General features: G+C 58.8%; 51 protein-coding genes, 1 tRNA gene, 2 pseudogenes and 1 other annotated feature. Of the genes and pseudogenes, 19 read left to right on the forward strand and 35 right to left on the reverse strand.

Features of this window, described 5'->3' with window-relative positions:
- The first annotated feature begins 128 nt into the window (after positions 1-128).
- The 3 genes from ACK3EW_RS10090 (at position 129) to ACK3EW_RS10100 (ending at position 1,996) form a co-directional block, all read left to right on the forward strand.
- Positions 129-557: a DUF6314 family protein gene (locus ACK3EW_RS10090; protein ID WP_493809459.1), complete on the forward strand. Its 429-nt coding sequence runs from the start codon at positions 129-131 to the stop codon at positions 555-557.
- A 68-nt stretch (positions 558-625) separates the two neighbouring features.
- Positions 626-787 carry a carbohydrate-binding module family 14 protein gene (locus tag ACK3EW_RS10095; protein ID WP_439120269.1) on the forward strand — a complete coding sequence of 54 codons (162 nt, stop codon included), beginning with the start codon at positions 626-628 and terminating at the stop codon, positions 785-787.
- A gap of 147 nt (positions 788-934) precedes the next feature.
- Positions 935-1,996 (forward strand): flagellar motor switch protein FliG, encoded by a 1,062-nt coding sequence (locus ACK3EW_RS10100; RefSeq protein WP_493809460.1) that lies wholly within the window; start codon positions 935-937, stop codon positions 1,994-1,996.
- On the opposite strand, the gene ACK3EW_RS10105 is transcribed toward ACK3EW_RS10100, so the two are convergent.
- The 8 genes from ACK3EW_RS10105 to ACK3EW_RS10140 all read right to left on the reverse strand — a co-directional run bounded on the left by ACK3EW_RS10105 (position 1,993) and on the right by ACK3EW_RS10140 (position 9,269).
- Positions 1,993-3,057 (reverse strand): ABC transporter ATP-binding protein, encoded by a 1,065-nt coding sequence (locus ACK3EW_RS10105; protein ID WP_493809719.1) that lies wholly within the window; start codon positions 3,055-3,057, stop codon positions 1,993-1,995. The genes ACK3EW_RS10100 and ACK3EW_RS10105 overlap by 4 nt on opposite strands.
- A gap of 119 nt (positions 3,058-3,176) precedes the next feature.
- Positions 3,177-4,442 carry a glutamate-5-semialdehyde dehydrogenase gene (locus tag ACK3EW_RS10110; RefSeq protein ID WP_493809461.1) on the reverse strand — a complete coding sequence of 422 codons (1,266 nt, stop codon included), beginning with the start codon at positions 4,440-4,442 and terminating at the stop codon, positions 3,177-3,179.
- Positions 4,443-4,497: 55 nt separating this feature from the next.
- On the reverse strand, positions 4,498-5,604 hold the full coding sequence (gene proB, locus ACK3EW_RS10115) for a glutamate 5-kinase (protein ID WP_493809462.1): 1,107 nt from the start codon (positions 5,602-5,604) through the stop codon (positions 4,498-4,500).
- Complete coding sequence (gene obgE, locus ACK3EW_RS10120) at positions 5,592-6,626, reverse strand: GTPase ObgE (RefSeq protein ID WP_439120273.1); 1,035 nt, start codon at positions 6,624-6,626, stop codon at positions 5,592-5,594. Before obgE ends, proB begins: the two co-directional genes overlap by 13 nt.
- 53 nt (positions 6,627-6,679) lie before the next feature.
- Positions 6,680-7,225 (reverse strand): GNAT family N-acetyltransferase, encoded by a 546-nt coding sequence (locus tag ACK3EW_RS10125; protein ID WP_493809463.1) that lies wholly within the window; start codon positions 7,223-7,225, stop codon positions 6,680-6,682.
- Between the two features lie 109 nt (positions 7,226-7,334).
- A complete protein-coding gene (gene rpmA / locus ACK3EW_RS10130) occupies positions 7,335-7,604 on the reverse strand; it encodes a 50S ribosomal protein L27 (RefSeq protein WP_085631097.1) in 270 nt (89 codons plus the stop codon).
- A gap of 13 nt (positions 7,605-7,617) precedes the next feature.
- Entirely contained in the window at positions 7,618-8,268 is a 651-nt protein-coding gene (locus ACK3EW_RS10135; RefSeq protein WP_439120274.1) for a 50S ribosomal protein L21, read from the reverse strand.
- Between the two features lie 191 nt (positions 8,269-8,459).
- Complete coding sequence (locus ACK3EW_RS10140) at positions 8,460-9,269, reverse strand: DUF2059 domain-containing protein (protein ID WP_493809464.1); 810 nt, start codon at positions 9,267-9,269, stop codon at positions 8,460-8,462.
- 160 nt (positions 9,270-9,429) lie between these two features.
- Between ACK3EW_RS10140 and ACK3EW_RS10145 the strand changes: the two genes are divergently transcribed.
- The 3 genes from ACK3EW_RS10145 (at position 9,430) to ACK3EW_RS10155 (ending at position 10,416) form a co-directional block, all read left to right on the forward strand.
- Positions 9,430-9,519 (forward strand) — tRNA-Ser (locus tag ACK3EW_RS10145).
- A 143-nt stretch (positions 9,520-9,662) separates the two neighbouring features.
- Positions 9,663-9,791, forward strand: coding sequence for a DUF6538 domain-containing protein (locus tag ACK3EW_RS10150; protein WP_493809465.1), 129 nt, complete (start codon positions 9,663-9,665; stop codon positions 9,789-9,791).
- A 25-nt stretch (positions 9,792-9,816) separates the two neighbouring features.
- Positions 9,817-10,416, forward strand: coding sequence for a tyrosine-type recombinase/integrase (locus ACK3EW_RS10155; protein ID WP_493809466.1), 600 nt, complete (start codon positions 9,817-9,819; stop codon positions 10,414-10,416).
- 1,039 nt (positions 10,417-11,455) lie between these two features.
- Here ACK3EW_RS10155 and ACK3EW_RS10160 read toward each other — a convergent pair.
- A pseudogene (locus tag ACK3EW_RS10160) lies at positions 11,456-11,785 on the reverse strand (protein NO VEIN domain-containing protein); the annotation flags it as partial.
- A gap of 42 nt (positions 11,786-11,827) precedes the next feature.
- Positions 11,828-13,062, reverse strand: a protein-coding gene (locus tag ACK3EW_RS10165) for an IS3 family transposase (protein WP_493808251.1) whose coding sequence is annotated in 2 segments (ribosomal slippage) — positions 11,828-12,762 and positions 12,762-13,062 — 1,236 coding nt in all. Because the reading frame shifts where the segments join, the coding sequence is not laid out codon by codon here.
- Positions 12,659-12,775, reverse strand: a sequence feature (AL1L pseudoknot). It overlaps the preceding gene by 117 nt.
- Before the next feature lie 51 nt (positions 13,063-13,113).
- Here ACK3EW_RS10165 and ACK3EW_RS10170 point away from each other — a divergent pair.
- Positions 13,114-13,374 (forward strand): annotated as a pseudogene (locus ACK3EW_RS10170) (integrase core domain-containing protein); the annotation flags it as partial.
- Positions 13,375-13,554: 180 nt separating this feature from the next.
- On the opposite strand, the gene ACK3EW_RS10175 reads toward ACK3EW_RS10170, so the two are convergent.
- From ACK3EW_RS10175 to ACK3EW_RS10200, 6 genes are all read right to left on the reverse strand, one after another.
- Entirely contained in the window at positions 13,555-13,767 is a 213-nt protein-coding gene (locus ACK3EW_RS10175) for a YdeI/OmpD-associated family protein (protein WP_493809467.1), read from the reverse strand.
- Between the two features lie 6 nt (positions 13,768-13,773).
- Positions 13,774-14,079 (reverse strand): YdeI/OmpD-associated family protein, encoded by a 306-nt coding sequence (locus ACK3EW_RS10180; RefSeq protein ID WP_493809468.1) that lies wholly within the window; start codon positions 14,077-14,079, stop codon positions 13,774-13,776.
- 69 nt (positions 14,080-14,148) lie between these two features.
- On the reverse strand, positions 14,149-14,817 hold the full coding sequence (locus tag ACK3EW_RS10185) for a DUF2461 domain-containing protein (protein WP_493809469.1): 669 nt from the start codon (positions 14,815-14,817) through the stop codon (positions 14,149-14,151).
- Positions 14,818-14,844: 27 nt separating this feature from the next.
- Positions 14,845-15,774, reverse strand: a complete 930-nt coding sequence (locus tag ACK3EW_RS10190) for an FAD binding domain-containing protein (RefSeq protein ID WP_493809470.1) — start codon at positions 15,772-15,774, stop codon at positions 14,845-14,847.
- Positions 15,771-16,235, reverse strand: a complete 465-nt coding sequence (locus ACK3EW_RS10195) for a (2Fe-2S)-binding protein (RefSeq protein WP_493809471.1) — start codon at positions 16,233-16,235, stop codon at positions 15,771-15,773. Before ACK3EW_RS10195 ends, ACK3EW_RS10190 begins: the two co-directional genes overlap by 4 nt.
- On the reverse strand, positions 16,232-18,511 hold the full coding sequence (locus tag ACK3EW_RS10200; RefSeq protein WP_493809472.1) for a xanthine dehydrogenase family protein molybdopterin-binding subunit: 2,280 nt from the start codon (positions 18,509-18,511) through the stop codon (positions 16,232-16,234). Before ACK3EW_RS10200 ends, ACK3EW_RS10195 begins: the two co-directional genes overlap by 4 nt.
- A gap of 99 nt (positions 18,512-18,610) precedes the next feature.
- Between ACK3EW_RS10200 and ACK3EW_RS10205 the strand changes: the two genes are divergently transcribed.
- Entirely contained in the window at positions 18,611-19,228 is a 618-nt protein-coding gene (locus tag ACK3EW_RS10205) for a TetR/AcrR family transcriptional regulator (protein ID WP_493809473.1), read from the forward strand.
- A 363-nt stretch (positions 19,229-19,591) separates the two neighbouring features.
- On the opposite strand, the gene ACK3EW_RS10210 is transcribed toward ACK3EW_RS10205, so the two are convergent.
- From ACK3EW_RS10210 to ACK3EW_RS10220, 3 genes are read right to left on the reverse strand one after another with little or no spacing between them, the layout of a single operon-like run.
- On the reverse strand, positions 19,592-20,380 hold the full coding sequence (locus tag ACK3EW_RS10210) for a metal ABC transporter permease (protein ID WP_493809474.1): 789 nt from the start codon (positions 20,378-20,380) through the stop codon (positions 19,592-19,594).
- Positions 20,380-21,150, reverse strand: a complete 771-nt coding sequence (locus tag ACK3EW_RS10215; protein ID WP_439120197.1) for an ATP-binding cassette domain-containing protein — start codon at positions 21,148-21,150, stop codon at positions 20,380-20,382. The genes ACK3EW_RS10210 and ACK3EW_RS10215 overlap by 1 nt, the downstream gene beginning before the upstream one ends.
- Positions 21,147-21,665, reverse strand: coding sequence for a helix-turn-helix domain-containing protein (locus ACK3EW_RS10220; RefSeq protein WP_085632060.1), 519 nt, complete (start codon positions 21,663-21,665; stop codon positions 21,147-21,149). The genes ACK3EW_RS10215 and ACK3EW_RS10220 overlap by 4 nt, the downstream gene beginning before the upstream one ends.
- 56 nt (positions 21,666-21,721) lie before the next feature.
- On the opposite strand from ACK3EW_RS10220, the gene ACK3EW_RS10225 reads away from it, so the two are divergent.
- Positions 21,722-22,810: a zinc ABC transporter substrate-binding protein gene (locus tag ACK3EW_RS10225; RefSeq protein WP_493809475.1), complete on the forward strand. Its 1,089-nt coding sequence runs from the start codon at positions 21,722-21,724 to the stop codon at positions 22,808-22,810.
- A gap of 49 nt (positions 22,811-22,859) precedes the next feature.
- Entirely contained in the window at positions 22,860-23,195 is a 336-nt protein-coding gene (locus ACK3EW_RS10230) for a DUF6525 family protein (RefSeq protein ID WP_493809476.1), read from the forward strand.
- On the opposite strand, the gene ACK3EW_RS10235 is transcribed toward ACK3EW_RS10230, so the two are convergent.
- The 10 genes from ACK3EW_RS10235 to ACK3EW_RS10280 all read right to left on the reverse strand — a co-directional run bounded on the left by ACK3EW_RS10235 (position 23,192) and on the right by ACK3EW_RS10280 (position 38,364).
- Positions 23,192-27,709, reverse strand: a complete 4,518-nt coding sequence (locus ACK3EW_RS10235) for a Hint domain-containing protein (RefSeq protein WP_493809477.1) — start codon at positions 27,707-27,709, stop codon at positions 23,192-23,194. The two genes, ACK3EW_RS10230 and ACK3EW_RS10235, sit on opposite strands and share 4 nt — an antisense overlap.
- Positions 27,710-27,993: 284 nt before the next feature.
- A complete protein-coding gene (locus tag ACK3EW_RS10240) occupies positions 27,994-28,962 on the reverse strand; it encodes an SLAC1 anion channel family protein (RefSeq protein WP_493809478.1) in 969 nt (322 codons plus the stop codon).
- A 38-nt stretch (positions 28,963-29,000) separates the two neighbouring features.
- The gene (locus ACK3EW_RS10245; protein WP_493809479.1) at positions 29,001-30,740 is read right to left on the reverse strand and encodes a SulP family inorganic anion transporter; all 1,740 of its coding nucleotides are present in this window, start codon (positions 30,738-30,740) and stop codon (positions 29,001-29,003) included.
- A gap of 86 nt (positions 30,741-30,826) precedes the next feature.
- Entirely contained in the window at positions 30,827-32,506 is a 1,680-nt protein-coding gene (locus ACK3EW_RS10250; protein WP_493809480.1) for a bifunctional protein tyrosine phosphatase family protein/NAD(P)/FAD-dependent oxidoreductase, read from the reverse strand.
- Positions 32,507-32,573: 67 nt separating this feature from the next.
- Positions 32,574-33,458 (reverse strand): MBL fold metallo-hydrolase, encoded by an 885-nt coding sequence (locus ACK3EW_RS10255; RefSeq protein WP_493809481.1) that lies wholly within the window; start codon positions 33,456-33,458, stop codon positions 32,574-32,576.
- 37 nt (positions 33,459-33,495) lie between these two features.
- Positions 33,496-33,708 carry a YgaP family membrane protein gene (locus ACK3EW_RS10260; protein WP_493809482.1) on the reverse strand — a complete coding sequence of 71 codons (213 nt, stop codon included), beginning with the start codon at positions 33,706-33,708 and terminating at the stop codon, positions 33,496-33,498.
- 119 nt (positions 33,709-33,827) lie between these two features.
- Positions 33,828-34,493: a Crp/Fnr family transcriptional regulator gene (locus ACK3EW_RS10265; protein WP_493809483.1), complete on the reverse strand. Its 666-nt coding sequence runs from the start codon at positions 34,491-34,493 to the stop codon at positions 33,828-33,830.
- A gap of 57 nt (positions 34,494-34,550) precedes the next feature.
- Positions 34,551-36,425, reverse strand: a complete 1,875-nt coding sequence (locus ACK3EW_RS10270) for a DUF4214 domain-containing protein (protein WP_493809484.1) — start codon at positions 36,423-36,425, stop codon at positions 34,551-34,553.
- A 161-nt stretch (positions 36,426-36,586) separates the two neighbouring features.
- Positions 36,587-37,591 carry a GT-B fold glycosyltransferase domain-containing protein gene (locus ACK3EW_RS10275; RefSeq protein ID WP_493809485.1) on the reverse strand — a complete coding sequence of 335 codons (1,005 nt, stop codon included), beginning with the start codon at positions 37,589-37,591 and terminating at the stop codon, positions 36,587-36,589.
- A 74-nt stretch (positions 37,592-37,665) separates the two neighbouring features.
- Positions 37,666-38,364 (reverse strand): SIMPL domain-containing protein, encoded by a 699-nt coding sequence (locus ACK3EW_RS10280; protein ID WP_493809486.1) that lies wholly within the window; start codon positions 38,362-38,364, stop codon positions 37,666-37,668.
- 157 nt (positions 38,365-38,521) lie between these two features.
- Here ACK3EW_RS10280 and ACK3EW_RS10285 point away from each other — a divergent pair, with 157 nt between their 5' ends.
- Both ACK3EW_RS10285 and ACK3EW_RS10290 read left to right on the forward strand, forming a co-directional pair.
- Positions 38,522-41,008, forward strand: coding sequence for a hypothetical protein (locus ACK3EW_RS10285; protein WP_493809487.1), 2,487 nt, complete (start codon positions 38,522-38,524; stop codon positions 41,006-41,008).
- Positions 41,009-41,143: 135 nt separating this feature from the next.
- Positions 41,144-43,024 carry a monovalent cation:proton antiporter-2 (CPA2) family protein gene (locus ACK3EW_RS10290; protein WP_493809488.1) on the forward strand — a complete coding sequence of 627 codons (1,881 nt, stop codon included), beginning with the start codon at positions 41,144-41,146 and terminating at the stop codon, positions 43,022-43,024.
- A 50-nt stretch (positions 43,025-43,074) separates the two neighbouring features.
- Here ACK3EW_RS10290 and ACK3EW_RS10295 read toward each other — a convergent pair whose 3' ends face one another.
- From ACK3EW_RS10295 to ACK3EW_RS10315, 5 genes are all read right to left on the reverse strand, one after another.
- Complete coding sequence (locus tag ACK3EW_RS10295; RefSeq protein ID WP_085632034.1) at positions 43,075-43,593, reverse strand: CarD family transcriptional regulator; 519 nt, start codon at positions 43,591-43,593, stop codon at positions 43,075-43,077.
- A gap of 274 nt (positions 43,594-43,867) precedes the next feature.
- Complete coding sequence (gene fdxA / locus ACK3EW_RS10300) at positions 43,868-44,206, reverse strand: ferredoxin FdxA (protein WP_085632033.1); 339 nt, start codon at positions 44,204-44,206, stop codon at positions 43,868-43,870.
- Positions 44,207-44,255: 49 nt separating this feature from the next.
- On the reverse strand, positions 44,256-44,639 hold the full coding sequence (locus tag ACK3EW_RS10305) for an RNA-binding S4 domain-containing protein (RefSeq protein ID WP_493809489.1): 384 nt from the start codon (positions 44,637-44,639) through the stop codon (positions 44,256-44,258).
- Position 44,640: 1 nt separating this feature from the next.
- Complete coding sequence (locus tag ACK3EW_RS10310; RefSeq protein ID WP_493809490.1) at positions 44,641-47,604, reverse strand: helicase-related protein; 2,964 nt, start codon at positions 47,602-47,604, stop codon at positions 44,641-44,643.
- A gap of 38 nt (positions 47,605-47,642) precedes the next feature.
- Complete coding sequence (locus ACK3EW_RS10315; RefSeq protein WP_238939610.1) at positions 47,643-48,197, reverse strand: tetratricopeptide repeat protein; 555 nt, start codon at positions 48,195-48,197, stop codon at positions 47,643-47,645.
- 91 nt (positions 48,198-48,288) lie between these two features.
- Between ACK3EW_RS10315 and ACK3EW_RS10320 the strand changes: the two genes are divergently transcribed.
- Entirely contained in the window at positions 48,289-48,579 is a 291-nt protein-coding gene (locus ACK3EW_RS10320; RefSeq protein WP_493809491.1) for an SCP2 sterol-binding domain-containing protein, read from the forward strand.
- On the forward strand, positions 48,579-49,517 hold the full coding sequence (locus ACK3EW_RS10325; RefSeq protein WP_493809492.1) for an alpha/beta fold hydrolase: 939 nt from the start codon (positions 48,579-48,581) through the stop codon (positions 49,515-49,517). The genes ACK3EW_RS10320 and ACK3EW_RS10325 overlap by 1 nt, the downstream gene beginning before the upstream one ends.
- Here the strand turns inward: ACK3EW_RS10325 and ACK3EW_RS10330 are convergent.
- A complete protein-coding gene (locus tag ACK3EW_RS10330; protein ID WP_493809493.1) occupies positions 49,514-50,284 on the reverse strand; it encodes an HpcH/HpaI aldolase family protein in 771 nt (256 codons plus the stop codon). The two genes, ACK3EW_RS10325 and ACK3EW_RS10330, sit on opposite strands and share 4 nt — an antisense overlap.
- A 98-nt stretch (positions 50,285-50,382) precedes the next feature.
- Between ACK3EW_RS10330 and ACK3EW_RS10335 the strand changes: the two genes are divergently transcribed.
- The 5 genes from ACK3EW_RS10335 to ACK3EW_RS10355 are packed head-to-tail and all read left to right on the forward strand — an operon-like array spanning position 50,383 to position 56,600.
- Positions 50,383-51,402: a ligase-associated DNA damage response exonuclease gene (locus ACK3EW_RS10335; RefSeq protein ID WP_493809494.1), complete on the forward strand. Its 1,020-nt coding sequence runs from the start codon at positions 50,383-50,385 to the stop codon at positions 51,400-51,402.
- Positions 51,399-52,283, forward strand: coding sequence for an alpha/beta hydrolase (locus ACK3EW_RS10340; protein WP_493809495.1), 885 nt, complete (start codon positions 51,399-51,401; stop codon positions 52,281-52,283). The genes ACK3EW_RS10335 and ACK3EW_RS10340 overlap by 4 nt, the downstream gene beginning before the upstream one ends.
- Positions 52,280-53,872, forward strand: a complete 1,593-nt coding sequence (locus tag ACK3EW_RS10345) for an ATP-dependent DNA ligase (protein ID WP_493809496.1) — start codon at positions 52,280-52,282, stop codon at positions 53,870-53,872. The genes ACK3EW_RS10340 and ACK3EW_RS10345 overlap by 4 nt, the downstream gene beginning before the upstream one ends.
- Entirely contained in the window at positions 53,865-54,725 is an 861-nt protein-coding gene (locus ACK3EW_RS10350) for an amidohydrolase family protein (RefSeq protein WP_493809497.1), read from the forward strand. The genes ACK3EW_RS10345 and ACK3EW_RS10350 overlap by 8 nt, the downstream gene beginning before the upstream one ends.
- 54 nt (positions 54,726-54,779) lie before the next feature.
- A complete protein-coding gene (locus ACK3EW_RS10355) occupies positions 54,780-56,600 on the forward strand; it encodes a M3 family oligoendopeptidase (RefSeq protein WP_493809498.1) in 1,821 nt (606 codons plus the stop codon).
- The last annotated feature ends 190 nt before the right edge of the window (positions 56,601-56,790 follow it).

Here is a 56,790-nt window from a genome sequence, read left to right on the forward strand (position 1 = left end):
GAACGCGATCCTTTCATCGGTTGGCTTGCGGAAATTTGTCGCTCTCCTAGACTGCGGACCGGTGCGCGACAAGAGAGGCCAACCGGAATGAGACGCTTTGCCCTGACCGTACTGCTCGGGCACCGGACGTGAAGACCCAAACCGCGCCACAGCTTGGCGATTTCGAAGGTGACTGGGCGTTGTCCCGGCGGATCGTCGATCATCGTGCCGGATCAATTGGTCACTTCGAGGGCACAGCGGTGTTCACACGCGTTGGGCGTGGCCTTGCCTATCGCGAAACAGGCAGTTTGTCGCTTCCCGGACACCCGCCCATGACAGCCGAACGTCGCTATCACTGGCGCGAAGAAGACGGGCAGTTGATCATCGAGTTCGACGACGGGAGGTTCTTTCACAGCTTCGGAAGTACCACACAAAGTGCCACCCATTGGTGTGATCCCGACACCTACCGCGTCTGTTATGACTTCAGCGCTTGGCCTGTCTGGCAGAGCACATGGGACGTGTCCGGCCCGCGCAAAGCCTACAAAATGATCAACAGCTTTCGGCCTTTGGCGGGGTAGCCCTTAATATTTTGCCAAATCGGGAAAGCCTGCTAGCTTTGCAGTACTCAACAACAGGAGAATGACTGATGACCATCAAGACACTTCTGACCACATCGGCGCTGATGATTGCAAGTGCAACCGCGACCTTTGCTCAATGCGATTGGGGCAAGGAACAGGTTACGATGACCTGCACCAGCGGCACCGTCTATGACGCAGAAACAAACACCTGCAAGGTTGTCACGGGCTGATTTCGAACCTCGACGACGACCAGAAGGCGGCCTCACTGGCCGTCTTTTTTATGCGCACGGTCTCTGACGGTTCTTCCTGCTTGCTGCTGCTGACAGTTTCTTAACCTTACCCTCGTAATCCTTCGTCTCCTGGATGGAGTAAGGTGCATGACCCAACTGACCACGCTGGCCCGTTCTGGTGCGGGTACTCCGGTGGCGCCGATGTCCCGACTGACACGCCGGGCCAAGGCGGCAATTGTTGTTCAATTTATCCTCAAGGAAGGGGCCAACGTGCCGCTAACGGCATTGCCCGAGGATCTGCAAATCCAACTGACGCAGCTTTTGGGGGAAATGCGCTATATCGACCGGGCCACGATGCACGCAGTGATTGCCGAATTCTCTGAGGAGCTGGACTCCATTGGTCTGTCCTTTCCAGGCGATATCGCAGGTGCTCTTTCGGCACTGGACGGCAAGATTAGCGCGCAAACCGCGGCACGACTGCGCAAGGAGGCGGGGGTCAGGCAGATCGGCGATCCGTGGCAGCGCCTTGCCGCTCTTCCTGTGGCCCGGCTTCAGACCTTTGTCACATCCGAATCCACGCAGGTGGCCGCCGTTATGGTGTCAAAGCTGGATGTGTCCAAAGCCGCCGACTTGCTCAGCACCCTACCGGGCGACGTCGCCCGCCGGATCACCTATGCAATGTCGATGACGGATGCCGTAACCCCTGATGCCGTGGAACGGATCGGTCTCAGTCTTGCGGCACAGCTTGATGCAGAACCGCCCAAGGCGTTTCGCAATCAACCATCTGAACGGGTTGGTGCCATTCTCAATTTTTCACGCGCCACGACCCGTGATCAATTGCTGAACGCACTCGACGAAGAGGACAAGGGCTTTGCCGAGCAGGTACGCAAATCCATTTTCACCTTTGCCCATATCGCTGACCGGATGACTGCAATCGACGTGCCCAAGATTACCCGAGATGTCGATCAAGAGACGTTGGCAAAGGTTATCTCCGGGGCGATTGACGACGTCGACCGGCGAAGCGTCGAGTTCATATTATCAAATATTTCCAAAAGATTGTCGGACGGTCTTCGTGAAATGAGTGAGGATATGGCCGCAGTAACGCCGAAAGACGCAGAGGCTGCCATGAACACTGTGGTCCGGGCTATTCGTGCCCTTGCCGACAGTGGCGAGATTGTCTTGCAAATGCCCACTGACGCCGAAGACTAGGTTTTGATCACCGACCCACTGTCTTTGCGGAACACGAAACATCTGTCCCGCCGCACGGTCAACCACATTACGGTTCCCGGCTTTGGTAAGAAGACATTCGGGACAGTGGCACGAATGATACCTTGATCGTAATCCATCCGGAATTCCACAAGGCTTTCCGACCCCATGAAGCGCGCCCGTTCCACCACACCGCGCGCTGGTGTACCAGCAAGGGGCGTAGGGTTCGGCCCGCGCCCGTCTCTGTCAAAGTCGATACCCACATGCTGCGGGCGGAACACAATCTCGACCTGTCCGCCATCCGGCACACCCGGGGCAAGGAACTGCCCGAACGGCGTGTCGGTCAGCGCACCGCGAACCGTGCTTGTCAGCAGATTGATGTCCGAGAAAAACGCAACCGCTGCCTTGTCCGCAGGGGCATTGTAGATGTTGTAAGGTGCCCCACGCTGCACGATCTTGCCATCCCGCATCAGCGCGATCTCGTCGGCCATGCGCATCGCCTCTTCGGGTTCATGCGTGACCAGAAGGACCGATGTACCTTCGTCCTTGAGCAGCGCCAGCGTTTCATCTCGAATGCCGTCGCGCAGTCGGTTGTCGAGGCCCGAGAACGGCTCGTCCATCAGCATGATCGACGGGCGCGGCGCAATTGCACGGGCCAAAGCCACACGCTGCTGCTCACCACCCGATAGCTGGTGGGGGTATTCGTTGATGTAATGCGACAGGCCCACCCGTTCCAGCAATTCGCCCACACGGGGCAGTTTGTCCTTGCGCGATCCGGTCAGGCCGAACCCGACATTGTCACCTGCAGTAAGGTGCGGGAACAGTGCAAAATCCTGAAAGATCAGACCGATAGAACGACGTTCAGGAGGAACCCGATAAACCGTATCGCAGATCAGATTACCATCCACGTGGATCGTTCCGCTGGTCTGCATGTCGACCCCGGCAATGATCCGCAGCGTCGTCGACTTCCCACAGCCAGACGGGCCAAGCAGGCAAGTCACATTGCCGGGCTGAAGCATCAAAGACACGTTATCCACCACGCGCTTTCCGTCATAGTCGCGCATGATATTTCGGATTTCGAGCCGGGGATGGGTGCCGGTCACTGCTGCCTCATGAGTTTTCCGAGTAAAAGTATCGGATTAGCCCATGTCAGGTAGCAGCCAGATTAAGCAACGGCAACCCCTCAGGCCCGCGTCGTGCCGTCACCGACAACGATGTATTTGAAACTGGTCAACTGCTCGGCCCCAACGGGTCCACGCGCATGCATCTTGCCCGTGGCGATACCAATCTCGGCCCCCATGCCGAACTCTCCGCCATCGGCAAACTGGGTCGAGGCGTTGCGCATCAGGATGGCACTATCAATCCGTTCGAAGAACTTGGCGGCAGCCGCATCGTCCTCGGTCAGGATGCAATCGGTGTGGTTGGAACTGTAGGTGTTGATGTGATCGATGGCGGCATCAAGATCATCGACCACCTTGGCCGCGATGATGCTGTCGAGATATTCGCAGCCCCAATCCATGTCGCTCGCCGCAACGGTGCCCTCAATGGCGCGCAGCGTTTCATCCGCGCGCACTTCGACACCGGCATTCAGCAGCGCCTTGATGACACCCTGCCCGATCGTGTCGACAACATCCTTGTGAATCAGCAAACATTCAGCTGCACCGCAAATGCCGGTGCGACGGGTCTTGGCGTTCAGGATGACGTTCAACGCTTTGACGGGGTCTGCATCCTTGTCGACATAGATATGAACGATGCCTTCGAGATGGGCAAAGACCGGAACGCGCGCTTCGCGCTGGACAAGACCAACCAGACCTTTTCCACCACGGGGCACGATCACATCGATATAGTCAGTCATGGTGAGCATTTCGCTTACAGCCGCGCGGTCACGGGTGGGAACAAGTTGGATCGCGTCTTCGGGCAGGCCCGCCTTGACCACGCCATCCACAAGGCAGGCATGGATCGCACTGGACGAATGGAAGCTTTCCGAGCCGCCGCGCAAGATCACCGCATTCCCGGCCTTGAGGCACAGCGCGCCTGCGTCTGCAGTCACATTGGGGCGAGATTCGTAGATCACGCCGATCACACCCAAGGGCGTGCGCACCCGTTTGATGTGAAGACCAGAGGGACGGTCCCATTCGGTAATGACGGCACCCACGGGATCGGTCTGCTCTGCCACGGCGCGCAGGCCGTCCACGATACCGCGAATGCGGTCTTCATTGAGCAGAAGCCTGTCCATCATCGCGTCGCTCAGACCCTTTTCGCGGCCGTATTCAAGGTCTTTGGCGTTGGCCTCGACTATGGCCGCACGGTTCTTCCAGACGGCCTCCGCCGCGCCAATCAACGCGGCGTGCTTGCGCTCGGCAGATGCAAAAGCCAGTTCCCGTGCGGCTGCTTTGGCGCGAACGCCGATGTCCTGCATCAGCGCGGGGATGTCGGTGAGATCTTTCATCGGTACAGCCTTTTCGAAAGTCGGACATGCATGTTTTTTGAAAAGAAGAAGCAGATCAGATCGCCATATCGTCGCGATGTATTACCACGGCGCGGCCTGGATAGCCCAGAATTTCCTCAATCTCTGCGGAATTGTGCCCTTTGATCGCCTGCGCCTCGGATGCGGTGTAACGGCTGAGCCCCATGCCCAACTCGCGTCCGCTTGCATCCTTAATCGTCACGGGATCGCCCCGCCCGAAGCTGCCGCTGACCGTTACGATGCCCGGCGGCAAAAGCGATGTCCCACGCTGAAGCGCCCGTGCGGCACCGTCATCTACAATCAGCGCGCCTTGGGGTTTCATCGCCAAAATCCAACGCTTGCGGGCCGCATGAGGATCAAGCTGCGGTGTGAACCACGTCACCCGCGCGCCCTCTTCCAGCGCCTTGAGCGGATGCAGGCGGGACCCTTCGGTGATTGCCATGGCACAGCCCGACGCCGTGGCGGTTTTGGCCGCCATCACCTTGGTCTTCATACCGCCTTTGGACAGACCCGATCCGGCGTCGCCTGCCATTGCCTCGATCTCGGGCGTGATTGCGTCGATCACCGGAAAGAACTCGGCTGTAGGATCGATATGGGGGTTGGCGCTATAGAACCCGTCCACATCCGAGAGCAGGACCAACTGGTCCGCGCCCACGGTGGCTGCGACCTGTGCCGCAAGACGGTCATTGTCGCCGTATCGGATTTCATCGGTCGCAACGGTGTCGTTTTCGTTGACGATGGGAACCACGCCGAACCCGATCAGCGATTCCAGTGTCGCGCGGCTGTTGAGATAGCGGCGGCGGTCGGTGCTGTCTTCCAGAGTGACAAGCACCTGTGCGGTGGTCACGCCATGCGGTGCAAGCACTTCTTCATAGGCTCGGGCAAGACGGATTTGCCCGACGGCTGCGGCAGCTTGCGATTGCTCCAAGGGAAGCACGGTCAGCGGCAAGCCCAAGACACCCCGCCCCAAAGCGATGGAACCCGAGGATACGAGGATCACATCGGTTCCACGCGCTTTGATCCGCGCCACGTCTTCAGCCAGTGTATTCAGCCACTCACGGCGCAATGTGCCTTTGGCCTTGTCGACCAGAAGCGCCGAGCCGATTTTGACAACCAGTCGGCGCGCATCGCCTAGGGACGCCACGGTTCGGCCTCCTCGGTTGCCTGTTCGCGGACGCGCGTTGTTTTGACATGCTGGCGCAGGGCACGAAGCACTTCGGTCAGGCCTTCTTTGGACACACCGGACATGAGCATCACCTCATGGCCAGCCTTGCGTTCGAGTTCTTCCTTCAGAAACGCGCGTTCTTCGTCATCCAGCGCGTCGATCTTGTTGAGCGCGGTAATCCGTGGCTTATCAGCCAGACCTTCGCCATAGGCCTCGATCTCGTCGATGATGGTCTGATAATCCTCAAGCAGCGTGCCGGAGGTGCCATCCACCAGATGCAAAAGCGCAGCGCAGCGTTCCACGTGGCCAAGGAACAGATCTCCCAGCCCCCTGCCCTCGTGTGCGCCTTCGATCAGGCCGGGAATGTCGGCCACAACGAATTCCGCGTCATCGACACCGACCACACCCAGATTGGGATGCAGTGTGGTAAACGGATAATCGGCAACCTTGGGGCGCGCGTTGGACGTGGCCGCAAGGAACGTTGATTTGCCTGCATTGGGCAGACCCAAGAGGCCCACATCCGCGATCAGTTTAAGCCGGAGCCAAATTGTGCGTTCGACCCCTTCCTGACCCGGGTTGGACCGTCGTGGCGCTTGGTTGGTGGACGTTTTGAAGCGCAGGTTGCCCCAGCCCCCATTGCCACCTTTGGCCAACAAGACGCGCTGACCCAGTTCGGTCATGTCTGCGATCACGGTTTCTTCATCCTCGTCGAGGATCTCGGTTCCGACAGGCACCTTGAGCACGATGTCAGCACCATCCGCACCCGTGCGTTGCCGTCCGGCACCGGGCCGGCCATTGTCGGCGAAGAAATGCTGTTGATAGCGGAAGTCGATCAGCGTGTTCAGCCCGTCGACAGCTTCGGCCCAGACATCGCCGCCGCCGCCGCCATCGCCGCCGTCGGGACCGCCAAATTCTATGAATTTTTCGCGGCGGAAACTGATGCTGCCATTACCGCCCGAACCGGAGCGGATATAGACTTTGCAGAGGTCGAGGAACTTCATGTGTTAGCCTTTGATCGAGCCTGTGCGCGGTCTACCCGGTTTGCGACCGCGCGTCAGCCCATACGTTTGAGATAGGTCCAGGTTTTGACCGTTGTGTTTCTGGCGACGGAAAAGGACTCCGCGTCACCGATATATTCAAAGCCGCAATGCGTCAGGACACGAGCCGAGGCCGGATTGTCCTGAAAAACGCTGGCAAACATCGTTTCATTGCCAAGCGGGTTTGCCGTGACCAAAGCCTCGACCGCTTCCGACGCGAGGCCGGTGTTCCAGAACGGTGGCGCAACCCAATAGCCCACCTCGGACTGGTTGCGGTCCATCCGGTGAAGCGAAATCAGGCCCATTACCTCGGCCCCGTCAGCTGCAATGCCGTCGATGACCCAGACATCCTCGTCACGCTTGGGCGACAGGCTTCGATCGACAAAGGCCTTGGCGGCACCCGGCGGGAAGGGATGCGGAATCGACGTTGTCATCGACGCCACACGTTTGTCGCTGGCATAATGTTCGATCAATCCGACATCGGATGGTTGCAGGGGACGCAAACAGAATCGATCTGTCTGAACGACAGGTTGGTTCGCGTCGATGATGGTCTCCAATTTCATCTGCTCTCTCCTCATCGCAGATATTGGGCAGGCCCCCGTCCGAAAACGGAAAGAGGGACCGGCAGCTTTGCCGATCCCCCCAGATTTTTCCAAAACCCTTTAGGTCGGCTTACTCAGCGGCCTCCGCCGTTGGCAGGACCGAAATAAAGGTGCGGCCCTTGAGGCCTTTGTGGAAGGTCACGTTGCCGTCGACGGTTGCAAAGATCGTGTGATCCTTACCCATGCCAACGCCATTGCCCGGCCAAAATTTAGTACCGCGCTGACGCACGATGATGTTGCCGGGGATCGCAGACTGGCCACCGTAGAGTTTGACGCCAAGACGGCGTCCGGCAGAGTCGCGACCGTTGCGGGATGAACCGCCTGCTTTTTTATGTGCCATAGGTCAGGTCTCCTTACTTCGATGCCAGTTCTTTGGCCTGTTCGATCCAGCCTTCACGCTCGATCCGGCCTTTGAACGAAAGCTTTTCGCCGAATTCTTCGACGTCTGCGTCTGTCCATGCTGCGATCTGGGCAAAGGAAGTGACCCCTGCCTCTTGCAGCTTTTTCTCAAGTGCCGGGCCGACACCAGACAGCAACTTGAGATCGTCCGCGCCAGCAGCAGCCGCCTTGGGCGCTTCGGCTTTCTTTTCGGCCTTCGGTGCAGCGGCCTTTTTCGGAGCGGCAGCAGCAACAGCCACGCCAGCAACAGAACCCGCACCAACAGCGGCTTTTACGCCGGACTTGTCAGCACCCGACGCAAGGATTTCCGTCACACGCACAAGCGTGAGCTTTTGACGGTGACCCTTGGTGCGCTTGGAGCTGTGCTTCCGGCGACGCTTGACAAAGTTGATGACCTTTTCGCCTTTGATCTGGTCAACAACTTCAGCCTGAACCGCGGCACCTGCCACGAGAGGCGCGCCAACTGTGACGTTGTCGCCGCCAAGCATCAGAATTTCATTGAACTGGATTTTTTCGCCTGCATCGGCTGCCAGTTTTTCGACGCGCAGAATATCGCCCGATTGGACTTTGTACTGCTTGCCGCCGGTTTTCATCACCGCGAACATGTAGTCTTCCTTTTTCACCCGCGTTCTGTGGCCCCGCCTTGCGGTGTTTGTGGGTCTGTTGACCCGCCTCGAACAGCGTGCCCCGTTTGGGACATCGTTATCATCAAAAAACAAAAGGCGGGACCGAAGCCCCGACTTTCATGTGCGCGGCTTATGGAATCCCGGGCTGCGTTTGTCAACGCGTTTCGCGCCTAGAGTTCCTGCACCTGCATTTCCCGCGCAACGGCCATGCCAAGCGCGTAGGAAATGTCATCATACATCTTGTTGAACCCGGCAAAAAGCGCCCGGTTCAGCGCGCGCCCCGCATCGGTGCGGGACAATTCCGTGTAGTCTTCGACCACCCCGTCCGCGAGCGGCCGATACGCCATCAAAAGGAACGCAAAGACCCATTCGCGGGTATCGGCGCGGGTTTCCTCTTCGGAAGACCACACCTCTGTCAGTATTTCGGATTCGCTCATCCGAAGCGCTCCGCCATCCACTAGGCCAAGATAAAACATGTAGTTGGCGTTGAGCGCTCCAACGAGGTTGGCTTCGACCAGATCATTGGTGTCGACGAATTCAGCAATCGCCGCCAAAGGCTCGGATGCCGTGCCATCAAGATCGTTGAAGGCTGCGCGGGCTGCGTCTTCGATTTCGTCTTCGCGCATCGCAGTGCGTGCGCTGAGTTCGAGGCTTACAATCTGTTGTCCGGTTTCAGAAGTGAAGAATTCGAGCAACGTGGCGGGGTCGGCATCTCCGAATTCCGCCGCGAACACGTCTTGAACGGTGGCCAGCATGCGCTCTTCGTCGTAGATCCGGTTCACCGTGGCCGTCCAGCCCGCCGAACTGCCGCCGGGCACCATGTCGCCGGCAAGGGTTTCTCCGTATTCCATGCCTTCTTCGCGCATAATCGTAACGATCTGCGGCACGCCGAGCGCATCAAGAAGATCATTTGTCGGACTGGCCCATACAGGCAACGACCACGCGATCACTGCTGCTCCAGTTGCTACCGTCTTCAACATCGCGCCGATCATCCTGATCCTCCGAGCCACTTGGGAACATACCTATGGCGCATGCTGCACAATTCCAACCCACAGCCGCTGACACAGTCACGTGCATTTCACGCGAAATAGAGGTTGCACCTGTCTGAAGCAAAAGCTAAATGCCCCTCCAGATCCCCGCGGAGAGGTGCCGGAGTGGTCGAACGGGGCGGTCTCGAAAACCGTTGTGGGCGCAAGTCCACCCAGGGTTCGAATCCCTGTCTCTCCGCCATTGTGGGCTCCAAGCGACCCTTACCAACATACTGATAGTAGTGCGAAATTCGGCGTTTTCGCGCCGATGGCGGTGTTTGGTCCGCTTGATTTGCTGCACATTTTGCTACACAATTTGCTGCACAAATGGGGGATTTCTCCGCCATGAGCATCGCGAAACGAGGCCGTCTCTACCACCTCCGCCGCCGCGTCCCGCGCCGGTATCGCGGGGTTGAGCCGCGCGATACGGTCTGGATTAGCCTGCACACCGACTCGGAGACGGTCGCCCCATAGCAAGGCGGATCGCGCGTGGTCCCAGATGATCGAAGCTTGGGAAGCGCGTCTGGCCGGGAACAGCGAGGATGCGCAGGCTCGTTACGACGCTGCCCGCGACCTCGCTCGGGCGCGGGGCTTTCGGTATCTGGACGCGCCCGGTGCGCTCGACGGGTTGAACGGCCAGGCCCGCGCTCTGCTGCTGGGGATGATCAACACGGGCTACCGGCCCTCCGAAGGCGCGGCGCTCACGGCGGACACGATCCGGCTCTATGGTGACGTGCCACACATCTCGATCGAACCCGAGGGGCGGCAATTGAAGTCGCACTACGCTCGCCGCGTGATCCCGCTGACCGGTGTCTCTCTGGAAGCCTTCAAGCAGTACCCCGAGGGCTTCCCCCGCTACCGCAACCGGGCCACCCTGAGCGCGGTCGTGAACAAATTCCTGCGCGCCAACGGCCTGCTTGAGACGCCGCGCCACTCGTTCTACTCGCTGCGTCATTCCTTCGAAGACCGGATGCTCGCCGCAGGGATCGACGACCGCATGCGCCGAGACCTGTTCGATCACCGGCTCGACCGGGAACGGTATGGCAAGGGCGCGTCGCTGGAACAGGTTGCCGAACTCATCGCTCGCATCGCCTTCTGAGCCAAGAGCGTCCGCGCCCGGCGCTGCACTTCTGACATCCGGTTCTCCTCCTTCACGGCCAAGGCCAACTCCGCTTCCAACCGCTCAAAGACCGGCACGAAGACCGGGTCCTCCGCGACCAGACCTGCGACCTTCACCAGCGCCGCCTCGATCCCCGCGGTCGCGACCGACTGAGTCGGCTCGGTGCGTGTTGCTGATGGGCGTGAAGGTGCCATGTCGAGCAGCATTAGGCGGGCGCGTGCCTATTTTGCAGGGCGCGCGAACGCGTCGCGCAAAGCGGCCTGTCACAGCGTGCAAATCGGATGGGGAGCCCTCCAAACGCGCGGCTCAAATCGAAGCACCGAAGTGAGCATCTTGGCGGTCGCGCCCGGCCCCCGACTCATGCGTCTGGGAGCTTCGTCCGAGCCTGCAATCTTGGGGCTTTCAACGCGCGCCAAGAGCTGGTTTCGGAGGGCTGCGGAAGACAACAGGAAAAAGGGCAAGATAAAAGCGCCTGCCACGAATGCCGCAAGTCACTGACGTGACTAGCGTTCTCGCGTGCATGCAAATCGGTCGTGTGCAGGTTTCCTGCAATTTCGTAGTGTTTTCAGACCGCTGATATGCACAATGCGGAAACCTGCTTTTGGCAGCTACTCCGTAGACGAGGCGACGAGTCCGAGCATTGAGAGTTGGTATCTTGCGCCCAACAATGGGAGCGCAAGATAAAAGAGGTGCGGCAAAACGTGCCTAGGTGTCTGATATTGATGAAGAAATCGCACGGCAACCCTCCAACCCTTACTGCTTAAAGACAGCTAAATATCTGATTTGGCGTTGAACTTGACGCCGCCAAACAACGCCCATTAGGAATGTGCCGCTGAATTATTCCCGCGAAGTCAGTGGGTTAACCGTATTGTTGCCGCATCGAGTACAGGGGTGCGGCTGAATAAAGTCAGTCACCACAACCAGTTGCGTGCCGAATGCGGCAACCCTTTTATCTCGCGCTCCATTGATGCGCTGCTTTCAGGCCATGTCTCGTCAAAACAATTCAGTGAAAGCTAGCTTAAAAGCTGGTCGCCGTGAGCGACACATGCGCATCAAGCGGTGGGCGCAACTCGAAAGCCTTGGGCGTTCGTGCGAAGTTCCAAAGGCGAAACAAGCACCATGCCTCGCGCCGTTCATCTGCCACTGCAAGTTCATTGCGCGAGACATGGAACGGCGTGCGTTCCCAGCCGTTTGTGGTCTTCACCTCGATGAGACGCTGCCGTCCGTCTGCATCGAAACTGGCAATATCATAGCCCGCGCCATCGCCGTCTTCTTCGGACACCCAGCGGATTTGCTGCGCCAAGTCCTCCCGCCCCGCTGCAGTCAGCGTGTCACGCTCGTGCTTCAAGTGAACCGCCCCGGGTTTACCGGAGAGTTTCTGGTTCAATAGTTAGGCTGCTTTTTCGTCAGCGTTCAAGCTTGCGTAGAATGCCTCCTCTGCTTCTTGTGGCGTGATGTAACCGACGGCGCTGTGAAGGCGGGTGTTGTTATACCAGTCGACCCATTTCAGAGTTTCCCATTCGACCTGACCGACCGACTTCCAGGGGCCGAGGAACTTGATGACCTCGGTCTTGAACAGGCCGATGATGCTTTCGGCGAGGGCATTATCATAGGAATCGCCGACGCTTCCGACCGAGGTATCGATGCCGGCCTCTGCGAGCCGCTCGGTGTATCGGATCGACAGGTATTGGCTGCCACGATCACTGTGATGGATCAATTTGTCAGCCTCAGACGGCGCCCTCTGGCAGATGGCCTGGTTCAGGGCATCCAAGACGAAACCAGTCGTCATCGAGGTCGAGACCCGCCAGCCAACGATCTTGCGGGCGAAGACGTCGATGATGAAAGCCACGTAGACCATTCCTTGCCAGCTGGAAACATAGGTGAAGTCGCTGACCCAAAGCTGGTTTGGCATGTCCGCCACGAAGGCTCGGTTTACCTTATCGTGCGGGCAAGGTTGTGCCGTATCGGGGTTGGTGGTGATCACCTTCTTGCCCCGCACAACGCCTTGTAATCCCATGACCTGCATCAACCTCTCCACCGTGCAGCGGGCGATATCATGGCCACTGCGGCGTAGCTGGTGCCAGACCTTGCGCGCGCCATATCGGCCCCGGCTGCCCTCGAAGGCCTGCTTGATCGCAGCCATGTCCAGCTGATCCTGCCTGGCCCGGTCCGATGCCAGATCCGGATCACGCTCCACGGCCTTGAAGGCGTAATAAGTCGATGGTGCGATCCCCAGAACCCGGCAGATCGGCCCGACACCATGGACACAACGGTGATCATCAATGAACGCGATCATTTGCGGAATGGGCGGTCGAGCTCCGCCGCTGCGAAATATGCGCTGGCCTTCTTCAGGATCTCGTTGGCCTGGCGCAGTTCACGGACCTCACGCTCAAGTTCCTTGATCCGATCCTTCTCGGCACTTGTCAGACCGGCCCGCTGCCCGGCATCGCGTTCGGCCTGCTGACACCAGACCCGCAGACTGTCCGGCGAACAGCCAAGCTTCGGCGCGATGGCCTTATAGGCGGCCGTATCGCTGGAATAATCGGTACGGTTCTCTCGAAACATCCGAACACCGCGTTCGCGAAGCTCGGCCGGATAGGCGGGGGTGAATCTCTGCTTTGTCATAGGGCTCATCCTTTGAGTGTTTTACTCTCCGGTAAACCCGGGGCGGTTCACTGGATCGCAGCGGTTGGTGCCACGACCGCTTATATCGAACCGGGTTCACCCTGGGAAAACGGCTACTGCGAAAGCTTCAACGGCAGGTTCCGCGAAGAGTTGTTAAATGGTGAAATCTTCTACAGCTTGAAGGAAGCCCAAATCCTGATCGAGCAATGGCGCATCCACTACAACACGGTCAGGCCGCACAGCGCATTAGGATATCGGCCGCCAGCGCCGGAAAGCATCGTCCCGATAGACCTGAGGCCAACGATGCACTAACATTTAAACCGGACCACCCGATGGGGGCACGCCAGACCTGTTCTCAATTTTCTTGTGACCCGCAACGATAGCCCAAGGTCAAGCCTGACGGACCGACAATGTGATATCAGGAAGATTTAATTTGGCCGACAATTCAATTTTTCTTCTAACACTTACCTGAGATTATTTCTGAACTCGCATTCAGTAGTTTGGCACTTTCTCACCTAGCGCCGCGGCTCTTGCTACTGCGTCAATCCTCTTGCCACGCGTTTCAGGCCTTTTAGCGGTTTCAATCCAACGCAAGACGTTGCGCCGATAGGAGGGGGCGGCCGCGGTCCACCACGCTGCCGCGTTCTTCGCGTCAAGAGCGTTCGCAAGGTCAGACGGCATCTCAAGTCGATCCACATGGGCCATCGCGTCTCAGAGTCCGGCCTTCTTCGACGCAGCAATGGCGGCACGGCCCTCGGACATCATCCGCCCTTCATGCTCAAGGCGTAAAGCGCGGCGCTTGTAGGTTTGCGCCCATCTCTGTTCGCGGCGCGGGCTGATCAGTTGCATTGTCCGGTCCGCATCCAAAACCATGCGCCGCCCGTCGATCCAGCCATAGGCGATCAACGCATCTAAAACCTCCTCGCGCGACACATATCTGTCCCGCCGTAGGGCTTTCCACGTCACAAGCCAGACTCCAGTCTCGCGTGCATGGTTCGCAGAAAGCCAGACCCACAACTCTTGCGCAGAGATGATTTCAACCTGTTAAAAGGAATCCGCTTTCATTTCACTGGCTGCACATAGGCATCATGATGGTCGAGCGGGGTCTTGGAATGTCAGAAGGGGCATGGCATCCCGTGCCAAACGCTCGACATGGTCGATCACATCGCCCGATATCCAGTCGTCCTCGGCCAGCGGTTGCTGAATGAGCAGGCTCTTGCGGCGGATATGCGCGGCGTGCCGATGCGCGGAATGCTGCGCGTACCCGCGCGGCATGGAAGACAGCATCTGGTCATCATCAAGGCTGCGCCCTGATTGCGACAACTCGGCCAGAACCTCGTCGAACCTCTCCGCCCGCTCGACAATGGCATCGCGGATCGGGATCAACTGTTTGGGCGAGAGGTTGTAGTACCCCGCCGCCGCAAACCCGCCACCGGATTGCAGGTGGAGATACAAGATAGAGGAGACTTCTGATTTGCTGCCCGAGGGGGTCAACATTCCCGACACGTTCGTCTTGTAGAGCGTCTTGTCCTTTGAGAACCGCACATCGCGGTTCATGCGGAACATGGTAGATTTACCGCCCGAAAGTGGTCGTCTGGCGTCCGATAGGCGATTGCTCAGCGCCTCAAGCAGATCAGCGAAGGGCTGTTCCAGATGCTTCGTAAACTGCGCCTTGTTCTCGTTGAACCAATCGCGGTTGTTGTTGTCCTCCAGCCCGCGCAGGAAGGTGAAGCTTTCAGTCGAAAATCCAGTCATGATGGTCCGCCTTTCCCGTCTATGCCGTTAGTCAGCCTGTCGTTTAGGTCTAAAACGCTCAAGTGCTGCGCGGACCGCGGCTTTGCCGAGCAATATCATGCCCGGATCGCCCTCGGCTTCTGCAAAGCAAGTGTCGGCCACCGCCTGAGTAAGCTCGGGCGTAAGAGTCTCGCCGACCAGCATGTCCTCTGCTGCGGGACAGGCCCACGGTTTAGATGCCAGCCCTCCGATGGCGAGCCTAGCGGCCGTGATTTTGCCGTCCGGATCCATCCTGACGCAAAGTGCGACCGAGGCGAGCGCGAAGGCATAAGCGGCCCGGTCGCGCAGCTTTGTGTAGCTCGAATGGGTCCAATAGCCATTGGGAACATGCACCGTGACAATCTGTTCGCCTGCGGCCAGAACAGTTTCCAGATGAGGCGTCTCACCAGGGAGGAGGTGGAAGTCGGCGACTGTTATAACCCGCTCCGAACCATCTGCTGCGCGCAGCGTAATTGATGCGCCGTAGGCAACCAATGCGACGGCCAGATCGCCGGGATAGGCTGCGATGCAAGCGGACCCTCGCCCCAAAACAGCCATCCCCCGCCCAGGTCCATCTAACGCCGAGCATCCCGCGCCTGGAGTGCGTTTTGCGCAGTTGGTAGAGGTATCGCGAAACCACGTACAACGGGTGCGCTGCATCAGGTTGCCGCCAATGGTCGCCATGTTGCGGATTTGCGGGCTGGCCGCTTGTTGCAGCGATTGTGCAATCGCCGGATAATGAGCTAGGACGCCGGGATCGGCCGCCACCTCAGCCATCGTCGCCAGCGCTCCGATGCGCAGATCGTCCTGCGTTATCTGAACTTCAGAAGGGAGGGCGCGATCCGCGACAATGTCGATCAGTGCTTCAGGCGCCTCGACACCCAGCTTCATCAGATCCACGAGCGTCGTCCCGCCTGCAATGATCTTTGCCGCGTTCATTGCCCTTCTCCCATCCGCTTTGCGCCGTCGAGCACGGCATCGATGATCATTGGATAGGCAGAGCATCGGCAGAGGTTGCCTGCCATTGTCTTACGGATCGCCTCCGCATCCATCGCCTCCCCCGCGCGGGCGCAGGCCACAGCAGACATGATCTGCCCCGGTGTGCAGAAGCCGCATTGATAAGCGTCGTGCTCCAGAAACGCCACTTGCATTGGATGCGGGGTGATCCCGTCAGACAGCCCTTCGATCGTTTCAACCGGGGCCGCCACACGAGCGGCAAGTGTCAGACACGACAATACCGCCTTTCCATCCACGATTACCGTACAGGCTCCGCATTGCCCATGGTCGCATCCCTTTTTCGAACCGGTCAGATCAAGCCGATCCCTCAGCACATCCAACAGTGTCTCGTGCGGGCCGATGTCCAGATCATGAGTAGTTCCGTTAACGTTGAGGCAGGTCATAGGCGCGTCTCCGTCACGGGGGCGGCGAGACGATCCTCAAGTCGCATGGGAAGGCTGCGCAGGCGCTTGCCCGTCGCATCAAAAAAGGCGTTGGCGATGGCGGGTGCAGGACCCAGCACAGCCACCTCAGCCAGCCCCTTCATACCGATGGGGTGCGCATGGCTTTCGTCGTCCGGCACGGTGATTGCGCGCACCTCGTGAACATCTGCTTGCGTCGCGATCATCGCTTCGCCCATTTCCGCGTTAAGCCAGCGCCCGTCACGACGATCAATACGCGTTTCTTCGAACAAGGCCTGCCCGATGCCCCAGATCATTGAGCCGACCAGCTGGCCGTTTACGATATTCGGGTTGATGATCCGCCCGCCCGCAAAGGCCCCGATCATACGCTCCACGCTGATTTCCATCGTGATCGGATCGACGGCGATCTCGGTGAAAAGTGCGCCGAACACGGCTTTTTTCGACTTTGACCGCCCGAAGTTCCGCCCGGTCGTGGCAACGTGGTGAATGCGCCCGCCTGGGTATCCCTCAATCGCGTCTCGTAACGACTGCCGTCGATTGCCTCCAGCTGTAACGATACCGTCCTCTATGGTCAGTGCCTTGGGATCCGCACCATCGAACGGACCACCTTGCACATTGCACACATGCGCAAACAGACGCGACTTGACCACATCGGCAGCCTCCCAGATCGCAGCCGCATTGCTGAAGCAACCTGTTGACGCGATGCTTCCTGCGCCTGCGGGCAGCCCGGTTGTGTCGGTCTTCAGCGCCACGTCCTTACGGGCTACACCCATCGCTTCTGCCGCGAGGGTATGCAGTCCTGTCAGCGTCCCCTGTCCCATCTCGGCGATGGTCGCAGAAATGGTGACGCCATTCTTGGTTAGCGTGACACCCGCGCTAGCGGGAAACCGCAAGCAGCCCTCATAGGAAGTGGCCATCCCAAACCCGCGCAAGCGGCCATCTGCGCGCAGGCTCCCCCCCTTGGGGCGCTGGTTCCAGCCAATGGCCTTCGCGCCCGCGTCGTAGCAAGCGCGCAGGGACTTTCGGGACCAGGGTTTACCGCTTTCAGGGTCGATGTCGGCATGGTTCCGAAGGCGGACTTCCAATGGGTCAAGCCCAGTTCTAAGGGCCAGCTCATCCATAGCGCTTTCCAGCGCAAACATGGCAGAGGCCCCGCCAGGGCCGCGCATCCAGCCGTTTGCATTTAGATCAAGCTTGGCCACGCGGTGTTGCAGATAATGGGTCTTCTGCCCATAGATTTGGCAAGACCACGATCCGACTGGCTCGACGTAGGCCCCACCCGCCCCGTTGGCACAATCTGGGTCCACGATGAGCGCATTCATCCGCCCTTCTTTAGTGGCCCCGATCCGCAGACGCTGCGCGACTTCGCCGCGATAGCTGAGCAGCGTGTAAGTTTGCGCGCGCGACACGGCTATCTTCACCGGCTCCTGCACCAGCTTCGCCGCCATAGCCGCCAGAAACATATGCGTCATTGCGAGGTTCCGGCCAAAGGCGCCACCAGCCAGATGGTTGTGAAGCCGCACTTTCCCCTCAAAGGTGCGCCCCAAAACCTTGCGCGCCAGAAATCCTGGAAGACGGTCGGCCATACCAAGGCCGAAGGCCTGACCCAATGCCATGGTGTCGATGTGATGCCACTGGACTGCCGCGTGAACGGTCAGCCCTCCGTCGTCGTCCCATTTGGCAATCGCGGCTCCAGGCTCAATAGCGTTGTGATGATAGGGGGCTGAATGAAATGATACGTCGAGTTGCTCGTCGCTGGCCGTATAGGCCGCCGCCGCATCTCCCTTTGTGATCTTGCCATGGGCCATGCCTGCGCGCTTAACCGGTTTCAACCTGTTCTGCGCGTCGGCGAGAACAAACGCGCCCGCCTCACTCGCATAGCCAATTTGAAGAAGCCCAGCTGCTGTTTGCGCTGTTTTAGCATTGTCGGCAATGATGACGGCCACGACCTCCCCGCGGTAATGAATGCGGGCGTCTTGCAGGGGGAGAATGTCACCTATTTCACTCATGCTGAGCGAGAACACCTTGCGCAAGCGCGGGGCATTCAGATGTGTCATGACGGCCCGCACACCTGGAAACGTCTCTATAGTCGCTGTCTCCAACTTTGTAATGCGACCCTTGGCAATCGTGCTGGTGACAATGAAGGCATGCAGCATCTCAAAGCCAAGATCAGCCTGCCGCAAGTCATCGACATAGCGTGTGCGCCCCATGACTTTGTCAGGCCCATCAATCCGCCATTCGTTCTCTGCCTTGCCCATCGCCTACCCCTGTACCGCTCAGTACCGACTGACTTAGATTGGACTACAGCATCCGGCAAGGGTATTTGTTTACACGCAAGGTACTGCTAGGTCGCGCTCATGGAAAACACGCAAGACAACGAGGCTCGCACACTTAAAGCTGCGCGAAAGCTCCTTTTCGCAAACGGGTATAACGGTACGACAACAGTCGCCGTTGCGCGCGAGGCGGGTACATCGAAGGCCACCATTTACCGTTACTTCGGCAATATGGATGGCTTGCTTCAAAAGGTGATCGAGACCGAGGTTGAGCGGTTCAAACCACCGCAATCCCAAGACATCGGGGATTTTGAAAGCTTTCGGACGGCCATGGTTGGTTTTGGAACCAATTTGCTGACCTTCCTCAACAACCCTGAGACGATCCATTTTTCACGGATTTTGAGTGAACAAGCACGCCAACAGCCCAAAGCGACCAAACTCTACTTCGAGGCCGCATATCAGGGCACTGCCGACAGTTTCGAGGCCATGATCGCGATAGGCACGCCGCACTGCCGTTCGGTCGCTTTGCCAGAGGACGCACGTGCCGAGCGCTACGTCGCGCTTCTGAAAGGGCACCGTTACGAGCGTGCGGTCCTCGGCCTTGATCCCGCGCCTTATCCAGAACCAGAACGAACCAGCGCAGCTTGTTTTGATGCTGTGTTTAAGAAAAGCAGCGCAAAAGGTAGAAATCCCAAGACCTAAAAACCGGAATTTCGCATCCAGGATCACTTCGGAAGTATTCTTGACACAGCGCTGAAAAGCAGCCGTTTGTGCTGAACGCAGCATTCGGTAAAATGGGCTCTTCGCGGACCTTTGCTGCGGCACGGTTGAATGGCTGGTATACCCCACATTTAAGCTGATCGGTCCATTGCCAGAGACTGTTTCTCTGGATTGAATGTCACATGATCACGATCTACGAAACTTTTTGCTGCACATTTTGCTGCACAAAATGCAACACTGCAGAAATACATTTCTCGCAATATCAAAGATTTAAGTCATTGATATGTATGCATTTTTGGACTGTCTCTCCACCATTTTTCTTCAATGGCAAAAACAAAGGCGGCATCAGCGTCGAAGGCTGCGGGTTACGCTGGTGGCGAGAAACGCTAGGGCCGCCACGCATACGATGGATGGTCCGGCGGGTGTATCGAAGACGTAAGCGGCGTTCAGGCCGATCAGGGCCGATAGCGCCCCGATTATACCGGCTGTCAAAGCCATCTGTTCGGGTGTGCGCGACAATGGGCGGGCCGCTGCCGCAGGTATGATCAACATCGCGGCAATGAGCAGAACACCGACCACCTTGATCGCGACGGCAACCGTGATGGCAAGTGCCACGGTCAGGATCAGTTGTTCCCGCTTTGGGTCGATACCGCTGGCATAAGCCAGCTCCTCGCTCACGGTGGATGTCAACAAAGCGGACCATCGCCACGCCATCAGCCCGGCGACCAAGGCAGCCCCTCCCCAAATCACCGCAAGATCGCTACGGGATACGGCAAGGATGTCTCCGAAAAGATAGGCCATGAGATCAATGCGGATCCCCGACAGGAAGGACACGGCGACCAACCCGAACGCAAGTGCCGAATGTGCAAGCACACCCAGCAGCGTGTCCATCGCATAGCCGCGTCCTGACAGCAGCGTGACCGTCAACGCCATCACAAGTGCAACCGCCATGGCTCCTGCAAAGATCGACATCTGCAGGGCAAGCGATAGCGCCACGCCGAGAATCGCGGCATGGGCGGTGGCGTCCCCGAAATAGGCCATGCGCCGCCACACAACAAAACTTCCCAGCGGGGCTGCGGCGACTGCCACCCCTACCCCGGCGAGAACCGCACGGGTCATGAAATCATCCAGCATTATTCTGCCGCCTCGGTTTCTTTCCTGTGATCATGCGGCCCATGATCGTGGTCACAGGATTCGTCATGGGCATGATCGTGTTCGTGTCGATAAAGCGCCAAAGCACCGCCTGTGCCGGTGCCGAACAACGCACGATATTCCGGCGCCGCCGATACGATTTCGGGTGTGCCTTCGCAACAGACATGCCCATTCAGACACACCACCCTGTCAGACGCACTCATCACGACATGCAGTTCGTGGCTGATCATCAGAACAGCACAGCCCGTGCGCTGGCGCACCCGTTCGATCTGAAGGTAGAACGCCGCCGATCCGGGTTGATCAAGCCCTTGCGTCGCCTCATCCAGTAACAGCAAATCCGGTTTTTCCATCAAGGCCCGGGCCAACAGCACACGCTGAAATTGTCCCCCAGACAGGCTGGACATCTGCCGGCCCGAAAGATCCGGGACCCCGGCCTCGTCCAAGGCTTGGGCACAACTGGCTGTCTTGTGGCCACCGGGAAGACGCAAGAACCGTTCGACCGTGATCGGCAGGGTCGGATCGATATGAAGTTTTTGTGGGACGTATCCGATCCTCAAATCCGACTTGCGCGTGATCTGGCCCGATTCCGGACGCACGGCACCAATCAACGCCCGCAAAAGCGTGGTTTTCCCCGACCCGTTGGGACCAACAATGGTGACGATTTCACCGGGCTCGATGGTCAATGAGACATTGCGCAACACTGTGTTTGCGCCATAGCCGACACTGATCCGCTTTGCCGTGATCAAGCTCATGTCTCGACCTTCTCAGCGCAGCTGGGGCAAATGCCCTCGGCTTCGAGCATTGTGCGTTCGATTTGGAACCCGGCAGCGCGGGCCATGTCGCCCAACCCCTCGCGCGAGGGCTCGGACTGCGCCTCGGCCACGGATTGGCACATGCGACAGATCATGAAGGCCGGAGAATGGTCGGCACCGGGATGGGCGCAGGCGATAAAGGCGTTGAGTCGTTCGATTTTGTGCGCAAACCCGTGTGCCACCAGAAATTCAAGCGCGCGGTAGGCCACGGGCGGTTGCGATCCAAACCCGGCATCGCGCAGCCGGTCGAGCATTTCATAAGCCCCAATGGCCCGGTGTTCCTGCAACAGGAATTCAAGCGCCTGACGACGCACCGGCGTAAAACGTAACCCGTTTTCGGCGCAATGCGCATCTGCAGCCGCAAGGGCCGAAGCAATACATCCGGCATGATCATGCCGTTCAAAGCCAACCGGCTCGGATGCGGTTGATTTCGATGCGTTGTCACCACTTGTCATGTTATTACATTTCCAGTATTGAGCCTGTAACGTTATAAGATCACATGGAGTTCCCGATGTCCAGAAACCTCTTGCCCCTGAGCCTGTCGGCCACCCTTCTTGCAAGTGCCGCTTGGGCAGATGTTCCGAATGTCGCAACCGATATCGCCCCGGTACATTCGCTTGTGTCACGCGTTATGGACGGCGTTGGCGAGGCAAGCCTAATCGTGCCATCGGGGGCCACGCCGCATGAATACAGCCTCCGCCCCTCTGAAGCTGCCGCGCTTCAGGACGCCGATCTGGTGTTCTGGATCGGTCCCGATCTGACACCTTGGATGGAAAATGCGATCGAAACCCTTGCTGGCTCGGCAACGGTTTCGGCATTGATGGAAACTGATGGCACGCTGGAACTGCCGTTCCGTGAAAGCGCCTTGTTCGAAGCGCATGATCACGACGCCAAGGACGACCACGGGCATGATGATCACGCGCATGATGATCACGCGCATGACGAGGCGGCCCATGATCACGAGCATGATCATGACGACGACCACGCAAAAGACGACCATGCAGATGACGCGCATTCCCATGACGATCACGGGCACGACGATCACGCACATGATGACGAAGAGCATGCGGGACATGCCCATGGCGCCCATGATCCACATGCGTGGTTGTCACTCGACAATGCATCAGTGTGGCTCAACGCAATTGCCGCGCAGTTGTCTGCTGCCGACCCCGAAAATGCAGGGGCATACTATGCCAATGCCACAGCGGCCCGCGAAGAGTTGGACAGCCTGAGGACCGAGGTCAACGCGATCCTCGATCCAGTGCGGGGGCAGAACTTCATCGTATTCCATGACGCATATCAGTATTTCGAAAACACATTCGATTTCCCGGCCTCCGGCGCGATCTCGGTCTCGGATGCGACCGATGCCAGCCCTGCCCGCATTGCCGAGATTCAGAACCGCGTCACAGAACAGGATATCCGCTGCGTGCTGTCCGAACCACAATTCGATCCGAAGATTGTCGCCGCGGTCATGGACGGTTCCGAAGCCAAGACAGGTGTTCTTGATCCCTTGGGTTCCGATCTCGATCTTGGTGCTGATCTTTACGGCAACGTCGTGCGCAACCTTGCGCGGGCGTTGGCGGACTGTCTGCAATCCTGACGCAAAGGCCACCGTGTCTTGAATTGCAAGGCACGGTGATGGGGTGGACATGTCTCATAATCGCGGGAAAACCAGCCTCAAACTGACACGACGCCAAGGGCAGCCGATGCGCGAGTATGATCGGTTGCCTTCGGAATTGCGCCAGTGGCTGACAACGGCCGTGCTGCCATGGCGACCTGCTTCGGTCAAACGGGCCTTTGATCGTGCCTTTATCCGGACACAGGATGCCCGGCGCGCATTGGAAGAGCTGGATGATCTGCAAGCCCGCTTGATCGTCAAGGATGTCAAACGGGTTTGGGGGCCGGATCATCCGATGCTGGCGGATATCTCATCGGCTGAACAGCACCACCATCGCACAGAGTACCGCCGCGGCAGGTCCGCCTAAACCGCGACTTGTGCCAATGCGCCCAGATGCCCCGGTAGGTCGCAATAACGTGCGACAGGGCGTACCGGCCGACCATACGTGGTTTCAGCCTTTGCAGGCACAAGGTCAGGAAACAGCGCGCCCAATTCTGTCCGGGCTTGGAGGGCAAGCCCTTCGATTGCCTGAGGTCCGGGATAAAAGCTTTCGGTCGCGGCACCGTTTGCAAAGATGATTTGATGCACCTCGAAGGCCAGGTGAAAATAGCAGACCTGGCGACAGCCATGCATGACACGCGCCTTGCCGCCGCGCATCCGCGCGAGGTGTGTGGCGCGCACCAGCTGTTCGTCACCGTCTCCGGTTCGGAACAGAACCGCATGCTGGGGCGACACGATCAATGGCGCATGCGCACCGATCAGGTCCGGCGCAAGACAGATCGGGCGCAGTTTGGGCGCACGGGTCAGATCAGCCATGCCAAGTCTGCGCGACGCGACCCAAACCAGTGGTTGTGGACCGTTGTCGCGGGTGATCACAAGATCGCCGGGTGACAGACGTTCGATGGGCACCTCGCCCCGAACTGTGAGGATCATCGTGCCCTTGGCGAAACAGACAACGCCGGTGTTGTCGGTCGCGAAGAAACTGCTGTCTGCAGTTGCGCCGGTGAACACGATGCCCTGCCCGGCCCCGAACTGCGTATTGTCCGAATAATCGGTTGTGTTGCCCTTGGTGTCGGTGGTGTTCGACTGGTTCAGAATGCCATCGTCGGCCTGGTCTGCCCAAACTTCGAAGATGCTGTCGTAATAGCTGGAGAGGTCGATGAAATCGTTGTTGGTGGTGTCCCCGTCAAGAAGCGCACCGGTATTGCCCGTGTTGAAATCGCTAATTGTGTCGAGGCCATCACCCGAAGGGTAATTGAACCAGTCGTTCCCGTCGCCACCGGTCAGGCTGTCGTTTCCTAGGCCGCCTTCGAGAAAATCATCGCCTGCGCCGCCCAGCAGCGTATCCGACCCCTCGTCGCCAATGATAACATCGCCGCCATCGCCACCGACGAGGCTGTCATTGCCTTCGTCCCCGGTAAGGATATCGTCACCCGACCCGCCGAGCACCGTGTCATCACCGCCGCGGCCCGCAAGAAAAACCCCACTCGAGTCCAGTCGGGCGTCGATGCTGTCGGCCTGATCCGACCCGTTGACGCCTTCGATCTGGCTGAACGTTCCGCTGTCCCCATCCGAGTCCGTATAAACCCCGGCTTCATCGCCGGTGAACGTGACCGTGGCCGCATCATTGGAGAGTTGGAAGGACAGACGGTCAACGTCGGTCCCGTCGGGGTCCTCGCCGCCGATGACGGTGGCAGACCCGTAGCCGACCTGAATGGTGTCGGAGCCGCTGCCGCCATCAAGGGTTGCGTTCCAATAGCTGTCGATCAGAAGATCGTCGCCGAGACCGCCATACAGCGTGTCGCCTGCGCCGGTATTGTTTCCGGCGATCAGTGTGTCGTTGCCATCTCCCCCATAGAGCAGATCGTCGCCGCTGCCGCCATCGACGCTGTCATTCCCACTGCCCGCGTAAACGGTATCCGACCCGGCTCCGGCAGTGACACTGTCGTTGCCGCCGCGAGCTACGATTTCGTCATTGCCGGAGCCCCCAAGAATCGTGTCGTTGCCGTCACCGGTATCAAGCGTATCGTTCCCCGCGCCACCATCATAGAAACGGTCGGTCACACTCAGCGGGTCAGCCCCGTAGGCACCCAAAAGGTCATCAAATGCCGACCCTGTGACAGATGTCATGCCGCCATAGTCGTAAAACGAGACATCAAAGGCGGCGAGGCTTGCGTCGAATGTCCCGCCAACGCCCCATGCCCCGTCGAAACCGTCAGCGTAGGAGAAGGTCAGCGTTTCGCCAGCACCGCTTATTGCGGTGCCGCCGGTGCCAGAGGTGAAAACAATGTCGACCGATGTGGTGACGTCGTAAAAGCTTAGGGAGTCGCTGAGGAAGCCCGCGTCAATGGCAATTTCGTCACCACCTAAATCGATGACCGATCCGTCAAACCCGTCAGCGACATAGACGAGGTCACGGCCTATGCCGCCCAAAACGGTATCGGCGCCGGCATCGACAACAAATCTGTCATTGCCCGCGCCACCAAGCATGCTGTCGTCGCCAGCGCCACCGTCGAACTGGTCGTTGCCCCCCCCTCCGTCGAGGGTGTCATTCCCGCCTCCTCCCAGAAGCTGGTCGTTCCCGCCGCGTCCCTCGATCCAGACGCCAACACCATCGGCGGCGGCCTGTGCGACATCAGCACCTTCGGTCAGGATCAGATGTTCGATCTCGCTAAAGGTAATCGTGTTCGTGCCGTCGGTGATCGTGCCCGCTTCGTTGCCAGTGTAGGTGACCGTGACCGGAGTGGTCAGCGCGCTTAGGTCGATCGTGTCGATGTCTGCGCCAAACGTGTCTTCACCGCCAATGATCGTGTCATTGCCGATGTCGGCAAGCACGACGTAGGTATCGCTGCCAACCCCGCCCGTGAAAGTCTGGTTCGTTCCGCCCCGATCCTCGAAACGATCGTCACCAGCATCGCCGAAATATTGCGCCGCGCCGGTTCCGGTTCCGGATTGAATCGTGTCGTTGCCATCACCACCATAAAGCGTGGTGGCCAGACCGCCGGTCGACCCGTCGATCAAAAGGTCTTCACCAGCCTCACCATAGGCTAGATCCAAGCCGCCACTCACATCGATCGTGTCGTTCCCGAAGCCGCCGTATACGGTGTCAGCTTGTTCACCGGCATTTATGAAGTCGTTGCCTTCGCCGCCATAAATCAGGTCTGAGCCATTGCCGCCGAAGATGCTGTCATCTCCGAATTCACCGTAGATGGTGTCGTTACCCGCGCCGCCATCGATTGTGTCGTTCAACCCGTCTGCGCCGTAGACGACGGTTTGATTGCCCCCTTCGATGAGTTCCAGATAAAATCCATCCGGTGTTCGCAGGATGTAGTTATCGCCCGTTGTTGCCGCCTGTGTGACGGTCTGACCAGCATTGATGCTCTGCCGGAATTCGAGAACACCACTGGAATTGAGGAACCACAGCTCGATCGGTCCTTCGGCCGTATTCGTCACTGTCAGCGTGGTCGCGGTGCCCACCGTCGACGGGTAATCCGCGAGGTTGAGCCACATGTTGTCGCCGCGGATGTTGTCGTCGCCGTCGCCGCCTAAAAGGCTGTCCGACCCGCTGCCCCCCGCGACGCTGTCGTTGTCCAGACCACCGTCAAGCGTGTCAGCCCCGGTATCGCCGGTCAGCGTATCCGCACCGCTGCCACCGACAATGCTGTCATTTCCGGCTTGGCCCTTGAGGTAATCAACCCCTGCACCGCCATCAATCGTGTCATTCCCGGCACCCGCATGAACCGAGTCGTTGCCGTCCTCACCATAGAGTCTGTCGGCCCCGGAGCCGCCTATGAGTGTGTCGTCTCCGACTTGCGCGTAGACACTGACGCCAGCGGTGTCGACTGATGCGTTATACGTATCGGCATAGCTCGTTCCCGACGATTGTTCGATACCGGTGAATGTGCCGCTGGCCGTGGTTGCGTTGAAATCGTACGTCCCTGCGCCGTCGCCTGTCCAGATAACGGTGACGCCTGCCGTGCTTGTCGGGGTGGCAAAGACGAGTTGGTCATAGCCCGATCCGCCATCAATCGTATTTGTGTCGTGATCATCCGAAACTGCGATAACATCATTTCCAGCATCGCCAAAAACGGTATCGGAGCCAGCGCCGGATTGAAGGTGATCATCACCGTCGCCCCCAAGAATGCTGTCATTCCCGCTGCCACCGATGATCGAGTCAGCGCCATCGCCACCATAGAGAGTGTCATTCTGGTTTCCGCCGTCGATCGTATCGTTTCCAAGGCCACCATACACGACGTCATTCCCGTCGCCGGGATTGATCAAATCGTTGCCATCCCCTGCGAGAACAAAGTCATTCCCAGTGGTGATGGAATCCCCTTCGCCGTCGACATACCCTGAGATCAGGGTAATGACGTCATTACCCGCAGTCCCATCGACCACGGTTTTGAAGTCGCCAGCGATCCGGTCGGCTCCCATGTCACCGACGTCGCTGAGTACGGAATTGAGGCTGAGCGCGGTGATCGGCTTGGCCGTCAATGCCGCCTGTTCAGCATTCAGTGACAGCTCTGGCGCGAGATAGGTGTTTCCGTCTACGTCCTGGAACACCACCGCCGAGATCGTTGCAGTGGTCCCGTCGAAATAGGTGATAGTGGCGTCATAGACGGATATCGCGTCGAAAAGCTGGGGCGCGCCACCATCGATACGGAACGAGTCGTAGCCACCACCGTTGTCCGTATCATACGTCGTATTGTCGTCTTCACTCAGGCGTTCTGCAGACAGCGTCTGAACGTTCCCGCTCAGCGGGTTGGCTGCCGTTCCATAGCTGCCCAGCAAACCGGCCGCATTTTCAGCAATCTCGTTGCCCTGAGTCGTATCGATCAGGGGAAGTCTGCCTAGAAAAATAACGTCGAATGTGGTTGCCATGCAATTTGACTCCGGAGCGGGGGTTACGGAACCAAACGGTTGTAAAGCACCCACTCTTAAGGAAATCTGAAGTATTTTTTCTGCTCACCCCCTGTTTTTCGGCAGGTGCGCATCTGGTCAAATGTACGGTCGTACGGTGCGCGTATCTTAAATTCGGAAAACCACCCTTACAGCACTATGGCGCAGGCCGTCCGAACCAAACGCACCTGACGACACACCATAATTCACCGCCAAAGCTGCGGTTTCAGCAGGTCAAGCGTTAACAATCCGGCTTTGTGTAAAGATCACTCAGGCTGACAAATCTCGTTGCGCATCACGGCAAGCCCAGTACGCCAGAGCAAACCCGCAATGATCACCCCAAGAAGCAACAACAAGGCCCAGCCGATGCCCGCGAAGACGGGTGATCCCGACAAGACAGCGTAGTGGAAGGATGCAATCGTCATTGCCGCGACGGGAAAGGACAACGCCCAAAAGGACAAGGCGAATGGCAAGCGTAACAAACCACGCGATTGGATCAGCACCAATGCCGTGAAGAACAAACCCAAATTGTACAGAACGCGCCCAAACGGGTCGAGGATGCCTCCGTTCAACTGTACCCACGCCAGAAACGCCACTGCTGGTGGTGCAATCAGGATCGTCAACGTGGGACGTAGTTTTCCCGGCAAAGGGTCGTGAAAGACCAGACGGTTGAACACCAATGTCAGCAGCACGATCCAGAACAACAAGCCGATCGCGAAGAAATACCAGCTTGCCTCCACAAACCCCAGCGACACACCCGCAATCGGCGCAATCACATTTCCCACCGCCGGGATGAACCACGCAGGCGACATCTGCCCTACGCCAAAGCCGCGATGGCTGATCCAGCTTGTCACGATGGCCAGCGTCAGCACCGCCTGCGCCACGGCTCCGATCCCCCAGATGATCTTTGCCAAATCAGGCATTGTGCTGCGCAAAGCAATTGCCACCAGCAGCAGCGAAATGCTGATCGCTGGAAAGAAGGCAAGCTTGATCGGATGGTTCCATTCCGCGGCAACAGCAGCTGGATGGCGGACCGCTTTCATCGCGTAAAATACGGCCTGTGTCGCAAAAACCAGAACGGCGAACAAAGCGATCATGTACCCGGCCTGGGAAAAGCCCGACGCCTCGACCGCAAGCGATGTGCCCATCAACCCCATAACCGCGCTGAAGAAAGCCACCGGGAAATGCTCAAGCCGGTGATGCGTGACCGGGGTCTCGGTTGATGTCTGTGTCATCTCTTGGTCTCCTCGCACGGGTCGTGGTGATGGGCAGCCTACTCGGCCGCATTGTCCGTGTCAGCAGGCGGCACCATTGCGCGCCATGCATCATATTGCGACAGGAACACGCGCCCGTTCAGTTCGTGCACGAAATGGGTGGATTTCAGACGATCCATCACCGGGCCTTTCACCTCGGACAGGTGCAACCCGATGCCCAGTTCAGTCAAACGCTGGTTGATCGCTTCAAGGCTTTCGAGCGCCGAGAAATCCACTTCGTTGACCGCCGAGAACATAAGGATCACGTTCTTGATCGCGCAGCCTTCGGACACGCGCGCCTGCACGAGGTCTTCAAGGAAACGCGCGTTGACGAAATAGAGGCTTTCATCCACCCGCAGGCTCAGCACTGTCGGGTCGGTTTCCACGTTGTGACGGTGGATATTGCGGAAATGCTGTGTGCCCGGCACCAACCCGATCTCGGCCACATGCGGCCGGGATGTTTTGTAGAGGTGCAACAGGATCGAGATTCCGACACCGGACGCGACACCCACTTCGACACCCATGGTCAAGGTCAGAAGGATCGTTGCCGCAACGGCTGTGAAATCGGCTTTCGAGTAGCCCCATGTTTTCTTGAGGATCGAAAAGTCGACAAGGCTCAGCACCGCCACGACGATGGTTGCGGCCAGCGTCGCCGTAGGCAGAAAGTACACCAACGGCGTCAGAGCGACCGCGGCGATGGCCAAACCCACAGCCGTGAACGCGCCTGCGGCCGGTGTTTCGGCACCTGCGTCATAGTTCACAACCGATCGGGCGAAACCACCTGTGACCGGATAGCCCCCAGTAAACGCTGCACCGATATTCGCGGCACCAAGCCCGATCAGTTCCTGATCCGGGTCAATCCGCTGCCGTTTTTTCGCAGCAAGGGTTTGGGCCACGGACACAGATTCCACAAAGCCGATGATCGAGATCAGAATAGCAGGCATCAGCAATTGGCCGATGAGGTCAGGTGACAAACTTGGCAAAGTCAGCGGCGGCAGGCCTTGCGGCACCTCACCGACGATTTTCACGCCCTTGTCATTCAGACCGAACAGCCAGACCGAAATCGTTGTCACCGCAACCGCGGCCACTGGCCCGGCCTTCGTAAGAACATCCGCCAGCTTCGGCGACGCACCAAGCCGCCGGAGCGCAGGCTTCAACCCCTTGCGGACCCAGAACAAGAACGCTGTCGCAGACACACCGATGATCACCGTGATCACGTTGGTCTCACCCAAATGCGCGCCAATCGACATCAGTAGTTCCGGTAAGGTGTGCCCATGCGCAGTCACACCCAAGAGGTGCTTCAACTGACTAAAGGCAATCAGGATACCCGACGCGGTGATAAACCCCGCGATCACCGGATGGCTGAGGAAGTTCGCCAAGAACCCAAGCCGTAGCACTCCCAACAAAACAAGAAACGCGCCGGACAGGAAGGCCAGAGTCAACGCCGCTACGGCATAACCTGCAGTTCCCGCGTCGGCCACCTGCCCCACCGCCGATGCCGTCAGCAAGGACACCACAGCCACCGGCCCCACAGCCAAAGCGCGGCTGGTTCCAAAGATCGCATAGAGGATGATCGGCGCGATCGAGGCATAGATCCCGGCCTCGGGTGGCAATCCAGCCAGCATGGCATAGGCCAGCGATTGCGGGATCAGCATGATCGTCACGATCACCGCCGCAATCATGTCATTGGAAAACGCGTTTCGATCATAGGTCCGTCCCCAGTCGAGGATCGGAAAATAGCCGCGGAGGTGATTGAGCATGGGTCTTCTCGAATTGGGAGCGGACAGAGCCATTTGGCCCTGCCCGTCGCATGTGTTGTGCGGCGCAAACAGGCCGCAAGATACGGTTACTCGGCGGCGGCCTTGATCTTTTCAGGCTTGGCCATCCATTCCTTGCCCTTCAGCATCGCCTTCCAATAGATCGGTGGCAGCAGCTTTTCCTTAAGCAACCACGCCGCCCGCGACGGTTTGGTGCCGTCGATCAGATAGCTTGGAAAGCTCGGCTTAAGCGCCCCGCCATAGCCGAATTCAGCCAGCACGATCTTCCCACGCTCCACCGTCAGCGGGCACGACCCGTACCCATCATATTGCGCCACGGCGGACCGTCCCCGGATATCCGCCACGATATTGTCCGCCACGGTTGGTGCCTGTTTGCGCGCCGCTGCGGCGGTTTTGGCATTGGGTGCGTTCATTACATCGCCCAGCGACCAGATGTTATCATAGCGCGTGTGACGCAACGTGGCTTGATCGACATCAACCCAACCGGCGGCATCTGCCAAAGGCGACACGCGGATGAAGTCGGGTGCGGTTTGCGGCGGGCAGACATGCATCATGTCGAACTCCACCTCGACGGTGGTTGGGTCGGTGTCTGGTACATTGACCGCAAATGTCGCTTTTTTTGCTGGGCCATCGACCGCGATCAGGTTGTGGAAAAAGTTGAGAGATGCATCGTATTTCTTGACGTATTCCATCAACGCCGGAACGTAATCCTTGACCCCGAACAACACGCCACCTGCATTCATGAACTGAATGTCGACGTTCTTGAGCGCGCCATTGCGGAACCAAGCATCGCCAGACAAGTACATCGCTTTCTGCGGCGCGCCTGCGCATTTGATCGGCATCGGCGGTTGCGTAAAAAGTGCGCGACCTTCCTTCAACCCTTTGACGAGCTCCCAGGTATAAGGCGCTAGATCGTAACGATAATTCGAAGTGACGCCATTGCGGCCCAGGGTTTCTTCCAGACCTTCGATCTTGCCCCAGTCCAATTTGAGACCCGGACAAACCACCAGCCGATCGTATTTCACAACCCGGCACCCATCGAGGATCACTGCATCATTCTCGGGCTCAAACGCAGCCACAGCAGACTTGATCCAATGCACACCCTGAGGGATCAGCGACCCCATTGTCTTGTCTGTGTCCTGCGCTTCGAAAATGCCGCCGCCAACCATGGTCCAACCCGGTTGGTAATAGTGAATATCTGCAGGGTCGATGATCGCCACCGACAGACCGGGTTTACGCGCCTTGAGGCTGGCCGCAACGGATACGCCCCCGGCCCCACCGCCAACGATCACCACGTCGAACTTTGCGTCGCCGGTGTCGGTCGGTGTCTTGCCACCATTGGCGATCCGCCGCGCAACACCGTTCATGTCATAACCCGCCGCCTTTGTCGCGCCAAGGATATCGGCCATCGGCAGCGCCTTGGCCTGGCTTAGTGACCAGAGCGTGGCCGACCGCGTGCCAGAGCGACAATAGGCCAGCACCGGTCCCGGCAGGTTCCGCAGCGCCGCGCCAAAGGCCACCGCGTCTTCGTCCTGCACCAATCCGGTCTGCACTGGCAGATAGCGCATCTCAAGTCCCGCCACTTTGGCCGCGGCCTCGATCTCCTCATGGGTTGGCTGATCCGCGCCTTCGCCATCAGGCCGGTTACAGATGATCGACCGAAACCCCGCTTCTTTCAGCGTGGGAATGTCGTCGATGGCAATTTGCGGGCTCACGGTGAGCGCATCGTTGATCTTGTTCAGTTGCATTGCGAAGGTCTCACCTGTTTGCATGGAAAGATGTGGCGGCATCCTGCCGCCACCTGGGTTCACTCAATCAAAGCGCGTTCACGGGCACTTTGAGCATCGGGCGTCCATCCTTGTCGCGCGGCACTGCGCCAGCCCGCATATTCACTTGCAGCGACGGAATGATCAGCTTGGGCATGTCCAGGGTCGCATCCCGCTCAGTGCGGAATTTGACGAAATCGTCTTTGGTCTTGTCACCGCCCACATGAATATTGTTTGCCTTTTCTTCGCCCACGGTGGTTTCCCACTGGATGTCGCGGCCATTGGGGCCGTAATCGTGGCACATGAACAGGCGCATGTCGTCGGGCAGCGTCAGAACCTTTTGGATGCTGTCATAGAGCGTGGCTGCATCCCCACCGGGGAAATCGGCACGGGCCGACCCGCCATCGGGCATGAACAGCGTGTCCCCCACGAAAGCGGCGTTGCCCACCACATGCACCATGCAAGCCGGGGTATGGCCCGGAGTGTAGATGGCAAAGGCGTCCATGTTGCCGATCTTGTAGGTGTCGCCATCTTCGAACAGCTTGTCGAACTGGCTGCCATCACGCTGGAACTCGGTGCCTTCGTTGAAGACCTTACCGAACGTGTCCTGCACGACCATGATCTGCGACCCGACGCCGATCTTGCCACCCAGTTTGTCCTGAATGTAGGGCGCCGCCGACAGGTGATCCGCATGGACATGGGTCTCGATGATCCATTCCAGTTTGAGACCGCGTTCCTGAATTTCGGCTATCAGCGCATCAGCGTGATCATAGGTGATCCGTCCGGCGGCGTAGTCGATGTCAATGACGCTGTCGACAATCGCGCAGGCGTCCGAGGTCGGGTCTTTCACGATATAGCTGATCGTGTTTGTGGCTTCGTCGAAATGGGCCGACACATCAGGTGTGACGGACATGTTGACGGGATACTGTGTCATTGGTGTCTCCTTTAGAGATAAGCGAGATCGAGACGGATCAGGCGCGGCAGGTCTTGATGCCGATGATGGAATACAGCGGACAAATCCGTACCGCCGCGACGACCAGCATCACGATGCCAATCACGGCAGCGCCGTACTTGAAGAGTGCAGCATCAAAAAACGGCAGGCCGCTGGCAAAGGCCAGATACAGCAGCACAAGTCCCAGAATGGCGCGCAGGGCGCGGTCAAGAGTTCCAACATTTGTGGTCATGGCGTGATCCTCCAGAATCAAATCTGACTCTGTGCTACGCCTTTGACGGGCACCCTTCAGTGATATTGTCACCTAAGCCGTCACAAGATGCGATCGGAACGATTTTTATAACGGAACGCTTAGGCGCTTTCGGCCAACCGCGACAGGTTCGCACGATCCAGCAACGTGATCTTGCCTCGGGACTGGGCCACAAAACCGCGCTTTTGGAAGTCGTGCAAAACGCGCGAGATCACTTCGCGCGCCGTGCCCAGTTCGGTCGCCAGTTGCGAATGTGTCGTCGCAAGTTCGTCCTTGTCCGCTGCAAGGCTCAGCAACCGCCCCGCCAAGCGCACGTCGATCCGTCCAAAGGCCACATCGTCGATCACGCGGAACAGATCCGTGATGCGCCGCGCATAGGCGGTCAGCACAAATTCGCGAAATTCCTTGGACGAGGCCATAAGCCGATCAAAGGCACCACGCGGGATCGCCACTGCCGTCACCTCGGTCTCTGTGACGCCTTCTGCCGAATAAGGTTCATGCGCCAGCAGGCAGGCGGTGGTCAGCACACAACTTTCCCCGGCTTCGACCCGGTACAGAACGATGTCCCGGCCACTTTCCGAAGTCTGTTGCACGCGGACACGTCCATTGAGCAGGAACAACAGGTTATCCGGGACCGCGCCCGGCCCAAACACGGCCGTTCCCGATGGCACTTTGATCACAGCGCTTTCCGCAACAAGCTGCGACTTGACCGTGTCCGGCAAGCTGTTCAATCCGTGAAATCGTTCGATCCAGGCGGTGTCCGCCATCCGCTGCTCCCGTGCCGCATTCAGACAGACGCCAAGGCTACGACGTCTGAGGCCCAATCATGCGATGGCGTCGAAGGGATTGTCCAGAACCCCGACAAGCGGCATCAAGAACGCGCCGGTCGCCGGATCAAGTGCTTCGGAATAAAGGCTTTCTACCGCTGACACTGCTGCAGTCAGGCTGCTTTCCGAACCAGTAAAGAGTTCCATGACAGCGCGTGCATCATCAGGGTCAGACATCCCGCGATGCACCGCATACAGGGCACCGATATCCGTCTTGGAGGCAAGGAATTCCCGATCTGCAAGCTGTTGCGCGATAAACTCGGGTGTTGCATCCGGCCCGGGTGCGGCCTTGGCGCCTTCCAGTACACCAAGGATGAATGTGTCGCGCCCGACCCCTCCGGAGTTCAAGGCGTTCAACCAGAAATCAAACCCGGCCTGATCCGGCACACGACCCAACACATTTTCATAAACGGCAGTTGCAAAGCCTTCGTTCGACAGACCTTCTGAATAGGTTTCGCGGGTCTCGGGCTGGTCAATAAATTGCGCTGCCATCTCTTCGAGAGAGGTTCCACCGGAAAATGCAGTGCCCCAAAAATTCAACCCAAGCGCATCGGGTGCGCGGTTGAAATACGCGACATAGAGTTCGATGAAACTTTCAAGTTCAGCAGCCGTGAGCCCGGCTGGGCCTCCGAACTCTTGCAGATCAAGAGTTTCACGGGTCACGTCTGTGTAGAATTCGATCACTTCTACATTGCGCAGCGTATCGGTCCCCGCCCCATCAGCGCGTCGGTCCTGAACGGTGATCTCACCCGTTGCGATGGTCACGGTAAAAGAGGATTGCTCGCCTTCGAAGTAAGCAAGATCAAGACCCTCGTTGCCGTCAACCGTGTCGTTACCAGCAAATCCCTCAAGCTCGTCATTGCCACCACCACCGCGCAAATCATTCGCATAGCGATTGCCGTTGATCCAATCATCAAACCGCGTGCCGGTCGCGTTTTCGAGATCGCCCATCAGCCACACCATTTCGGTTGGCGCAGAAGCAACCAGCGTATCGTTGAACTGACTGGAGGGCAGCGCAAAGCCCGCAAGTGTGTCCACCAGCGTGCTCGCCGCGAAATCCGGCATAAAGACTGTCCAACCCTGAGATTGAGCCGATACATCCACTCGGTCGCTGCCACTGGCATCCCAGATCGCGTAGTAGAAATCCTCGGTTGTCAGTACGTGGTTGGTGTCGCCAGCGAAGGTCGTGGTGTTCACGCCATAGAGATACTGTAGCCCCAACACATCCAGCACCATCGGCGTTGCCGGGTCCAAACGTTCAAGATCGTCCTCGTACTGGTCCGAATAGGACATGATCGTAAACCAATCGAGGTCCTGCACCAGCGTCTGATCGAGTTCGTCCAAGGTCGGACGCCCCGGGCTTCCATCGAACGGATGCTTGAGGCCAAGCGCGTGCCCCAGCTCGTGAATGACGGTGTAAAAGCCATCGGACCCGAGTCCAAAACTTGATGTCGCGATGATCTCATTCGAGAAGTTCATAAAGACGTCGCCGCCTTCTGTCGCATATTGTTCGAACTGCGTGAATGGCTCGGGCCCGGGATAATAGGCATAGGCCAGAGTGCCGTCACCCAGATCTGCATTGTCGAGCGTATAGACGATATCTGCGCCCGCCTGCCCGGCAATATCAGGATTGCTGAAATCACCAAGATATTCGAATTCGACGTCGATGAATTGTTCGAACGATGCCAAGGCCGCAGCAAAGGTTTGCGTGGCTGCCGCGCGATCTTCCCAGACGTCATCGGCGTTCAGCCCGTCCGCAAGCGCCCAAGTGATGGTTGAGGATTCCGATAAGTCCCAGACATAGCCATCGACCAAAACGTCGATAATCGGATCACCAGTGGGTTCGATGATGAGCGAAGTGAGAAACGCCATGTCAATCTCCGAAGGGTACGTGTTCAATGATCGTTGTGTGCAACGCAATTATAGACCCGCGCCGCACGGATCGTAACACAAATACTGCGTCTAAATTACGTTAACACCGCGGCATGTAAACATCTTTACACAAGTCACCTTTGTTTCGCACAGCGCGGCACTCATACCATCCAGAACCCATTTTTCTTGATCTTCTGACGGATTGGCTGCTCTCGGCTGGGCAAATGATCCCGGTCGAACAGCGCACGCACTTTGTGTCCGCGATTTTGGTAGATCATGCGCTTGAACGGCTCGTAATCCTTGAGCAGTCGCTTGACCGGATTTGGCGCCGAGATGTCTTCCAGCAGGTCGACGACAGCGTCGCTTTCGCGCGCATAGAGCAACGGCATATTTCGGTAGTGCACCGTCGTTTTGCCGTCGAGGTATCCCTCGGGCAACGCATCACGCCCGCCACCGAACTTGTGGATCACTAGCGGCAGCGCGATCTGGTCGAGCCAGGGGGTAAGCTGCTGGCACACAAGTTCTCGAGGCGGGTCAGCACGGATTGACAACGCCATCTCAAGAAAACTTGTTCCAAAGACATGCGGGCATGAGAAGTAGAAAAAGCCTGCATTGAAATACAGATATCTGCGCCAGTATTCGTCCGGCTGATCAAGATCCAGCGAGCTTTCGAAATCCAGGCCAAAGCGGTCGTAAAGGGACTTCCAAATATCGGTATATCCCGGCCCGTACAGTTCGATTTGCGGCCATGTGCCTTCCACCCGCAAAGACGCCGACGGTTTGGAAAAATCGAAAGGGACATCTCCCAAATCACCGGTGACCAAGGTGTCGGTATCGAAGAACACGAACGGTTCTCCCTTGGGCAAGGCGAACAACGCTTCGATCTTGTTTCCGAAGGGGTAATCGCTGCCGAAATGCACGCTTTCAAATGGCACGATGGTCGCACCCTGTGCCGTAATCATCTCTCGCAACGGTTCTGGCCGAATAGCGGGATCGGTGTTCCATTTTGGCCCCGGACGCGGTTCGGCGACAAACAATCTGAACCGATTTTCCGTGATGTTGCGCCGAAAGGACAACGCAAACAACAGCGCTTCATAGGCCAAACGGCCCATCTGCCCGACGATCAAGACGTTGACTTTTTCGGGCTGTGCCAATTCAGGCGCCATGACACTCCTTCAGCGTACTGCTCTACTTTTTCGACCACTATAGGCACGCTCTGGGAACGCGCCTAGCCCACAGATCACTCCGGTTTGATCTGGTATACAAGTGTCACATTCGCGCTGATGTTCACTTCCCCTTGCGCCATTGGAACAGCAGAGTCCGCCATCCGAGCCATTCCGATGATTTCCGCGCGCGGCATATACGCACCGCCTTCAGTCAGGCTGATCAAAGGTCCAAGCACAACATCGGCAGCCGTGGCAAGCAACTCGGCCCGTGCTCGGGCATCGGCAACCGCATTGGCGCGCGCTTCGTTGAGCAAAGGCTCAGGTTCAGACACCGTGAACTGAACCCCACCAAGCGTGTTGGCCCCGTCTGACAAAAGCGCATCCAGCAGAGTTCCCAACGCCTCCAAATCCCGAACCCGTACAATCACTCGGTTCGATGCCTGATAGCCGTCGATCGTTGGACGTTGATCTGATGCCGCGCGGTTCGACCAAAGCGGGTTCAGCGACAGATCCGAGGTTTGAACATCCCGTTCGGCCACGCCCGCTCCGGCCAACCGCTCCAGAATCGCTGCGGTCACTTGGGATGTCTCGTCCATGGCGGATTTGGCGGTGTCCGCCTCTGCCGAGGCGCCAACGGTGATCACCGCCATGTCCGGAACAACACGCACGCTGCCCTCTCCGGTCACGGTGATCTGCCCCAGTGTTTCGGCCCAAGCCGACGACACCCCGGCCAGCGCGATGAAGGCAACAAGCAAAGCTGTGGTTTTGTGCATTACGTCCTCTAAATCCATTCAAAGACCTGTCCAAGCATCCACACCCAAGCTACTGCAGACAAGCACAGAATTTTCCCCGCGCGAAAGATCGCCATCCCTGCTTCAACAGCCACTTAAGTGACTCCCATCCTTCGCCAAGGACTGCTAAAACATCGTCATGAAGCCAGACTTTGCCCTGACTCTTTCTTTCGAAGGCATCTCGCTCCTGCGCCGCGTTGAACATGGCTGGGCGCGTGTTGGAGATGTCGCTTTGGACGCCTCTGATCTGCGCGGCGCGCTTGCCGCGTTGCGATCCGAGGCCGACCTGCTGTCGCCGGTGGCAGGACAGGTCAAACTCGTGATCCCAAACGAGCAGATAAAATACCTGTCGATACCGGACACGGGCCAAACCGGCGACGCGTTGCAAAACGACATCCGGGCCGCGCTGGACGGGGCAACACCCTATGCGGTCGATGAACTTCATTTTGACTGGGCGCAGGAATCCGGAGCGATCCAGATCGCCGCCGTTGCAACGGAGACGTTGGAGGAAGCCGAAAACTTCGCCGCAAACCACCATTTCGACCCGGTTTGTTTCGTCGCCAAAGCCGCCGAAGGCGATTTTTCGGGCGAGGTGTTCTTTGGTACGGCGAACCACTGGTCCGGGCCAGCACCAGAACGCGACACGCAGGCGATTGTCGTCGTCGAGGCTCCACCAAAGGTTGAGGTTGAGGACCAGACCTCCGAGCCCATTGAAGAGGCGACCACCGACAAGGAATTCCCCGACGGCGACCCGTCAACAGATGACGCTATCGCGGCTGACACAGGTGACGCCAGTGAAGCCGAGGCGCTTTCTCCGGGTGCCGCGGATGCCGACGCTCCTGCGCCGGTCAACGCAGAACCAACTGTTCTGCCAAGCCCAAGTGTTCAGCCCCCCGAAGCACCGCCTACACCGCCCTTTGCGTCGATCCGCGCGTCGCGCGAAGTTCCAGAGCAAGCAGCGCCGCCAATGGCGCCAAGTATAGGTACGATCGAAACACCTGCCGCGCCCCGGTTCAAACTGGGTGGCGCACGTAAATCAACACGCGACACCGATATCACGGCCCCCGTGCTTCAGGATGAAGCGATTGAAGACCCGGCAGAACGCAAGGGGTTTGGTTTTTTCAGCCGACGCAAAGCAGCCACACCCGAGGCCCTACCTGCAGCTGAAAAACCCGTCCCGCCACTGACCTCACCCGAAGCCGAGCCACCGCAAGCCCCAGCCAAACGGCACGATCCCGAACCCGCGCGCGCCGCAGTGGCCCGCATCGCGGCCATGCGCGCCGGTCGCAAACAAGAACCGACGCCGACCGCACCCGTGCAGGACGAACGCGCCCGGATGACGGTCTTCGGTGCACGCACCGAACCTCAGATCGGCGGCAAGCCACGTTTCCTTGGCCTGATGCTGACAAGCGCGTTGCTGATCTTCCTTCTCGCCGTTGCAGCATGGGCCAGCGTTTTTCTGGATGAAGGGCTGTCACGGTTCTTTGACCGCGAAAACGACACGCCTTCCATCGCGCGGCTTCCGGATGTCGAACTGCTGCCGCTTGACGGGTCAGTCACATCGGCGTCCGAAGATGACGGTGTTCAATTCGCAGCCCTTGATGTGATCGACCCGTCCTCCGATGCCGCAGACGGGTTGTCGGATGTACTGGCGCCCCCCGCCGCATTGACACCGGACGAGGCCGACGCCCGCTATGCAGCCACAGGAATCTGGCAGCGTTCGCCCGAAGCACCCGCCACCCCAACTCAGACGACGTTGGATGATCTTTACGTGGCCTCGATTGACGGGCGCGTCCAACAATTCGATGCCGTTGCCCTGCCCGGCACGGATATGCTGCGCAACGACCAGACCTACCTGTCTCAACCAAACCCGGCTGCGCCCGGCACACGCTTTGAGCTTGATGACCGCGGTTTGGTGATCGCCACACCCGAAGGCGCTGTAAACCCGGATGGGGTTCGCATCTTTGCCGGACTGCCGCCTGTTGTGCCGCCGCTGCGCACCCCTGTCGAGGTTACACCCGCCGCTCCGACCGACGGTCAGAGCACGGCAGTTGTCGCGCCAGAACTGGAACAGTTCCGCCCACGCCCAAGACCGGATGGGCTGATCGAAGGCAATGAGCGCGCACAATTGGCTGGACGGACGCTTGCCGAGTTGGCGGCACTGCGTCCTGCGGCGCGCCCCGACACGCTGAAGGTCGAAGAAGAGCTCTCGCAACCCGACGCCACGCAATTCGCCGTGGCACAATCGGTGGCCCCTGTCACCCGCCCTCGCAATTTTGGCCAGATCGTCGAGCGCGCGCGCGAGCAAACCCAGACTGCCCCTGCCGAAGTCACCCAAGTGGCGGCAGTTGCACCTAGAACAGTTCAACCCAGCATCCCATCAACCGCCAGCGTTGCCCGCCAGGCCACCGTGGCAAATGCCATCAACTTGCGTCGCATCAACCTGATCGGGGTCTATGGCAAGCCATCGAACCGTCGCGCGCTGGTGCGTCTATCCAATGGGCGCTACCAAAAGGTCAAGGTAGGCGACCGGCTTGACGGGGGACGCGTCGCGGCAATTGGCGATAGCGAACTGCAATATTCCAAGAACGGCCGCAATGTCGTGTTGGGTATGCCCGACGGGTGATCAACCGCACGTCTTGCGAACAGATCAGGCACGCAACACGAAGTTGCTGTAAAAACTGGCAATTCTTGATCCATTCGGTTGCCATTCCGATGCAAAGACCGGCATGCTTGGACCAGTTCGAAAGGCACATTCAGAATGGGTGAGTTTCTCTTCCTCGCGTCGGTGTTCCTGCTGGCTGCCGTAATCGCCGTTCCCATCGCCGCGCGTCTGGGGCTGGGATCAGTGCTTGGCTACCTGTTGGCCGGTGTTGCCATCGGACCGGGGCTGGGGCTTGTCGCGGACACAACGGATCTTCAACACTTCGCCGAATTCGGCGTTGTGATGATGCTGTTTCTGATCGGGCTCGAACTAGATCCACGCGCGCTTTGGGATATGCGCCACAGGCTTATTGGTCTTGGTGGCCTTCAGGTGATCATCACGATGCTCGCTGTTATGGTCGGCGCAATTTATCTTGGCTTTGTCTGGCAAACAGCACTGGCGATCGGGATGATCTTTGCCCTGTCATCCACCGCGATCGTCTTGCAAACCCTGAGCGAAAAGGGGCTGATGCAGACCAGCGGCGGGCGCTCCACCTTCTCGGTGCTGCTGACCCAGGACATCGCCGTTATCCCGATGCTGATCATCCTGCCCCTGCTGGCCGTGCCGACCGGTCCATCCCTAAACCCCGACGGGTCGATCTCTCGCACGGCACTTGAGCACTTGGACGATGCCCATGGCCACAGCATGTCCCTGATCGAAGGATTGCCCGGATGGGGCGTCACGCTCGTGACCTTAGGGGCTGTCGCCTTGATCATCGTAGGCGGAGTCTATGGCGCGCGACCGCTGTTCCGCTTTATCCATGCCGCTCATCTACGCGAAATGTACACCGCGCTGGCCCTGCTCATCGTCATTGGCATCGCATTCCTGATGACAGCTGTCGGCCTGTCCCCTGCCCTTGGAACGTTCCTCGCTGGCGTGGTTCTGGCCAACAGCGAATTCCGTCATGAACTTGAATCCGACATCGAACCGTTCAAAGGACTGTTGCTCGGCCTGTTTTTTATCACCGTCGGTGCAGGCATCGACTTCAGCCTCTTCTTCTCGGAACCAATCAGCATTCTAGGCCTCGCCCTTGGGATTATGTTCCTGAAAGGTGTGATCCTTTACGGGTTGGGACGTGCCTTTAAACTGCGCGGGCGGGATCAGTGGCTTTTCACCCTCGGATTGGCACAGGCCGGTGAATTCGGCTTTGTCCTGATCTCGTTCTCGCTCCAGCAATCCATTTTGCCGGGCTATATCGCAGATCGTTTGCTGTTGATCGTGGCCTTGTCGATGCTGATCACACCGCTGGCGTTTATCTTTTACGAATACCTGTCCAAACGCATGAAGGATGCGGATGGGGATATCAAACACGACACGATCGACGAACAAGGCACCGTAATCATCGCCGGAATTGGGCGCTTTGGGCAGATTGTCAATCGTTTGGTCCAATCCGTAGGCGCCAAGACAGTGGTGATCGACAACAACCTGCAAACCATACAATTGATGCGGAAATTCGGATATCAGGGCTTTTTCGGCGACCCGCTACGCCCCGACCTGCTCCACGCCGCCGGGATCGACACCGCACGGGTTTTGATGGTTGCGCTGGACGATCCGATTGCAGCCGAGCGGCTTGTGACCTACGCGCGCCGCTTGCGCCCAGACATCCACATTGTCGGCCGCTCTCGCGACCGCACCCACACATACCGGCTGTACCAAGCAGGTGCGAATGACATCGTGCGCGAACTGTTCGACAGCTCACTGCGCGCGGGCCGCTATGTGCTCGAAAATATCGGCTTGTCGGAATACGAAGCCGCCGAAGCGGAAAAGCTGTTCTACCATCACGACCGCTACACCGTGCGCGAACTGGCTGAACTTTGGGATCCAGATATCCCATCAGCGCAGAATGAGGCCTACATTGCCCGCGCCAAGGAACTGGAGAAAGAGCTCGAAGCGTCCCTGCTCAGCGCTCTTGAAAGTTCCAACAACGACGCGGCATAAAAAAACGGCCCCCAGAAGGGGGCCGCTTTGTCTAATTCAGTAAGTGCCAATCAGGCCGCAGCAGGTGCCCGCGACATGAGTACATCGCCAACCTGCTTGGACGCAGCCAGCTCATCCCCACCCGAGGTTGCCGCGACTTCGCGGGTCAGACGCTCGAGTGCGGCTTCGTAAAGCTGACGCTCGGAATAGCTCTGCTCGCGCTGGTCGTCGGCACGGTGCAGGTCACGAACAACCTCGGCAATCGCAATAAGATCGCCCGAGTTGATCTTCTGTTCGTATTCCTGAGCCCGGCGCGACCACATGGCCCGTTTGACCTTGGCTTTGCCCTTCAACGTCTTCATCGCCTGGCTCACCACGTCGGGCGAACTCAGCGACCGCATTCCGATTTCCGAGGCCTTGTGCGTTGGCACGCGCAGGGTCATCTTGTCTTTCTCGAACGAGATCACGAACAGCTCAAGCGTGATGCCGGCGATCTCCTGTTCTTCGATTGACACGATTTGTCCAACACCATGTGCCGGATAGACAACATAATCGTTCGGACGGAATTCGGATTTTTTCGATTTGGTCATTCAGAACCTTCCTTGGCGTGCACCCATGCGACGCAGACAAAAAAACCGAACGGAAGGATTGCTTCCGATCGTTTCATTCAGAGTATAAGACAAGCTTAAGTCAGCTTATTTGCCATACGCCAGCAACGGCGTGTGTCCCACAGGTGTCATTTGTATCAACAGTATAACACAAAAATCGTCCACGCGGTAGTGGCACGAAAATCGTGCGAAACACATTCAGTTTCAGATATTTAAGCGTTTTTCTTGATCCATCGAAACGACGATCAACGAATCATCATCCGCCTTCGCCAGGCGCTTCGGAAAAGTACTTGTCGAGCTTGCCGCTCTCGCCGTCCCGCTCTTCTGCGTCAGGCAGCGGGTCTTTCTTGGTGATGATAACCGGCCAAAGTTCAGCATATTTGCGATTGAACTCGACCCACTTGTCCATGTCCGGCTCTGTGTCAGGCCGGATCGCATCTGCCGGGCATTCTGGTTCACAGACACCGCAATCGATGCACTCATCCGGGTGGATCACCAGCATGTTCTCGCCTTCGTAGAAACAGTCCACAGGACAGACTTCCACACAGTCGGTGTATTTGCAGGCAATGCAGGCATCGTTGACAATATAGGTCATGCACGTCTTCCATCGGTCGTTCGCAAGCTAGCTAAGCCACTCGGAAAAATCATTCAAGAAGGTCTGTCCGGGTTTGTTGCAAGGCGCGACGATCTTTCTTCGTCGGACGTCCCTTACCTTCGAAACGTGGCACTTGTTCAGCAATAGCCTCGCGCGGTTTCGGAGGGTCGAGGTCATCGTAAAGCAGTTGAGCCTCCGGGGCTGGACCACGGCGTTCCCCGATGGCCAGCACCTTGATCACGCGAACGTCGTTGGCTTGCGGAAAGGTCAAAACATCCAAAGCCGTCACCATATAGGCCGGTTTCGATATCGGCTGACCGTTCACGCGCAGCTTGCCCCCGGATACGATCTTGGCGGCAAGGCTGCGCGTCTTAAAAAACCGCGCGTGCCACAGCCATTTGTCGATCCGAAGCTTCTCGGCCGGCTCGGTCAACTCAGTCCTTGGTCTTCAGCCCCATGAGGGCCGCAGCAAAGGGGTTGTCGGGATCGATCGGCTTTTCCTTCTTGGGCGGACGAGCTTGGAAGGTCTTGGTCCCCGCATCACGCGGCGGCTGACCTTTGCCCTTGGGTTTGCCCTTGCCGCGCGGACGGTCGCCCTGCAGCTTGCCCCCGTCGCGGCGGCCTTTGCCAGCCCCACCGTCCCGGCGAGGTTGCCGGTCCGGACGGTTGCCCCGCCATGTGAAGGTGTAGAACTCTTCGGTCTCCGGCCCGGCCAAAGCGGCATCAGGCGCAGCACCCGGATCAATCTCGGTTTCCGAATTGGTCGGAACAGGCGTCTCTGCAACGGCATCGCTGGGCACGTCAGCCACTGGGGCAACGCCATCTTCGGGCATCGCTTCCGCAGCATCAGAGACATCGGCCGCCTCGGGCGCCTCAGCAATTGCAGCATCGGCACCCGGCGCACCCTCTTGCGCCGCATCCATGACAGGCGTGTCTTCGACAGGAACGGCACCATCGATCGCCGCGTCCTGTTCGACCGCCAAAGCGGTATTCGCTTCGGGCACGACAGCGTCGACAGCGCGAACCTTCTCGCGCTCGCCCTTTTCCGCCTTGTACCCCAGACCACCCATAAGATCGGCAAACTGCTCCAAGGTCAGACCAGTGATCGACAGCATGTCAGGGTTCGCTTCGAACCCACCCCGGCTGTCCTGCGCACGCAGAAGGTCTGCCAGACGTTCCAACATGTCGATCCGGATCGCCCGGTCCCCCGCAGCGCGATAGCCAGACACCATGTGATGTTCGGCAGGCGTGCCCGCCATATTCGGCACCGTCACCAGCCCCGGAGGTGGTGCCTCGGGAAACACGTCCAGATTCTTCGCGAGGCTCCAAAGCACCAGCCGCAACCGCGTCGGCGCAGGCTTGAGCAAGAGCGGCATGAACACGGTGAACTGACCAAAGCGAAGCCCATGCTTGCGCAGCATTCCGCGTGCGTCCTGATCCAGCGCCTTTACGTCGTCCGCCACATCCGCCCGCGGCAGGATACCCATCGACTCGACCATGCGGAAGGCAAAGCCCCTCGCCAGACCATTCAAGGTTTCGTCTTTCTGGAGGTTGATCAGCGGCTCGAACAACGCCGCAATCTTGCGGTCGATGAAATGCTGTAAACGGCGCTGCACCTTGGCCGCCACATCCGCACCGGCCTCTTCATCGACAAAGGCCACGATACGCGGTTTCAACGGATCATCGCCTGCGGCAAGCTTGCCCACCGCTTGGTCGCCCCACATAAGGCCACCCTGTTCGGTGAAATCCATCTCGGTATCGGGTGCATTGTAGAACCGATCCGCCCGCAGATGGAAATGCGGAGCAAGCGCCTGCAAAGACGCGGTCTTCAGCGTCTTGGCTTCCTGCCCGGTTGCATCCTTGTCCTGGCGGAACCGGAACCCTTCAAGCCTGCCGACGAATTCGCCTTCGACGGTGACTTCACCTTTGTCATTCACTTCGGCCAAAAGGGCCTCCTTCTGTTTCAACCGCCGCAAAAGCACGGATGTGCGCCGGTCAACAAATCTCTGGGTCAGGCGCTCGTGCAGCGCGTCCGACAGTCGGTCTTCTACAGCGCGTGTCTGCTCGCGCCAATGGCTTTCGTCACGCACCCACGCTTTCCGCTGCGCGACATAGGTCCATGTGCGGATATACGCCAATCGTTTCGACAACGTGTCAATGTCGCCATCTGTCCGGTCGATCCGATTAACCTGTCGCGCAAGGAAATCATCCGGGATTGCTCCGCGTTGGTGCAAATGTCCGTAGATAACTTCCAAAAGCCCGGCATGTTCCGCGTGACTGATACCCCGGAAATCGGGGATGCGGCACACATCCCACAAAAGCTGCACTGATTTCGGATCAGAGGCGCGCGCCTGAACCTCGGCAATCGTGCTCAGCGCCTTGAGCGCCTGTAGGTCATCCGCCTCGCGCGCCTTAACCAACAACTCATCGTTCGGGCTGGTCTCGAGCGATGCAATCAGCGCGTCAATTGTACCAAAGCGCAGATCGGCATTGCGCCAGTTCAGCTTTTTCAACGGCGTAAAGCGGTGATTGCAGATCGCTTCGGCCACCTCGTCGGCCAACGGCCCTGCCTCGCCGGTGACACCAAACGTGCCATGCGACATACCCCGACCCGCACGCCCTGCGATCTGCGCCAGTTCGTTGGGCATCAAGGGTCGCATGCGCCGACCGTCGAATTTGGTCAGAGACGAAAACGCAACGTGGTTAATGTCCAGATTAAGGCCCATTCCGATGGCATCGGTCGCCACCAGAAAATCCACCTCGCCGTTTTGATACAAATCCACCTGCGCGTTCCGCGTTCGGGGTGACAGTGCCCCCATGACCACGGCTGCCCCGCCCTTCTGGCGACGCAACAGCTCGGCAATGGCGTAGACGTTTTCGACCGAAAATCCGACAATGGCCGTGCGCGGCTGCAAGCGGCTGATCTTCTTCGAGCCGGTATAGGACAGTTGGCTCATCCGCTCGCGGCGCACAAACTCGACACCCGACACCAATGCAGCGATCGACCCGCGCATCGTGTCGGACCCCATGAACAGCGTTTCCTGCAACCCTCGCATCCGCAAGAGCCGGTCGGTGAACACATGTCCCCGCTCGGGATCGGCACAAAGCTGAATTTCGTCTATCCCGACAAAGTCGCATCCCATGCCTTCGGGCATCGCTTCGACCGTGCACACCCAATATTGGGCACGCGGCGGCACGATGCGTTCTTCGCCCGTGACAAGCGCCACCACGGACGGCCCCCGTGCCGCGACGATCTTGTCATAGACCTCGCGCGCCAAAAGGCGCAGCGGCAAGCCAATCATGCCGGTGCGATAGCCCAGCATCCGATCAATGGCGTAGTGGGTTTTGCCTGTGTTGGTCGGGCCAAGGATGGCCGCAACCCGCGCATGTCCGGCCATGTTGACGTCCTTTGCCGTCCTGCTCGGGCGTCAGATGATCAGAGCGTCTGCCCATTCACCCGAAGCTCCAACCGCTCCAATGCGTCAATCACATCGGAATCGTGCGGTCGCAGGTTGAGTACCCGCGAATAGGCATCATACGCAAGGTGAGGTTTGTCGACCTGTTCGAATATCGCACCCAGCCCGCGCAACGCGCCGAAATGCTCAGGGTTCAACGCCAAAGTCCGCTCCAACGCATCCGCCGCCGGGCCAAATTGATCAGCGCGATAATAGGCCAACGCCAACGTGTGCCAGCCTTCGGCAAAGTCGGGCGCATGGTCGGTCAAAGCGGTCAAGTGCTCCAAGGCCGCGTCCACATTGTCGACATCCAGCGCATCTTGCCCCCGCTTGAGCAGCAGATCGATTGTCGCAGATCCGGATTTCGACCACTCCTGCCGCACTTGCCGTTCCAGCCGATCAGCAGCACGCGCATCTTCGGCCTGTGCCAGTTGGTCCAACAGGTCGGTCGCTGCTGCATCCTGCGCCTGCGCTGGACCCAGCATCATCGCTGATGATAGAAGAAATGCCGCAACGGCAGATTTGTGTTTGCGCATTGTGAACCTCATAACCATCTGTGAGTTTAGCGCGGGGTGCGGCAAATGCCAGCCTCGCAGATCAGAACGCGATCACGAAGGAGACAAGCGTATGAGCGATGTTGTTGCACAGGCAGTTGCCGCCCTGAATGAAAAGCTGGCCGGAGTCGGCATTGACGGCACCGCACAGTTCAACATCGAAGGCGAAGGCAGCATGATCGTGGACGACAGCGGCGCCCGCGAAGGCAGCGCCGATGCAGATGTCACCTTTAACGCTGATGCCGACACCTACCGCGAGATTTTTGACGGCTCACTCAATCCCACCTCTGCCTTCATGTCCGGCCGCCTGACCATTGACGGCGATATGGGCATGGCGATGAAACTGGCCGCCACCCTAGCCTGATGGCAGATCCCGCGCCCTATCGCGACGATCTGGCCGACGGTCCGGACACCAAGGCGTATTGGCTGCGCACCTCGGATGGGGTGCGCATCCGCGCAGGGCACGCGGCAGCGCAGGACAGCAAAGGCACGGTGTTCATTCTGCCGGGACGCACCGAATACATCGAAAAATACGGCCGTACCGCCAAGGATTTCGTCCGTGCGGGATTTGGTGTCGTCGCTGTAGACTGGCGCGGTCAGGGGATGGCCGACCGGCTGGGAGCCAACCCAATGGTTGGTCATGTCGACCGGTTTCTGGATTTCCAGAAAGATTGGTCTGCCGTCTGCGCCTTTGCGCGCAATGCCGAAATTCCCAAACCCTGGCACATGGTCGCGCATTCCATGGGCGGCTGCATCGGATTGCGCGCACTGATGAACGGAAGCGACATGGCGTCCGTCATGTTCACGGGTCCGATGTGGGGGATTCAGATGGCTGGGTATCTGCGGCCCGTGGCATGGACTCTGCCGCGGCTGGCCATTGCCCTTGGCCAAGGGCATCGTCTGGCCCCCGGCACATCGATCAAAAGCTACCCGGCCTCCGAACCGTTCGAGACCAACCTGCTTACCTCCGACCCCGAAATGTTCGACTACATGCGGCGCCATGTGGAATCAGAGCCCCAATTCGGATTGGGTGGGCCATCATATGCGTGGCTGTTGTCGGCATTGCAGGAATGCGCAGTTTTGGCCACCATGCCCTCGCCCGGGCTTCCAGCGCTGTGTTTCGTCGGCTCGAATGAACGCATTGTCGATACTACGGCAATCCGGGAACGCATGACCCATTGGAAGGGCGGAAAGCTGCTCTTGGTCGATGGTGCGGAACACGAAGTGCTGATGGAAAGTCCGAACACCCGCCGTCAGGTCACAGGTGCCGCAATCTCGTTGTTTTCAAGCTTCAAAACCTAGGTTTTGCCGATGTCGTGCACGCCGCGCGCCTCGGCGGTCGCACCAGCGCGCATCCACGCGTGTTCGGACGAGATGAAGAAACAACTCATTCCGTACTGTGACCACTCTTGCGCTTTTTGCGCGTTTGCAACCCACGACACATAGGCTTTTCCAGCAGTCTCTGCCGCTGTGCCGACCCGTTCAAGCGCTCGCAACAGGTCATCCGAGGTCTGACTGTCATGGCCATATCCCACCGAAAGGTCCGCAGGCCCGACGAACAGCGCATCAATACCGTCCGTTGTGGCGATCGCCTCGCAGGCATCGACACCTTCTGGCTCTTCGATCTGCGCCATGACAACAGTCTCTGCCTGTGATCGGGCCAACAGGTCTGGCATGGATTGCGTCGCGTATCCGGCCCATCGCGTCGATCCTGCAAAACCGCGCCCCCCGCGCCCAAACCGTGCTGAACGCGCCACATCTGCTGCCTTCTCCGCGCTATCGACATGCGGAACAACGATTCCGACGGCACCGCAATCCAGCGCCTGAAGTATCTCGCGGGCCGATCCATCACCAACCCGCACCAACACCGGGAAATCCAACGCCCGCCCCATCGCGCAACAGGCGTCAATCGCGCTGCGATCAAACGGCGCGTGTTCCGCATCTAGGCAGACAAAATCCAAATCCGACTGCGCCAGAACTTCGATCAGCTGCAGCGCCGGCGTTTTCAGAAACGTGCCCGCCAACGGCACACGCGACAAAAGCCGCTGACGAAAACTGGCGATTTGCATGATCTGCCTCCCGATGCTCTGGTTCACGCCACCCTACGCCGCCCGGGCGGCTTGGCAAGCCTCTGGCGATGTCTTGCCCGCCTTCTATACTATACTCTATGTCCAACACCGTCCTTACCTTTACCGATCGCGGCATCTACTGCCCCGCCGGAGATTTCTTTATCGACCCGTGGCGGCCCGTAGACCGCGCGCTGATCACTCACGGCCATGCCGACCACGCCCGCCCGGGCCATCGCCGATACCTGTGCACCGATGCCTGTGCGCCGGTCATGATTCACAGGTTGGGCAGTATTTCTGTAGAAACCGTTAAGTTTGGCGAAGTTCGAAAAGTCGGCGATGCTTTGGTGTCGTTCCATCCCGCGGGCCACTTGCCCGGATCGGCTCAAATCCGCGTCGAAGTTGCCGGGGAAGTATGGGTCGCATCAGGCGATTACAAAGTTGTTCCAGATGGAATTTCCGAACCTTTCGAACCAGTTAAATGCCACAGCTTCATTACGGAATGCACCTTCGGACTGCCTGTTTTCAAATGGGACGACCAGAACGACGTCGCCAAAGACCTGAACGCGTGGTGGGCGAAAAACAAAGCCAATGGCAAGGCCTCCATCTTGGGCGCGTATTCGCTTGGCAAGGCTCAGCGCCTGCTCGCCATGGTCGATCCCGCCATCGGCCCCATCCTGACCCATGGCGCGGTTGAGAACACCAATCAGGTTTTACGCAATCAAGGTTATCGCCTGCCCAATACGATCCACGTCACACCCGATCTGAACGTCAAGAACCATTCCGGCGCATTGGTGATCGCGCCTCCGTCGGCTCTTGGGTCACAATGGGCACGACGCTTTGGCCCATCGTCGACCGCCTTCGCCTCTGGTTGGATGGGGCTGCGCGGGGTCCGCCGACGCCGTGCAGCTGACCGAGGCTTTGTGATTTCAGACCATGCAGATTGGGATGGACTGATGTCAGCCATCCAAGAAACTGGAGCAGAAAATATTTTTGCAACACATGGTTACACGGATATTTTTGCGCGATGGCTTAACACACAAGGCTACAATGCGCAGGTTCTCAAAACAGAGTTCGGCACAGACGAAGACGACACCGCCCCGACCGGAGAGGCTGCATGACCACCTACACCCGCACCGACCGCTTTTTCATCTGGCAGGCTCGGAACGTGGAACGGCGTACATTGCATTTCGTCGGCCCCCAACCGCTCTTGCGCCGCATCTTCGCTTTGTCTGCTCCATTAGGGGGGGCGATCCCGAAGGACATAAAGCCAGAGCAAGACGCCAACCGCGCGCTGTGGTTCACCCCTCCCGAAGCCGGAACGGAAGCCCCCCTGCTGATGTACATCCACGGCGGCGGCTTCACCATCGGCAGTCCGCAAACCCATGCCGCATTGGTGGCGCATCTTGCGCGCGCGGCGGGCATGCGGGCCGTCGCCATCAAATACCGCCTTGCCCCCGAACACCCTTTTCCAGCAGCGCGCGATGATGCTGTTGCCGCGTATGACCGGCTGGTTGCGGCAGGAACGCCCCCTGCAGCAGTTTGCGGCGACAGTGCAGGCGGCTGCCTCGCATTGCAGGTCGCGCAACATGCCCGCAACAGCGGCGGTGTCCAACCTAAGGCGCTTGGTCTGATTGCCCCCATCGGCGATCTGTCCGGCGACATCGCAGCCCGTTTTGACGCAGCACCGGACGAGATCCTGATCCCCGCTGCATGGCCTCGGCGCCTGCTGACCAACTACTTGCCCGGCATTGACCCGGCTGACCCCGCTGTCTCCCCTTTGCACGGCGACCTGTCCAACCTGCCACCCACGATGATCCAGGCCGCCACGGGTGAAACTCTGGCGCAGGACGCGCATCGATTGGCCGAAGTAATGGACAATGTGACGCTCGACCTGTGGCCGGGGCTGGCCCACGTCTGGCATTTGCACGCAGGGTATTCACGCGCAGCCGAGGATGCCCTTCGGCGGATGGGGGCGTTCCTTCGGGACGCTGTGCGATGAAAGACTTTGCCGCGCTCTTCACGACAGTGGACCAGACCACCAAAACCAGCCTCAAAACCAAAGCGCTGGCCGAGTTCTTCAAAACCGCCAGCGACGATGATAAGCTCTGGACCATCGCACTTTTTTCCGGTCGTCGTCCTAAACGCGCGGTCACGACAACCCAACTGCGCGAATGGGCGGCCGAGGTGGGTGGCATCCCCCTTTGGTTGCTCGAAGAAAGCTATCCTATCGTTGGAGACCTTGCCGAGACCATCGCCCTGACCCTGCCGCCACCCAGTCGCCAAAGTGATCAGCCGTTGACGTATTGGATCACCGAATTGAAGTCCCTCGCGGCTTTGGGCATTGAAGAACGCAAAATACGCATCTTGGACGCATGGGATCAGCTCGATCCCGTGGAGCGGTTCCTGTTCAATAAGCTGATCACTGGTGGCTTTCGCATCGGCGTCAGCCAGAAACTGATGACACGGGCACTGGCACAGGCCACTGGGCAGGAAGAATCCAGCCTCGCCCATCGCCTGATGGGGGGCTGGTCCCCGGATACCACCAGCTATCATGCGTTGATCGAAGCCGAAGACGCCGAAGCCGACGATAGCCGCCCTTACCCGTTCTACCTCGCCTATCAATTGGAAGACGGCCCTGAAGCGCTTGGGTCTCCCGCGGACTGGCAAGCTGAATGGAAATGGGACGGCATCCGTGGCCAGATCATTCTACGTAACGGCACCCACCATGTGTGGTCGCGCGGCGAAGAACTGATGACCGACCTCTTCCCCGAATTCGCCCGCCTGAGCGATTTTTTACCGGATGGTATCGTGCTGGACGGCGAAATCGTGGCATGGGATCGGACTCAACCCTTTCCGTTCAACACGCTGCAAGCCCGCATTGGGCGCAAGACCGTTCCGAAGAAGCTGCTGAAGGAAGCGCCGGTCATCCTTTTGGCTTATGATCTGCTTGAAGAAAACGGCGAAGACCTGCGTGATCTGCCCCTTCAAGACCGCCGCGCACGGTTGGACGCGTTGCTTCATGCGCTTCCAGACGATGCGCCCGTGCGCCCCGCACCGCCGTTGACTTTCGATGAATGGGACACCCTGGCCAGTATTCGCGCCACCGCCCGCGATGCCCGCGCCGAGGGTCTGATGCTCAAACGCAAAGACAGCCCGTATCTATCAGGCCGCAAAAAAGGCGATTGGTGGAAATGGAAGCTTGATCCACTGACGGTCGACGCAGTGATGATCTATGCACAACAAGGCCACGGCCGTCGCGCCAACCTGTTCACCGATTTCACCTTTGCAGTCTGGAACGGCAACGATCTGGTTCCCTTCACCAAAGCCTATTCCGGCCTGACAGACGCCGAGTTCCGCCAGATCACAGCATGGGTGCGCAAAAATACACAGCAACGCTTTGGCCCGGTGCGGCAGGTTACACCACACCACGTGTTCGAGATCGCGTTTGAAGGCATCCACGCCTCGCCGCGCCACAAATCCGGCATCGCGCTACGCTTCCCGCGCATGTCCCGCTGGCGGCAGGATAAACCGCTGCAAGAAGCCAACACGCTCGACGATCTGAAGGACCTGCTTGAGACCTATGGATAAACCCACCGCCGCCGAACCACCGCTCACCATCACCCCGCCCAGCGCGCCGCTGCCTGACGGGGCCTGCGACGCACATGTGCATTTGATCGGAGACGACTTCGCGCTGTGGGACGGCCGTGTCGAAAACCCACCTCCCGGCACGCTCGATACATGGCTCGACCGCTACAAAACCCATCTGACAGCATTGGGATGCACACGCGGCGTCATTGTACACTCGATCCTCTATGGCGGCGACAACAGCATCACGCTTGAGGCCACCCGACGCATGGGCGACCAGTTCCGCGCTGTGTGCTTGATCTCGGACAACGCGTCTGAGGCCGAAATCGCCGCCCTCGCCGAGAAAGGCTGCAAGGCGGTGCGCCTAAACTACGTGCATGGCGGGCTTCTCAGTTGGGAGGGTATGAAGCGCCTCGCGCCGACATTGGCCGACTATGGCTTGCATGTCGAAATGCTCGCCCACTCCCACCTGCACCTCGAAGAGCTGGCCCCACAAGTGCCCACCCTGCCCGTACAAATCGTCTTCGACCATTGTGCATGGCCCGACCCCGCGCTTGGAATGACCGAAGGCCAGAAAGCACTGGAACGCCTTCTGGCGGACGGCCATTGCTGGACCAAACTCAGCGCCACCTACCGCCACACGCCCGAGCCGCAAACACTGATCCAACGACTGGCACAGGCGAACCCCGACCGCATCCTTTGGGGCAGCGACTGGCCCCACCTGATGCTGAACGGCGTGCCCATGCCGGATGCGGGCCAGCAACTCACCACCCTGCTCGACGCAATACCTGACGGCACAACCCGTCAGAAGCTTTTTACCGACAATCCCGCGACGCTCTATGGCTTTGCCCCTTGAACCTTCTGTCCCAACGGCACAGGTTCCAAGGCAACAAAGAACAGGAGACGACCCATGCTGCGCACCCCCACCCCGACCTATGACGCCAACGCCCAGAGCGGCAGCAAAAATCTGGGGGACCTGCCGGAATGGGACCTGACAGACCTCTATCCGTCGGATGACGCCGCCGAACTGAAGCGCGATCTTGATTGGCTCGAAGAGGCCTGCCGCAGCTTTGCTGCCGATTACGAAGGCAAGCTGGCAGGTCTGAGTGCCGCAGAATTCCTGACCGCGATCCACCGCCACGAGAAGATCGAAAACATCGCGGGCCGCATCATGTCCTATGCCGGGCTGCGCTACTACCAGCTGACAACCGACGCCCAGCGCGCAAAATTTCTATCCGACCATCAGGAAAAGATCACCATCTACACCACGCCGCTGGTCTTCTTCACGCTGGAGCTGAACCGCGTCGACGACGCCACTGTAGACGCGCTGTTCGATGCCAACGGTGACCTCGCCCGCTACAAACCCGCGATCCGCCGCATCCGCGCGATGAAGCCTTATCAGCTGTCGGACGAGATGGAGAAATTCCTGCACGACATGGGCGTGGTCGGCGACGCGTGGGAGCGCTTGTTTGATGAGACCATCGCAGGCCTCGACTTCGAAGTCGATGGCGAGCCGCTCAGTATCGAAGGCACGCTGAACCTGCTCACCGAGCAGGACCGCTCCGTGCGCGAAGCCGCCGCCAAGGAACTGACCGCTGTCTTTGCCGAGAACATCAAGATTTTCGCCCGTGTCCACAACACGCAGGCCAAGGAAAAAGAGGTGATGGACCGCTGGCGCGGCATGCCGACCGCGCAAACCGGGCGGCACCTCTCCAACGATGTCGAACCCGAAGTGGTCGAAGCCCTGCGCAACGCCGTCGTTGCCGCCTACCCCAAGCTCAGCCACCGCTATTACGAGCTCAAGCGCAAATGGCTCGGCCTCGACGTGATGCAGGTGTGGGATCGCAACGCACCGCTCCCCATGGAAGCCACGCGCATCGTGGACTGGAACGAAGCCGAAGCGACCGTCATGAACGCCTACACGGAATTCGACCCGCGCATGGGTGACATTGCCAAACCTTTCTTTAGCAAAGGCTGGATCGACGCCGCCGTGAAACCGGGCAAGGCGCCCGGGGCCTTCGCACATCCCACAGTGACAGATGTGCACCCCTACGTGATGCTCAACTACCTCGGCAAACCGCGCGACGTGATGACCCTCGCGCATGAACTGGGCCACGGTGTGCATCAGGTACTGGCTGCCGAACAAGGCGAGATGCTGGCCTCCACGCCTCTCACACTGGCCGAAACCGCGTCGGTCTTTGGCGAGATGCTTACCTTCCGCCGCATGCTCGACAACGCCAAGGACGATGCCGAAAAGAAAGTGTTGCTGGCCGGTAAGGTCGAGGACATGATCAACACCGTCGTCCGCCAAATCGCCTTCTACGATTTCGAATGCAAACTGCACGAGGCGCGCCGGGGTGGCGAGCTGACACCCGATGACATCAACGCGCTCTGGATGTCGGTGCAAGCAGAATCCCTAGGACCAGCATTCGAATTTATGGACGGGTACGAGACCTTCTGGGCCTACATCCCCCACTTCGTCCATTCCCCCTTCTACGTCTACGCCTATGCCTTCGGCGACGGTCTCGTGAACGCGCTTTATGCCGTCTACGAAGAAAACCCGGACGGCTTCCAAGACAAGTATTTTGACATGCTGAAGGCGGGTGGGTCTAAGCACCACAAGGAATTGCTGGCCCCCTTCGGTCTCGATGCCAGCGATCCAAAATTCTGGGACAAGGGTCTCGAGATGATCTCTGGCTTCATAGACGAATTGGAAGCAATGGAGGCGTGATCCTCGGACGGGGCGCCGTTTACGGCGTTGCAAGTGCATATTTGGAAAAAGAAGAAGCAGGAGATGCAAACCATTCCCTGCTTCTTCTTTTTGGTAAATATGCAGACACAACGCGGCGCGTTAACCTTGACGGGTGGTAAAAGCACGCAGCGTCCAACAAGCGCCAATCCCGAGCCATAGGCGAGATATC

The sequence above is a fragment of the Marivita sp. NO-S04 genome (assembly GCF_059070475.1).

Excerpts from the sequence above, each read along its gene's own strand:
- ACK3EW_RS10125 (WP_493809463.1), bottom strand. The coding sequence starts at position 7,225 with ATGAAATTGGAGACCATCATCGACGCGAACCAACCTGTCGTTCAGACA.
- ACK3EW_RS10255 (WP_493809481.1), bottom strand. The coding sequence starts at position 33,458 with ATGACACAGTATCCCGTCAACATGTCCGTCACACCTGATGTGTCGGCC.
- fdxA (WP_085632033.1), bottom strand. The coding sequence starts at position 44,206 with ATGACCTATATTGTCAACGATGCCTGCATTGCCTGCAAATACACCGAC.
- ACK3EW_RS10260 (WP_493809482.1), bottom strand. The coding sequence starts at position 33,708 with ATGACCACAAATGTTGGAACTCTTGACCGCGCCCTGCGCGCCATTCTG.
- ACK3EW_RS10340 (WP_493809495.1), top strand. The coding sequence starts at position 51,399 with ATGACCACCTACACCCGCACCGACCGCTTTTTCATCTGGCAGGCTCGG.
- ACK3EW_RS10240 (WP_493809478.1), bottom strand. The coding sequence starts at position 28,962 with ATGACACAGACATCAACCGAGACCCCGGTCACGCATCACCGGCTTGAG.
- ACK3EW_RS10195 (WP_493809471.1), bottom strand. The coding sequence starts at position 16,235 with ATGACCTGCCTCAACGTTAACGGAACTACTCATGATCTGGACATCGGC.
- obgE (WP_439120273.1), bottom strand. The coding sequence starts at position 6,626 with ATGAAGTTCCTCGACCTCTGCAAAGTCTATATCCGCTCCGGTTCGGGC.
- ACK3EW_RS10330 (WP_493809493.1), bottom strand. The coding sequence starts at position 50,284 with ATGCAAATCGCCAGTTTTCGTCAGCGGCTTTTGTCGCGTGTGCCGTTG.
- ACK3EW_RS10295 (WP_085632034.1), bottom strand. The coding sequence starts at position 43,593 with ATGACCAAATCGAAAAAATCCGAATTCCGTCCGAACGATTATGTTGTC.
- ACK3EW_RS10320 (WP_493809491.1), top strand. The coding sequence starts at position 48,289 with ATGAGCGATGTTGTTGCACAGGCAGTTGCCGCCCTGAATGAAAAGCTG.
- ACK3EW_RS10245 (WP_493809479.1), bottom strand. The coding sequence starts at position 30,740 with ATGCTCAATCACCTCCGCGGCTATTTTCCGATCCTCGACTGGGGACGG.
- ACK3EW_RS10270 (WP_493809484.1), bottom strand. The coding sequence starts at position 36,425 with ATGGCGTTTCTCACTTCGCTCATCATCGAACCCACTGGTGATCCGATT.
- ACK3EW_RS10315 (WP_238939610.1), bottom strand. The coding sequence starts at position 48,197 with ATGCGCAAACACAAATCTGCCGTTGCGGCATTTCTTCTATCATCAGCG.
- ACK3EW_RS10220 (WP_085632060.1), bottom strand. The coding sequence starts at position 21,665 with ATGACAAGTGGTGACAACGCATCGAAATCAACCGCATCCGAGCCGGTT.
- ACK3EW_RS10185 (WP_493809469.1), bottom strand. The coding sequence starts at position 14,817 with ATGACTGGATTTTCGACTGAAAGCTTCACCTTCCTGCGCGGGCTGGAG.
- ACK3EW_RS10355 (WP_493809498.1), top strand. The coding sequence starts at position 54,780 with ATGCTGCGCACCCCCACCCCGACCTATGACGCCAACGCCCAGAGCGGC.
- ACK3EW_RS10150 (WP_493809465.1), top strand. The coding sequence starts at position 9,663 with ATGAGCATCGCGAAACGAGGCCGTCTCTACCACCTCCGCCGCCGCGTC.
- ACK3EW_RS10265 (WP_493809483.1), bottom strand. The coding sequence starts at position 34,493 with ATGGCGGACACCGCCTGGATCGAACGATTTCACGGATTGAACAGCTTG.
- ACK3EW_RS10350 (WP_493809497.1), top strand. The coding sequence starts at position 53,865 with ATGGATAAACCCACCGCCGCCGAACCACCGCTCACCATCACCCCGCCC.
- ACK3EW_RS10290 (WP_493809488.1), top strand. The coding sequence starts at position 41,144 with ATGGGTGAGTTTCTCTTCCTCGCGTCGGTGTTCCTGCTGGCTGCCGTA.
- ACK3EW_RS10155 (WP_493809466.1), top strand. The coding sequence starts at position 9,817 with ATGATCGAAGCTTGGGAAGCGCGTCTGGCCGGGAACAGCGAGGATGCG.
- ACK3EW_RS10250 (WP_493809480.1), bottom strand. The coding sequence starts at position 32,506 with ATGCAACTGAACAAGATCAACGATGCGCTCACCGTGAGCCCGCAAATT.
- ACK3EW_RS10345 (WP_493809496.1), top strand. The coding sequence starts at position 52,280 with ATGAAAGACTTTGCCGCGCTCTTCACGACAGTGGACCAGACCACCAAA.
- rpmA (WP_085631097.1), bottom strand. The coding sequence starts at position 7,604 with ATGGCACATAAAAAAGCAGGCGGTTCATCCCGCAACGGTCGCGACTCT.
- ACK3EW_RS10280 (WP_493809486.1), bottom strand. The coding sequence starts at position 38,364 with ATGCACAAAACCACAGCTTTGCTTGTTGCCTTCATCGCGCTGGCCGGG.
- ACK3EW_RS10225 (WP_493809475.1), top strand. The coding sequence starts at position 21,722 with ATGTCCAGAAACCTCTTGCCCCTGAGCCTGTCGGCCACCCTTCTTGCA.
- ACK3EW_RS10135 (WP_439120274.1), bottom strand. The coding sequence starts at position 8,268 with ATGTTCGCGGTGATGAAAACCGGCGGCAAGCAGTACAAAGTCCAATCG.
- ACK3EW_RS10335 (WP_493809494.1), top strand. The coding sequence starts at position 50,383 with ATGTCCAACACCGTCCTTACCTTTACCGATCGCGGCATCTACTGCCCC.
- ACK3EW_RS10210 (WP_493809474.1), bottom strand. The coding sequence starts at position 20,380 with ATGCTGGATGATTTCATGACCCGTGCGGTTCTCGCCGGGGTAGGGGTG.
- ACK3EW_RS10285 (WP_493809487.1), top strand. The coding sequence starts at position 38,522 with ATGAAGCCAGACTTTGCCCTGACTCTTTCTTTCGAAGGCATCTCGCTC.
- ACK3EW_RS10200 (WP_493809472.1), bottom strand. The coding sequence starts at position 18,511 with ATGGGCAAGGCAGAGAACGAATGGCGGATTGATGGGCCTGACAAAGTC.
- ACK3EW_RS10235 (WP_493809477.1), bottom strand. The coding sequence starts at position 27,709 with ATGGCAACCACATTCGACGTTATTTTTCTAGGCAGACTTCCCCTGATC.
- ACK3EW_RS10190 (WP_493809470.1), bottom strand. The coding sequence starts at position 15,774 with ATGAACGCGGCAAAGATCATTGCAGGCGGGACGACGCTCGTGGATCTG.
- ACK3EW_RS10095 (WP_439120269.1), top strand. The coding sequence starts at position 626 with ATGACCATCAAGACACTTCTGACCACATCGGCGCTGATGATTGCAAGT.
- ACK3EW_RS10215 (WP_439120197.1), bottom strand. The coding sequence starts at position 21,150 with ATGAGCTTGATCACGGCAAAGCGGATCAGTGTCGGCTATGGCGCAAAC.
- ACK3EW_RS10100 (WP_493809460.1), top strand. The coding sequence starts at position 935 with ATGACCCAACTGACCACGCTGGCCCGTTCTGGTGCGGGTACTCCGGTG.
- ACK3EW_RS10105 (WP_493809719.1), bottom strand. The coding sequence starts at position 3,057 with ATGCGCGACTATGACGGAAAGCGCGTGGTGGATAACGTGTCTTTGATG.
- ACK3EW_RS10205 (WP_493809473.1), top strand. The coding sequence starts at position 18,611 with ATGGAAAACACGCAAGACAACGAGGCTCGCACACTTAAAGCTGCGCGA.
- ACK3EW_RS10325 (WP_493809492.1), top strand. The coding sequence starts at position 48,579 with ATGGCAGATCCCGCGCCCTATCGCGACGATCTGGCCGACGGTCCGGAC.
- ACK3EW_RS10275 (WP_493809485.1), bottom strand. The coding sequence starts at position 37,591 with ATGGCGCCTGAATTGGCACAGCCCGAAAAAGTCAACGTCTTGATCGTC.
- ACK3EW_RS10310 (WP_493809490.1), bottom strand. The coding sequence starts at position 47,604 with ATGGCCGGACATGCGCGGGTTGCGGCCATCCTTGGCCCGACCAACACA.
- ACK3EW_RS10230 (WP_493809476.1), top strand. The coding sequence starts at position 22,860 with ATGTCTCATAATCGCGGGAAAACCAGCCTCAAACTGACACGACGCCAA.
- ACK3EW_RS10175 (WP_493809467.1), bottom strand. The coding sequence starts at position 13,767 with ATGGCCCATGTGGATCGACTTGAGATGCCGTCTGACCTTGCGAACGCT.
- ACK3EW_RS10140 (WP_493809464.1), bottom strand. The coding sequence starts at position 9,269 with ATGTTGAAGACGGTAGCAACTGGAGCAGCAGTGATCGCGTGGTCGTTG.
- ACK3EW_RS10110 (WP_493809461.1), bottom strand. The coding sequence starts at position 4,442 with ATGAAAGATCTCACCGACATCCCCGCGCTGATGCAGGACATCGGCGTT.